Origin of the sequence: Streptomyces sp. MBT65 (assembly GCF_016612545.1) — a bacterium.
Taxonomy (GTDB): domain Bacteria; phylum Actinomycetota; class Actinomycetes; order Streptomycetales; family Streptomycetaceae; genus Streptomyces.
In genome coordinates this window covers 1-51,296 of the sequence record NZ_JAENRY010000025.1, presented here as the reverse complement: position 1 = coordinate 51,296, position 51,296 = coordinate 1, and the positions used below count along the sequence as shown (strand labels likewise).

Here is a 51,296-nt window from a genome sequence, read left to right as displayed (position 1 = left end):
GGGCGGGGGCCTCCCGTAGGGGAGTGACAGTGTGCGGCGACCACGTCAACACCACTGGGGACCTTGGGGGGTTCAGTGCGGCAGGGGGGAATAGTCGGGCCCTTTCCGTCGGCGCGCGAGCGTCTGGCGAACGGGGCGATCGGACAGCCGGCGATCGAGTGGGAACAGCGGTACAGACGTACCGTGATCTTCAGCGACACCGTGGCCACGGCCTGCGTGGTGGGGGCCATCGGCGACTTCTTCGGGGCCCGGGACGCGGCCAACTGGCATGAGAAATGGGGCATTCTCGCCTTCGGCACCCAAGTTTTGGTGCTGGGTGCGCTGGCGATCAGCCGCTCGTGGTCCCCGGCCGTACTCGGCCAGGGCGCGGAGGAATTCCGCCGGTTGGGACGCTCGCTGTTCACGGCGACCGTCGTCCTGGCACTCGGCGGGATCGCGCTGACCTCGCGCAACATCAAGCTCTGGATCTTCGTCGCGATCCCCGCGATCGCGATCGTCACCATGACCGAGCGGTATGTGCTCCGTCTCTGGCTGCACCGACAGCGCAACGAAGGACGCTGCTTGAGACCGGTGCTCGCCGCCGGAAGCCCGGCCACCGTGCGCGACCTGATCAGCCGGACCCGCAAGTTCCCGCACCTCGGCTGGCGCGTGGAGGCCGTGTGCACGACCGACGGCCGCGGGGTCGACGGCGAGCAAGGCGGCCTGGACGGCGACCAGTTGGACGGCGTGCCGGTCATCGGCCTGCTGGAGGACGTCGCCAAGCACGTCCGCCACGACGGCTACCGGGTCGTCGCGGTCACCCCCGACCCGCACTGGTCACCGGACCGCTTGCAGCGGCTGGCCTGGAACCTCGAGGGCAGCGACGCCGAGATGATCGTGGCCCCCGTGCTGATGGAGGTGGCCGGCCCGCGGCTGCACGTGGACGCGGTGCTCGGGATACCGCTGCTGCGGGTCAGCATGCCGACCTTCACCGGAGGCCGCCGGGCGATCAAGGGGGTCGTCGACCGGTTGGGCGCGGCGTTCCTGCTGGTGCTGTTCGCACCGCTGATGATCCTCGTCGGGCTGTTCGTGCTGATGGACAGCCGGGGCGGGGTGTTCTACCGCCAGCGCAGAGTCGGCAAGGACGGCCGCGAGTTCACCATGCTGAAGTTCCGCAGCATGGTCGCCGACGCCCACAGCGCGCGTGCCGCACTGGCCGAGCGCAACGAGGGCGCCGGCCTGCTGTTCAAGCTCCGCCGGGATCCGCGGGTGACCCGGGTGGGAGCGGTGCTGCGCCGGTACTCGATCGACGAGCTCCCGCAGCTCATCAATGTGCTCACCGGGTCCATGTCGCTCGTCGGCCCCCGGCCGCCGCTGCCGGAGGAGTCCGCCGAGTACGGCCCGGACATCCGAAGACGACTGCTGGTCAAGCCCGGGCTCACCGGTCTGTGGCAGATCAGCGGGCGCAGCGATCTGCCGTGGGAGGAGGCCGTCCGGCTCGACCTGCGGTACGTGGAGGACTGGTCGCTGGCCCTGGACACAGTGATCTTGTGGAAGACCTTGCGTGCCGTGATCCACGGGCAGGGGGCCTACTGATGCGCGGGGGTCGTCCGACCGGCGCGCGGACCGCAGGCCGCAGGGGCCTGCGTGGGGGGAGAGAGCGGTCATGAGAGTCAGCGTTTTCGGGCTCGGCTACGTGGGCTGTGTGTCGGCCGCGTGCCTGGCCAGCATGGGGCACGAGGTCATCGGGGTGGACGTCAACCAGGTGAAGGTCGACCTGGTCAACGACGGCAAGGCCCCGGTGGTGGAGGAACGTATCGGCGAACTCATCGCCGAGGTCGTGCGGACCGGAGCGCTGCGCGCCACCCGCGACGTCCGCGAGGCGATCGCGGACAGCGAGGTGTCGCTGATCTGCGTGGGCACCCCGTCGGAGCCCAACGGCAGCCTGTGCACGACCTACTTGGAGCGGGTCACCGAGGAGATCGGCGCCGCGCTCGCCGAGCGGGGCGGACGGCAGACCGTCGTGTTCCGCAGCACGATGCTCCCGGGCACCTGCCTCAACCTGCTGGTGCCGATCCTGGAGAAGCACGTCGGCGGCACGGCCGGGGTGGACATCGGAGTCGCGGTCAACCCGGAGTTCCTGCGCGAGGGCACCAGCGTGAAGGACTTCTTCGACCCGCCGAAGACCGTCATCGGCGAACTAGACCCGGCGAGCGGCGACGCGGTGGCGGCCCTGTACGAGGGCCTGCCCGGTGAGGTGTTCCGGGTGCCGATCCCGACCGCCGAGGCCATCAAGTACGCCGACAACGCGTTCCACGGCCTCAAGATCGGCTTCGCGAACGAGCTGGGCGCCGTGTGCCAGGCCCTCGGGGTGGACTCGCACCAGGTGATGGACGTGTTCCTCGCCGACCGCAAGCTGAACATCAGCCCCGCCTACCTGCGCCCCGGCTTCGCCTTCGGCGGCTCCTGCCTGCCCAAGGACCTGCGCAGCCTGGTCTTCGCGGCGCAGCGGGCCGACGTCTCGGTGCCCATCCTCTCCCACGTGCTGGCCTCCAACTCCGACCACCTCCAGCGCGCGGTGGACATGGTCGAGCGCACCGGCAAGCGCAAGGTGGGCCTGTTCGGGCTCTCCTTCAAGCCCGGCACCGACGACCTCCGCGAGAGCCCGCTCGTCGAACTCGCGGAACGGCTCTTCGGCAAGGGCTACGACCTCAAGATCTACGACGCCAACGTGAGCCTCTCCCGACTGCTCGGCGCGAACCGCGAGTACATCGAGAGCCGGCTGCCGCACCTCGCCCAGCTCCTCGCCGACTCCGTCGACGAGGTGCTCGACCACGCGGAGGTGTGCCTGGTCGGGAGCAAGGACCCGGCCGTACTGGCGGCGCTGCCCCACGCGGGCGAACCCCTGATAGTCGACCTCATCCGCCTTCCCGACGCCGAAGTGCGCCGGACCGAACCGGGATACATGGGCCTTGCTTGGTAACGAGACCGGCGGCGACGGCACAGGCCGTCGCGCGCTGATCCTGGTGGAGAACCTCTCGGTCCCCTTCGACCGGCGGGTGTGGCAGGAATGCACCACGCTGCGCGACGCGGGCTGGGAGGTGCACGTCATCTGCCCCCGGGGAGAGAAGCGGGACACGGAGGCGGAGGCGGTGATCGACGGGGTGCGGATCCACCGCTACCCGTTGCGCGCGGCCACCGGCGGACCGGCCGGCTATCTGCGGGAGTACGGATCGGCGCTGTGGCACACGATCCGGCTGGCCCGCAAGGTCGGCCCGGTCGACGTGGTGCACGCCTGCAACCCGCCGGACCTGCTGTTCCTGCCGGCCCTGTGGATGAAGCGGCGCGGCGCGCGGTTCGTCTTCGACCAGCACGACCTGGTGCCCGAGCTGTACCTCTCCCGGTTCGACCGCGGCGAGGACCTGCTCTACCGCGCCGTGTGCGCGCTGGAGCGGCGCACCTACCGGACCGCGGACATCGTGCTCGCCACCAACGAGAGCTACAAGGACGTCGCGCTGAGCCGTGGTGGCAAGCGGCCGGAGGACGTCTTCGTGGTGCGCAGCGCGCCCGCCACCGACCGCTTCCAACCGGTCCCGCCGGAGCCGGAGTTGAAGCAGGGCAAGCCCCATCTGCTGTGCTACCTCGGCGTGATGGGCCCCCAGGACGGTGTCGACTACGCCCTGCGGGCCCTGGCGAAACTCCGCGACGAGGTCGGCCGTACCGACTGGCACGCCGTCTTCGTCGGGGCCGGTGACGCCTTCGACGCGATGGTGGAACTGTCCCGGCAGCTCGGCCTCTCCGACCAGGTGGAGTTCACCGGACGCATCCCGGACGCCGACCTGGTGCGCTACCTGTGCACCGCCGACGTATGCCTGTCTCCCGACCCGCACAATCCGCTCAACGACGTGTCGACCATGAACAAGGTCCTGGAGTACATGGCGATGGGACGGCCGATCGTCTCGTTCGACCTCCGGGAGGCGCGCGTATCCGCCGGTGATGCCGCCGTCTACGCGCCCGCCAACGACGAGGCCCAGTTCGCCAAGCTCGTCGCGCTGCTCCTCGACGATCCCGAGAAGCGGGCCCGGATGGGGAAGATCGGCCAGGAGCGGATCAGCGGACCGCTGTCCTGGGAGAACTCGCAGGCGTCACTGCTCGCCGCCTACACCGCCGCCTGCCGGGGCCAAGCCCCGGTGTCCGCGGGTGGGCCGCTCCGTACGGGGAAGAGGCCGCTCCATTGAATGACGACACGATCCGCCTGGTCACGATCGGACGGATTCTCCGTCGGCGGTGGCGGCTGCTGGCCGTCCTCGCCGTAGTGGGCGCGCTCTTCGGCTACGGCACCTCGGTGCTGCTGCTCCCGCCGCGCTACACGGCAGAGGCATCGGTCCTGCTGCCGGGCCAGTGGGAAGAGCGCGAACTGCTGACCCAGGTGGACATCGCGACCAGTTCGGCGGTGGTCGACCGGGCCGCAGCCGCGCTCAACTGGGGCGTCAGTGGCACCGAGTTGCAGAAAGACGTGAGCGCGAAGGCGGACGACGGGAACATCATCAAGGTGTCCGGTACGGCCGACACCCCCGAGCGCGCGCAGCGGCTCTCCGATCAACTGGCCCAGCAGTTCGTCACGTTCGCCACCCGTATCGCGGGCGGCAGCACCGACCCCGCGGCGGACACGGCCACGGAGGCGCTGCGCAAGCAGGTCGCGGAGACCAACCGCCGTATCACCGACCTGGCCACCGCGGCCGATCCGGGGCAGACCGTGGAGAGCGTGCAGGCCCGCACCGAGCTGGAGGGGCTGCGCACCGCGCTTCAGGACGCCCTGAAGAAGCTGGAGGACGCCGACCCGACGGCCGCCAAGGCCAACATGGTCGTCATGGGCCCGGCACCCCGGCCGACCGGCGCCGCGGCGCCGACGCGGACCCAGCTCATCGGCGCCGGTGCGCTGCTGTTCTTCCTGCTCGCGATCGTCGGCCATCTCGCCGCCGCACGCGTCAGCCGCCGGCTGCGCACCGAACCGGAGATCGCCGCGGCGCTCGGCTCGCCGTTCCTCGGCGTCGTCGACGTGCCCGGTGAACAGCGCGGGCAGCACCCCGAGGGCAGTGGCTCACGGGCCCGGCTCCGCCGGCTGCTCGGCACCGACACCCGATGGGACACACCGACCCCGCACCGGTCCGGCGACGAGGCGGAGCGGCGGATCCGATACCGGCGGGTGTGCGCCCGCCTCAAGGACCAACTGCCCGCCCCCCGGCGGCTGTTGGTCGTCGTACCGGAAGGCGACGAGGTGGCCCGCCGGGCCGCGAGACAGCTCGTCAACGAGGCCGGCGGCGATCCGCTGCTGCGGCTGGTGGAGGTCTCGGTGGACCGGCCGATCGTGCCGGACCGCGCCACCGAGTCCGGTGTCCTGGCCGTCCTCAGCGCCGGGAGCTGGACCGCCGGGGAACTCGCCGGCATCGCCGAGGCGTGCACGGACGGCGGGCACGAGGTCGTCGGCGTCGTCGTCGCCGGCACGGTCCGCACCCGACCGACGGAAACCGCCGAACGCCTTGCGGACGACGCCACTTTGACGTTCGCGGTACAGGGCCACGCGACAGGAGATTCAGCGTGACGACGAGCACGACTTCGGAGTCGTCGGCCTCCACGCCGCTCCTCGACCTCCAGGGGCTGGTGGTCGCGGTGCGCCGACGCCGCCGCCTGTGGGGCGCCATGGCGGTCCTCGGACTGCTGGGCGGCGCGGCCGTGGCGGTCGTGCTGCCGCCGGCGCCGGCCGCGGAGACCAAGGTGCTGGTCGCGCATCAGGAGGACCAGCCGAACGACCCCGGAACACTGATCCGCACCGACGCCCAGTTGCTGGCCACCACGCGGATCGCCGACCGGGCCCTGAAGGCCCTCAAGTCCTCGGAGAAACCCGAGGACTTCATGCGGGACTACCGGGGCGCCGGCCTGACCAACAACGTCCTCCAGATCGACGTCACGGGCAAGACGGACGCGGAGGCGGTGGCCCGGGCCAAGGCGCTGGCCGACGCCTTCGTCGCGGACCACGCCCAGCGCATCCGGGACATCGCCAACGCCAACGCCCAGGGCCTGCTCGATCAGCAGGCCCGGATCAAGGCGGAGCTCGCCGACGTCAACAGGGCGATCGGCGGCCGGACACCCGACACCGACCCGAAGGACGCGGCGAGCATCGAGTCGCTCTTCGCGCAGCGGGCCGAACTCACCTCCCGGATCTCCGACTTCGGGGAACGCGCCGAGGAGGCGCGGGTCGGCGCGCCCCAGCTCATCGCCGCCACCCAGATCGTGGACGCCCCGCGCGCGGTACGGCACTCCCTGCCCAAGGCACTCGTCACCGACGGTGTGGTCGGGCTCGTCCTCGGGCTCTTCCTCGGGCTCGCGCTGGCCGCCGTCGGCGTGGTGGTCGCGGACCGCCCCGTGCTGCGCCGGGACATCGCGGCGAACCTCGGCGCCTCGGTCATCGCGGAACTGCCGCGCAGGTCGGGCCGGTTGTGGCAGCGCAAGCGCACCCGGCTGGCCCGTGAACGGCTCACCACGACGCTGGCCCGCACCGCGCGCGGCTCGGCGGAACCCCTGTCGCTGCTGGAACTGGGCTGTGCGCGCGGCACCACCACGATCGCCCTCGGCCTCGCCCGGGCCCTGGGCGAGGACGGCCCGGTGACCGTCGTCGACGGCCTCCCCGGCACCCAGCTCTCGGGCCGCCGCCCGAAACCCGGTGACCCCACCGTGGTCGGCGCCGAACGCGCCCCGGCCCTGTCGCCCCAGGAGAGCAGGATCGGCGTCGGCTCGGTGGCGCCCGGCACGGCGTGGACCGACCTCCAGCACCTCGGCACCCGGACCGTGCTCGTCGTCCGCGCCGGGCACGGCAGCGCCGCCTGGCTGCACACCGTGGCACGGCAGCTCGCGGACCAGCGCATCCCGGTGATCGGCGTGGTGCTGATCGACCCCGATCCGCGCGACCGGACCGACGGCACGCTGTGGGACGGCCTCGCCAACGCGCTGCGCGGCCGCAGCGAACCGCCGACCTGGCAGAGCGGTGGGGCTGCCTCCCACGCCGTCAAGGCAGTGGGGGAGGAACGACGGCTCGCGGAACGGCAGCCGATACGGGCCGCACGGGTCCCGGACAACGACCAGGAGGTGCGGTAGACGTGTGTGGCATAGCGGGCACGTACCGATGGCCGGACGGAAAGGCCGTCACCGACCGGCTCACCGACACCCTCGCCCACCGCGGCCCGGACGGCTCGGGCCGCTACGGCCACCCGCTGGGCGACGGTGAGGTGCAGCTCGGGCACCGCCGGCTGGCCATCGTCGACCTGTCCGAGACCGGCGCCCAGCCGATGGTCTCGGACGGCCTCGCCCTGACGTACAACGGCGAGCTGTACAACGCACCGGAACTGCGGGCCGAGTTGGAGGCCACCGGGGTCCGCTTCCGCGGCACCTCCGACACCGAGGTCCTGCTGGAGGCCTGGCGGCGCTGGGGCACCGACTGCCTGCCCCGGCTGCGCGGCATGTTCGCGTTCGGCATCTTCGACGAGCGCACCGGAGACCTGGTGCTCGTCCGCGACCAGCTCGGCATCAAGCCGCTGTTCCTGCTCCGGCGCGGCGAGGGCCTGATGTTCGCCTCCGAGCTCAAGGCGCTCGCCGCCGCGACCGGCAAGTCCCTGGAGGTGGACCAGGCGGCGCTCGTGGCCTCCCTGCTCTACTACTGGGTGCCGGACTCCCGCTGCGCGTTCCGCGAGGCGGAGAAGCTGCCGCCCGGCAGCTGGCTGCGCTGCCGGCCCGACGGCCGGGTGGAGCGCGGCAGCTTCTGGAACCTGAAGGACGTCGCCGCCGAGGGCCGGGACCGCGCGCTGGCCGGTGAGCGGCCGGACCTCGCCGCCATCGTCGAGGAGTCGACCCGGCGCCACCTGATCTCCGACGTACCCGTGGCGACCTTCCTCTCCGGCGGCCTCGACTCCAGCTACCTGACCGCGCTGGCGGCCCGCCACCAGCCCGGGATCTCCGCCTACACGATCGGGTTCCGCGCCGAGGACGCCAAGTTCGAGGCGATGCCGGACGACCTGCGCTACGCCCGGCAGGTCGCCCAGCAGTTCGGCGTCGACCTGCACGAGATCGAGATCGCCCCCAACGTGCTCGACCTGCTGCCGCAGATGACGTACAGCCTGGACGAGCCGATCGGCGACCCCGCCGCGATCAACACGTACCTGATCTGCATGGCCGCCCGGGAGGCCGGGGTCAAGGTGATGCTCTCGGGCATGGGCGCGGACGAGCTGTTCGCGGGGTACCGCAAGCACTTCGCCAACCTGCTCGCGCTGCGCTACCAGCGCGTCCCGCGACCCCTGCGGCGCGGGGTGTCCGGGGTCGTGGACCGGCTGCCGGTCGCCTCGGCCACCCGCGGCTACCGCTCGGTGCGCTTCGCGAAGCGGTTCCTCTCCTTCGCCGGTCTGCCGGAGGAGACCGCGTTCCGGCGCAGCTACACGATGTACGACCAGGACGAGCTGCTCGCGCTGGTCAATCCGGACCTGGCCGGCACGGTCGACGACGTGATCACCGAGCACACGGACGTCTACCAGGACAACGACCTCGACGACTTCGTCAACCGGATGTGCCTGACCGACGCCCGCATGTTCCTGCCGGGCCTGAACCTCGCCTACACGGACCGCTCCAGCATGGCCGCGTCGACCGAGGTCCGGGTGCCGTACGTCGACATCGAGGTGGTCAAGGCCGCGTTCGCCGTGCCCGGCAACCGCAAGATCGTCGGGCGCCAGGGCAAGGCCGTCCTCAAGGAGGCGGCCACCTCGGTCCTGCCCCGGGAGATCGTGTACCGGCCCAAGGGCCTGTTCAGCGCTCCGCTGCGGGCCTGGATGAGCCGGGACCTGGCACCGCTGGTGCGCGAGGTGGTCAACGACGGCGAGCTCGTCAAGTCCGGGCTGCTGCGCCGCGACGCGCTGGCCCGGATGGTCGCCGAGGACGCCGCCGGACAGGCGGACTACTCCAAGCATCTGTGGCACGTACTGACCCTCGAGTACTGGTATCGCGACGCGACCTCTGGCTCCGCCCAGAGCACTCGGTCGACGGCTTAGGAATCAGGAGTTCTGGTGAAGCAGGTTGTACAGAACTACAAGAGCGGCGAGCTGGCGGTGCTCGACGTTCCGGTACCGGGGTGCAAGCCGGGCGGTGTGCTGGTGCGCAGCGCCTACTCGCTGATATCCACCGGCACCGAGCTCATGAAGGTCTCCGAGGCCGGCATGTCGATGCTGGGCAAGGCCCGCTCCCGGCCGGACCAGGTGGCCAAGGTCATGCAGAGCGTGGCCACGAACGGACTGCCCGCCACCTACCGCAAGGTGATGGGCAAGCTGGACTCCTACACCCCGCTGGGCTACTCGCTGTGCGGGGTGGTCGAGCAGGTCGGCGCCGGGATCGACGACGTGAAGGTCGGCGATCTCGTCGCCTGCGCGGGCAACGAACACGCGCTGCACGCCGAGCTGAACTGGGTGCCGAAGAACCTCTACGCCCCCGTCCCCGAAGGCCTCGCGCCGCAGCACGCGGCCTTCGGCACCGTCGGCTCGATCGCGATGCAGGGCGTCCGCCAGGGCGAACCGCAGCTCGGCGAGGTCGCGTTGGTCATCGGCCTCGGCCTGATCGGCCAACTCGTGGTCCAGCTCCTCACCGCCGCCGGAGTCCGCGTGGTCGGCGCCGACCCGGACCCGACGCGCTGCGAACTCGCCGAGCGCCTCGGCGCCGCTGCCTGCGGCGACCCCGCCTCCGCCGCCGTGGAAGCGGCCGTAGCCGAACTGACCGACGGCCACGGCGTGGACCAGGTGTTCCTGGCCGCCGGCGGTGGCAGCAACCAGCCCGTCGAACTGGCCGCCCACCTCGCCCGCGACCGCGGCCGGGTCGTCGACATCGGCAAGTGCCGCCTCGACCTGCCCTGGAACGCGTACTACGAGAAGGAACTCGACGTCCGCTTCTCGCGCTCCTACGGCCCCGGGCGCTACGACCCGTCGTACGAGCTGGAGGGACGCGACTACCCGATCGGCTACGTCCGCTGGACCGAGCGCCGCAACCTGGCGTGCTTCCTCGACCTGGTCGCCCGTGGCCGCGTCGACGTGGACCCCCTGGTCTCGCACATCGCCGACTTCGACGACGCCGTGGAGACGTATCAGCGGCTGAAGGACGGCGAACTGAAGGCCGTGGCCGTGCTGTTCCGGTACCCCGAGCAGGCGGAGGAAGCGGGGGAGGCGGAGGCCCCGGCGGTGGCCGTGCCCGCGGTCCGGCGCGGCGAGGGGACGTCCGCCCCGGCCCGGTCCGCGAAGAGTCCGGTGCGTCTCGCGTTCGTCGGTGCGGGCAACTACGCGACGTCGATGCTGCTGCCCCATCTGGCCCGGCGCGAGGGTGTCGAGCTGTCGACCGTCGTGACCACGACGGCGCTGTCCGGGGCCAACGCGCAGCGGAAGTTCGGTTTCGCGCAGGCGACCACCGACCTCGACGCCGTCCTCGGTGACAAGTCCGTGGACGCGGTGTTCGTGGTCACCCGGCACAGCTCGCACGCCGAACTGACCCGGCAGGCGCTGCTGGCCGGCAAGACCGTGTTCGTGGAGAAGCCCCTGGCCCTCACCGAGGACGAACTGGCCGGAGTGCTCGCGGCGGTGGAGGAGTCCGGCAACGACCGCCTCCAGGTGGGCTTCAACCGCCGGTTCGCACCGCTGCTGACGGAGGCCAAGGAGTGGTTCGGCGCCCGCACCGGTCCGGCGAGCCTGCGCTACCTGGTCAACGCGGGCAAGCTCCAGCACGGCAGCTGGTACCTCCAACAGGGCGCCGAGGGCTCGCGGTTCGCCGGTGAGGGCGGCCACTTCATCGACACGGCGAGCTGGCTCCTGGAAGCCGACCCGGTCTCCGTGTACGCGACGGCCGCACCCGGCAACGAGGACCTCCAGGTCGTCCTGCGCTACCCGGACGGATCCACCGCCACCATCAGCTACGTCACCACCGGCGCCTCCGGCTTCCCCAAGGAGACCCTGGACCTGGTCGGGGACGGCAAGGTCCTGCGGCTCGACGACTTCGTCCGTGCCTCGGTCCACGGCCATAAGAAGTGGGTCAGCTCGCGGCTGCCCAAGGCCCGGGACAAGGGGCAGAACGCCGAACTGGCCGCGTTCATCAAGGCCGTTCGGACCGGCGGGCCGATGCCGGTGCCGCTGGAGTCGCTGGTCGCCACCACGGCGGCCACCCTCGCCGTGCAGGCCGGCCTGGCCGGCGGCGCGCCGGTGACCTTGGCGAGGACACCATGACCATGAGCGCGGGCTGGTACCTGCGCCGGCTGTCCCGGATGGGCCCGCGCGAGATCGCGGGCCGGGCGGGCGACACCGTGCGCAGACGGCGCTGGCGGTCGGCGCCGCCCGACTGTCCGGCCGTCACCGGCGCCCGGTTCACCGCCGTCCTGCTCGCGGGCACGGTCGCCGAGGTGCCGCCGGACGCCGTGAAACGGCTCGTCGCCGAGGCGGACCGACTGATGGCCGGGCACGCCGAGTTCTTCGGGGTGGCCCGCGACGACCTCATCGACCCGGACTGGTCCTACGACCCGAAGACCGGGCGCCGGGCCCCGTCGGGCTACGCCTTCGACGTGCCGTACCGCGACGAGGACGTGGCCGGGGACATCAAGCAGATCTGGGAGCCGTCCCGGCACCAGCACCTCACCGTGCTCGCCGCCGCCTACGCGGTCACCGGCGACGAGCGGTACGCCGAGCGCGTCGCCGCGCATCTGCGGTCGTGGTGGGCGGCCAACCCGCCGCTGCAAGGCGTGCATTGGATCAGCGGCATCGAGCTGGGCATCCGGCTGCTGTCCTGGGTGTGGGTCCGCCGGCTGCTCGACGGCTGGCCGGGCGCGGCCGAGCTGTTCGAGGACAACCCGGTCGCGCTGAACCAGATCTGGCACCACCAGCGCTGGCTGGCCGCCTTCCCCAGCCGGGGCTCCTCGGCGAACAACCACGTCATCGCGGAGACCGCCGGGCAGTTCGCCGCGGCCTGCGCGTTCAACTGGTTCCCCTCGTCGGCGCGTTGGCGATCGGACGCGCTGCGCTCGCTGGAGCGGGAGCTGCGTGCCAACACCTTCGACTCCGGCCTCAACCGCGAGCTGGCCACCGAGTACCACGGCCTCGTGCTGGAACTCGGCCTGGCCGCGCTGGCCGAGGCCGATGCCGCCGACGTGCCGGTGCCCGAGTCGCTCCGGCTGGTGCTGCTGCGGATGACCGACGCGCTCGCGGCCGTGGTGGACAACCGGCTGCGACCGCCCCGCCAGGGGGACGCGGACGACGGATACGGCCTGATCCTGGACGGCGAGGGCACCGACCGCTGGGGCTCGCTGCTGGCAACGGGCGAGGCCGTGTTCGGCCGGCTCGACTGGTGGCCGGCGGTCACCGGCACCGACGTCCGCACCCCGCTGCTGGCCGCGCTCATCCGGCCGTACACGAAGGACGGAACCGCCCGCCCGGCGACCAGGCCCGACCGCTTCGCCGACGCGGGGCTCACCGTCCTGCGCGGTCCGGAGGAGATCTGGTGCCGCTGCGACGGCGGTCCGCACGGCTTCCTGTCGATCGCCGCGCACGCCCACGCGGACGCGCTGTCCGTGGAGGTGCGGCACGACGGGATCGACGTGCTCGCCGACCCGGGGACGTACTGCTACCACGGGCAGCCCGAGTGGCGGCGGTACTTCCGCTCGACCCTCGGCCACAACACCCTGGAGCTGGACGGCGCCGACCAGTCCGTCTCCGGTGGGCCGTTCCTGTGGACCCGGCACGCCCGCACCCGCGTCCTGGACGTGGACAACTCCGGTGCGGGGGTGGCCCGTTGGGCCGCCGAGCACGACGGCTACCAGGGCTCGGTGCACCGTCGCCGGGTGGAACTGACGGCCGAGAGCCAGGAGTTGAGGATCGTCGACGAGGTGACCGGCCCGCGCCGGGACGTGCGGTTGGCGTTCCACCTCGGTCCGGCGATCGCCGCGGACCTGGTGGGGCACCGCGCGGTGCTCACCTGGATCCGGGACGGCGAGGGGCGCTCCGCGGTGCTCGACCTGCCGCAGGAGTTGTCCTGGCGGGCGCACCGCGGTGAGAGCGAACCGCCGCTGGGCTGGTACTCCGCCGGATTCGGGCGCAGGGAACCCACCACCACGCTGATCGGCACCGGTTTCGCCGACGGCACGGACGGGTTCACCACCGTGCTCGGGTTCCGGGGCCAGGGGGGCCCGTGGGGAACATGAGACGGCACCGGGTGTGGGCGGTGGCACCGCTGGCGCTGGTCCTGCTGACGGCGACCGGCTGCGACAGCACGTCGAGCGCCCCGGCGGCCACCACGAAGCCGAACGCCGCACCGTCCACGGCCACGTCCGCCGCCCGGACCGTGGCCCGGGTCTGCGCCAACCCCGGCGCCGGACCGGCGAAGGCCCCGGCGGGCGCGGTGACCGTGGACCCCAAGGTGGTCGGCGATCTGGCGACGAAGACCAAGAACAGCCCTCCGAACACCACGTTCTGGCTCAAGCCGGGCACGCACCGACTCGAGCGGGACCGCTATGCCCAGGTGATCCCCAAGAAGGGGGACCACTACATCGGCGCGCCCGGCGCGGTGCTCGACGGCCGCAAGGTCAACCAGTACGCCTTCGCCGGCAACGCGGCCGACGTCACCATCCGCTATCTCACCGTGCAGGGGTTCGTCGCGCCGCAGGACGAGGGCGTCGTCAACCACGACTCGGCCGACGGATGGGTCATCGAGCACTCGACGATCAAGGACAACGCCGGCGCCGGGCTGATGGCCGGCGCCCGCCAGCAGGTCCGCGCCGACTGCCTGCGCGACAACGGCCAGTACGGCATGAACGCCTACAAGGGCAACGGCCGTATCACCGGCCTGGTGGTCGAGGGCAACGAGATCGTCGGCAACAACACCGGTGACTGGGAGCGGAAGCAGAAGGGCTGCGGCTGCACCGGAGGCATCAAGTTCTGGGAGGTCGACGGCGCCGAGATCAGCGGCAACTGGGTGCACGACAACCGCGGCACCGGGCTGTGGGCGGACACCAACAACAACGACTTCCTCATCGAGAACAACGTGATCGAGGCCAACGACGGTGCCGCGCTGATCTACGAGACGAGCTACAACGCGGTCATCCGGGACAACACGATCCGGCGGAACAACTGGGTCGAGGGCCGGAAAGCGGCCGACAGCGGCGACAACTTCCCGTACGCGACCGTCTACTTGTCCGAGTCGGGCGGCGAACCGCGGGTCAAGGCCCGCACCCACAAGATCGAGATCTACGGGAACGTCCTGGAGAACAACTGGTCCGGGATCACCCTGTGGGAGAACGCCGACCGGTTCTGCAACAGCCCGGCCAACACCTCGTCCGGCGACTGCACCCTGCTGGTGAAGAAGACGAGCACCTGCGTGCGACCGGGGATCGCCAAGGCGCCGCTGTACTCGGACTGCCGGTGGAAGACCCAGTGGGTGGACATCCACGACAACCGCTTCGTGCTGAACGAGTCCGTCGTCAAGTGCACGGAGATGTGCGACCGGATGGCGGTGCTCTCCAACTACGGCACCTATCCGGACTGGTCGCCCTACCACGGTGAAGGGGTGGCCGACGCGATCACCGAGAAGCAGCACAACAGCTGGCACGACAACGTCTACGTCGGGCCGTGGAAGTTCGTCGTCGAGGACCAGAGCAAGGTGCTCGACTTCGGGCAGTGGCAGGCGGCGCCGTACCAGCAGGACAAGGGCAGCACCCTCGACGTCCAGGCCGGTGGTGGAGATGGCTGAGAACCTGACGCGCGGACCGGACACGGCGGCGACACTGCCGGACGCCGCACCGCGCCCGGCCGGCACACCGAAGATCGTCGGGATCGTCTGGGGGCTGCTGGTCCTCAACACGCTCGGCTCCGCCGGGGCGAAGACCATCGTCCCGCTGCCCCGCTCGCTCATCCAGATGGTCACCATGGGCTCGCTGGTCGCCGCGTTCGCGCTGGCGCTCGCGGTCAACCAACGGGTGCGCATCCGGTCCAGCGCCTATGTGCTGCTGCTCTCCCTGCTGCTGGTGTCGAGCGTGATCTCCAGCGCGAGCCTGGAGTCCGGGACGGGCGCGCTGTTCCGCTGCTTCCGGCTGGCCCTCTTCATCGGCACGCTGTGGCTGCTCACCCGCTGGTGGGACGGCAGTCTGACGTTCGTCCGCCACCACATCCGGATGTACTACGCGGTCCTCGGCTCGGTCGCCCTCGGCCTGCTCGTCTCCCCGGGCAAAGCCCTGCCCGACCTCTACGGCGGACGCCTCGTCGGCGCGCTGTGGCCGCTCACCCCGCCGCAGATCGGGCAGTACGCGGCGGTCATCATCGGGCTCACCGTGCTGCTCGTCATCGGCAAACGGACCGACCGGACCAGCGCCGTGCTGGTCATCGTGCCGTCCCTGGTGCTGCTCGCGCTGACCCACACCCGGACGGCCACACTCGGCCTGCTGCTCGGGCTGGTGCTGGCGATCGGCTCGCTCGTCCTGACCAGCGCCGCGGCCCGCCGTTTCTTCACCTGGGCGGTGCTGATCTCCGTGGTGGCCGCGGTGGGCTTCGCCTCCGCGCTCCAGACGTGGTTCCTGCGCGGCCAGAGCCAGGAGAACTTCTCCAGTCTCACCGGACGGGCCAAGGTCTGGCACGCCCTGCTGTCCATGCCCCGGTCGACCGCGGAGAAGGCGTTCGGCGTGGGCCTGGGCGACAAGTCGTTCGGCGGGCTGCCCATCGACAACAGCTGGCTGGCCGTCTACAACGAACAGGGCCTGATCGGTGTCACCCTCGTCGCCGCGATCATCGTCGTGCTGGGCGGGGTCGCGCTGCTGCGCCCGCCGTCGCTCCAGCGGGCCTGCGCGATCTTCCTGATCAGCTACTGCGCGATCGCCTCGTACACCGAGGCGGGCCTCGGCGACGCCTCGCCGTATCTGCTCCATCTGGCCCTGGCCGCCTCCCTGTTGGCGGCCCCCGTCCAGGCCGCTCCGCTCGCGCTGCCCGAGGCCCCCAGGCGGCACGTCCCGCGCTGGGCCCGTAGATCGGAGGTGCGCTGAACATGCACGTTCTCGTGGTGCACAACCGCTACAACTCGGCGCAGCCGAGTGGAGAGAACAACGTCGTCGACCAGGAGGTGGCGCTGCTGCGCGCGGCCGGCCACCGGGTCGAGCTCTTCGAGCGGCGCAGCGACGACATCGGCGCCCGCTCCCTCCTGGGCAAGGTCGCGGTGCCGCTCCTGGTGCCGTGGAACCCGGCGGTACGCAAGGAACTCGCCGCCAAGCTGCGCGCCGAGCGACCGGACGTGGTGCACGTCCACAACGTGTTCCCGCTCCTGTCGCCCGCGGTCCTCGCCGCCTGCGCCGACGCCGGAGTACCCGCCGTCGCCACGCTGCACAACTACACGCAGGTCTGCCCGCCCGGCACGCTCCAGCGGGACGGCCGCCCGTGCACCGAGTGCGTCGGCTCGACCCCGCTGCCCGCCGTCCGGCACGGCTGCTACCGCAACTCCAGCCTCGCGACCGTGCCGCTCGCGGTCAGCCTGTCGGTCAACCGGAAGCGCTGGTGGACCGGCGTGGAGCGCTTCCTGTGCATCTCCGCCGCGCAGCGCGACGTCCTGGTGCGCTCCGGCATGCCGGCCGAACGCCTCGCGGTGAAGCACAACTTCGTCCCCGAACCCGACATCCGCCGGGAGGGCGGGGGCGAGCAGGTGCTCTATCTCGGCCGGCTCGCGGAGGCCAAGGGCGTACGGCTGCTCATGGCCGCGTGGGACGAGATCGCGGCGAGCGGCGGTGTGGGCGTCCCGCTCGCGATCGCCGGCACCGGGCCGCTGGAGAAAGAGGTCACCGCCTGGGCGGCGGGCCGTGACGACGTGCGCTACGTCGGCCTGCTGGACCCGGCGGAGTGCCGCAAGGCCATCGCACGGTCGGTCGCCGTGGTGGCGCCCTCGACCTGGCTGGAGGCGTTCGGCCTGGTGGTCGTGGAGGCGATGGCGGCCGGGGTGCCGACCGTCGCCGCCGGTCACGGCGCCTTCGTCGAACTCGTCGAGGACGGCGTCACCGGCCTGCTGCACCAGCCGGGGGACGCCGCTTCGCTCGCGTCCGGCATCCGCCGGATCGCGAACGACCCGGACCACAACCGGGAGATGGGCCGGGCGGCCCGGCACCGCTACGAGCAGGGATTCAGCCCGGCCGTCGGCCTGGAGCGCCTGCTGGAGGAGTACCGCACCGCGATCGCGGGGCGGTCGGCACTGGCTCGCGGTGGGGACACCCACGCGAGCAGGGGGGATGGGGACAGCACATGACACGATGCCGACTCTGCGGCTCGGAAGCGATGGCGAGCGTCGTCGACCTGGGGGCGACACCGCCGTGCGAGAGCTTTCTCGCCGCGGACGGACTGGACCTGCCGGAACCGGCGTACCCGCTGCATCTGCGGGTCTGCACGGACTGCTGGCTGGCGCAGATACCGCCGCTGATCACGCCGGAGGAGACGTTCAAGGAGTACGCGTACTTCTCCTCCTTCTCGACCTCCTGGGTGGAGCACGCGCGCACCTTCGTCGACGGCGCGGTGGAGCGCCTCGGCCTCGGCACCGACTCCTTCGTGGTCGAGGTCGCGAGCAACGACGGCTACCTGCTGCGGCACGTGGTGGACCGGGGGATCCGCTGCCTTGGCATCGAGCCCTCGGTGAACGTCGGTGCCGCGGCGCGCGAGGCGGGTGTGCCCACGTTCACGGACTTCCTGAGCCCCGACACCGGCGCGACCGTCCGCGCCGAGCACGGCCCGGCGGACCTGGTCGTCGCCAACAACGTGTACGCGCACATCCCCGACGTGGTCGGCTTCACCCAGGGGCTGCGCGCCCTGGTCGCCGACGACGGCTGGGTCTCCATCGAGGTGCAGCACCTGCTGACCCTGATCGAGGACAACCAGTACGACACGATCTACCACGAGCACTTCCAGTACTACACGGTCGCCTCCGCGATCCGGGCCCTCGCCAGCGGCGGACTCACGCTCGTGGACGTCGAGTTGGTGCCCACGCACGGCGGCTCCATCAGGCTGTGGTCCCGCCCGGCCGAGGTCGCGGGGGAGCCCTCGCAGCGAGTGGCCGACGTACTGGCGCGCGAAAAGGCCGCAGGGCTCCAGGAGTTGGCCGGATACACCGAGTTCTCCGCCCGGGTCGCCAAGGTCCGCCGGGACCTGCTCCGCTTCCTCATCGACGCGGCCGACCGCGGCGAGACGGTCGTCGGCTACGGCGCCCCCGGCAAGGGCAACACCCTGCTCAACCACTGCGGCATCCGCCCCGACCTGCTCGCCTACACGGTCGACCGCAACCCGTACAAGCACGGCCGGTTCACCCCCGGCACCCGCATCCCGATCCTCCCGCCCGAGCAGATCGCGGTCGACAAGCCGGACTACGTCCTCGTCCTCCCGTGGAACCTGCGGGCCGAACTGGTCGAGCAACTGGCCTACGTGCACGAGTGGGGCGGCCGACTTGTCTTCCCCATCCCGGAACTGAGCATCGTCGAGGTCGAGCGGTCGAAAGAGGTCACAGCATGAAGGTCGTCCTGTTCTGCGGCGGTTACGGGATGCGCATGCGCAACGGAACCTCCGACGACGTACCCAAGCCCATGGCGATGGTCGGGCCGAGACCCCTGATCTGGCACGTCATGCGCTACTACGCGCACTTCGGGCACAAGGAGTTCATCCTGTGCCTGGGCTACGGCGCCCACCACATCAAGGACTTCTTCCTCAACTACGAGGAGACGGTGTCCAACGACTTCGTCCTGCGCGGCGGACAGACCGAGTTGCTCTCCACCGACATCGCCGACTGGACGATCACCTTCGCGCAGACCGGCATCGAGTCGCCCATCGGTGAGCGGCTGCGCCGGGTGCGCCAGCACCTCGACGGCGACGAGATGTTCCTCGCCAACTACGCCGACGTGCTCACCGACGCCCCGCTGCCGGAGATGATCGACAAGTTCGCCCAGCGCGACGCCGGCGCGTCGATGATGGTCGTACCGCCCCAATCCTCCTTCCACTGCGTGGAGTTGGGCGAGGACGGCCTGGTGGGCGGCATCACCGCGGTGAGCGACATGCCGCTGTGGGAGAACGGCGGCTACTTCGTGCTCCGCCAGGAGGTCTTCGACCACATACCGGAGAACGGCGACCTGGTCGCCGACGGATGTGCCCAACTGGCCAAGCAGGGGCGGCTGGTGGCGCACCAGCACCGCGGCTTCTGGAAGCCGACGGACACCGTGAAGGAGCGTGCCGCGCTCGACGAGGCCTACACCCGGGGCGAACGCCCGTGGGCCTTGTGGGAGCGGGACAGCGCGGGGGTGCGTGCGTGATCAGGCTCGGAGCCGGTCCGCTCGACCGGATCGTGGCGGTGGGCGCCCACTGCGACGACATCGCCATCGGCGCCGGCGGCACCCTGCTGACGCTGTGCCAGGCACGGCCCGGCATCCGTGTCGACGCGCTGGTGCTCTCCGGCGGCGGCAGCGAGCGCGAGCAGGAGGAACAGGCCGCGCTCACCGCCTTCTGTCCGGGCGCCGACCTGCGGCTGACCGTGCACAAGCTGCCCGACGGCCGCCTGCCCGCGCACTGGGAGGAGGCCAAGGCCGCCGTCGAGGAACTGCGCGCGCAGACCGAGCCCGAGTTGGTCCTCGCGCCGCGCACCGACGACGCCCACCAGGACCACCGCGGCCTGGCGCAGCTGATGACCACGGCGTTCCGCGACCACCTCGTGCTCGGCTACGAGATCGTCAAGTGGGACGGCGACCTCGGCCGACCGGCGGCCTACCAGCCGCTGGAGACCGAGACCGCCGAAGAGAAGGTCCGCCTGCTGCAGGAGCACTACCCCTCGCAGCGCCACCGCCCGTGGTACGACCGGGAGGCCTTCCTCGGCCTCGCCCGGATCCGCGGTATCGAATGCCACGCGCGCTACGCCGAGGCCTTCGCCGTCACCAAACTCACGCTCAACCTGGGGGGTTGAACCACCTTGCGCGTACTTCTGACCGGACACCAGGGCTATCTCGGCACCGTGATGGCACCGATCCTCACCGCCGCCGGACACGAGGTCGTCGGCCTCGACTCCGGCCTGTTCGCCGCCTCCGTCCTCGGCCCGCAGCCCGCCGACCCGCCGGGCGTGCGGGTGGACCTGCGCGACCTCACCGCCGAGCACGTGGCCGGGTTCGACGCCGTGATCCACCTGGCCGCGCTGTCGAACGACCCGCTCGGCTCGCTGGCCCCGGAACTCACCTACGACATCAACCACCACGCGTCCGTACGCCTGGCAAAGCTGGCCCGCGACGCGGGAGTCGGCCGTTTCCTCTACGCGTCGACCTGCTCCGTCTACGGCGCCTCGGGCGGCGACGACCTGGTCACCGAGGACGCCCCGCTGCGCCCCGTGACGCCGTACGCGGAGTCCAAGGTGCGGGTCGAGGACGACGTGCACGCGCTGGCCGACGACGACTTCACCCCGGTGTTCATGCGCAACGCCACCGCGTTCGGCTACTCGCCCCGGCTGCGCGCCGACATCGTGCTGAACAACCTGGTGGGCCACGCGCTGCTCTCCGGCGAGGTGCTGGTCCTCTCCGACGGCACCCCCTGGCGCCCGCTGGTGCACGCCGCCGACATCGCCCGGGCCTTCACGGCCGCGCTCACCGCACCGCGCGAGGCGGTCCACGACCGGGCGTTCAACATCGGCAGCGAGATCAACAACGTCACCGTCGCCGAGATCGCCGAACAGGTCGCCGAGGCGGTGTCCGGCGCGAAGGTCGTGATCACCGGGGAGAACGGCGCCGATCCGCGCTCGTACCGGGTGGACTTCTCCCGCTTCCGCACCGCGATCCCCGACTTCGACTGCGAGTGGACGGTCAAGCAGGGCGCGCTCGAACTCGCCGACGCCTACCGGAAGTTCGACCTGACCCGGGAGGACTTCGAGCAGCGCTTCACCCGTCTCGCCGTCCTCAAGGCGGCGTCCGAGGCCGGCACCGTCGACGACACCCTGCGGTGGCGCCGATGACCGAAGTCGGCGAGGAGATGCACGCGCTGGTGGAGCGGCTGTACCCGCTCTGCCGGAGCATCACCGGCGACGGTGTGCGCGCCACCCTGGACATCGTCGGCGAGTACCTCCCGCTGACCGTGCACGAGGTGCCGACCGGGACCCAGGTCCTCGACTGGACCGTTCCGCAGGAGTGGAACATCCGGGACGCGTACATCGCCGACAGCACCGGCCGGAGGGTCGTCGACTTCGCCGAGTCCAGCCTGCACGTGCTCGGCTACAGCGTCCCGGTGTCGCGGACCATGCCGCTCACCGAGCTGCGCGCACACCTGCACACGCTGCCGGAGCACCCGAACTGGGTGCCGTACCGCACGAGTTACTACAAGCCGGAGTGGGGCTTCTGCCTGGCCCAGGACACCCTGGACGCGCTGCCCGACGGCGACTACGAGGTGCGGATCGACTCCACCCTCGCGGACGGCCATCTCACCTACGCCGAGCACGTGGTCCCCGGGCAGGTGGCCGACGAGGTCATCGTCTCCTGCCACACCTGCCACCCGTCGCTGGCCAACGACAACCTGGCCGGCATCGCGGTCGCGACCTTCCTCGCCCGCGCGCTGGCCCAGCAAACGCCGTACTACACCTACCGGTTCATCTACGCGCCCGGCACCATCGGGGCGATCACCTGGCTGGCCCGCAACGCGGAACGGATCGACCGGGTCAAGCACGGCCTCGTGCTGGCCTGCGCCGGAGACACGGGTCAACTGACGTACAAACAAAGCAGACGCGGCGACGCGGAGATCGACCGCGTGCTGCAACATGTACTGACCGCGTCCGAACGACCGCACCACATCAACGAGTTCACCCCGTACGGCTACGACGAGCGGCAGTACTGCTCACCCGGGTTCAACCTCGGCGTGGGCTCGCTCAGCCGGACCCCGTACGCCGGGTACCCCGAGTACCACACCTCGGCGGACAACCCGGACTTCGTCTCCCCGGAGGCGATGGCCGACACCCTCGCCGTCTGCCGCGAGGCGTTCGCCGTTCTCGACCGCAACCGGCGCTACCTCAACCTCAGCCCTTACGGCGAACCGCAGTTGGGCCGGCGCGGGTTGTACGACGCGCTCGGCGGCCGCAGCGACACCAAGCAGGCGCAGATGGCCATGCTGTGGGTGCTCAACCTCTCCGACGGCGAGCACAGTCTGCTGGACGTCGCCGAGCGGTCCGGGCTGCCGTTCGCCAGCGTCGCCGGTGCGGCCGACGCCCTGCACGAGGCAGGTCTGATCAAGACATGACACCGATGACCACCGACGGGGAGAAGGCGGCGCCGGTTCGGTCCGCCAAGCGGGCCCTCGTCGGCCGGCTCTCCTGGGGACTGGCCGACCAGGCGGCCTCCAGCATCAGCAACTTCGCGGTGGGCATCTACGTCGCCCGCTCCCTCGGGGTGACCGCGTTCGGCGTGTTCAGCCTCGCCTGGGTGACCTACGGCGTGGTGCTCAACGTCTCCCGCGGCCTGGCCACCGACCCGCTCGTGGTCCGTTTCAGCGGAGTGCCCCAGGCGTCCTGGCGCGGGGCGGTGGCCCGCTCGACGGGTACCGCGCTCTGCGTCGGCACGGCCCTCGGCGTGCTGTGCCTGGCGGCCGGGCTCGGGCTCGGCGGCCGGGTCGGGCCCGCGTTCGCCGCGCTCGGTCTGATGATGCCGGGTCTGCTGCTCCAGGACGCCTGGCGGTTCTCGTTCTTCGCGGCCGGAGACGGGCGCAAGGCGTTCGTCAACGACATCGTGTGGGGCGTCGCGCTGATCCCCGCCATGGTGGTGGCGGCCCATGTCGACACCGTGGCCGCCTTCGTGCTCGCCTGGGGCGCGTCCGCCACGGTCGCGGCGGGCTACGGCTGCGTTCAGTCCGGCATCCGCCCCCGGATGACCGAGGCACGCGGCTGGCTGCGCGAACAGCGCGACCTCGGCTACCGGTACCTCGTCGAGAACGTCAGCCTCAGCGGCGCGAGCCAGCTCCGGGCGTACGGCCTCGGCGCGATCGTCGGAGTGAGCGCGGTGGGCGCGGTGCGCGGTGCCGAACTCCTCCTCGGCCCCTTCCTCGCCGTACTGATGGGGCTGTCCCTGGTGACCGTCCCCGAGGCGGCCCGCGTGCTGCGGCAGGCCCCGCACCGACTGGGCAGGTTCTGCCTCTTCCTCGGCGGGGGACAGGCCACCGGAGCGCTGCTCTGGGGCTCGGCACTGCTGCTGATGCCGGGCCGGCTCGGCGAGTTGGCGCTCGGCGACGTCTGGCACTCCTCCTCGCACCTCATCGTGCAGATCACCCTCAGCGTCGCGGGAGCGGGCCTCGGCACCGGCGCCGCGGCCGGACTGCGCGCGCTCGGCGCGGCCCGCCGCAGCCTGCGCTGCCAACTGTTCGCCTCCACCTGCTACGTCGGCGGCGGGCTCGGTGGCGCGGCCCTCGGCGGCACGTCCGGCTCGGCCTGGGGCGTCGCCGCCGCGACCATCAGCGGCTCGGCCGTGTGGTGGCTGCAACTGCGCGCCGCCCTGCGCGAGCGCCACCGCGAACCCATCCCCGAAGTGAGGACCTCATGACCGACCGACCGCGGCTGAGCATCGGCCTGCCCGTGTACAACGGCGAGGAGTACCTGGCCGAGTCGTTCGACGCCCTCCTCGGCCAGACCTACGAGGACTTCGAACTGGTCGTCTCCGACAACGCCTCGACCGACGGGACCGAGGCCATCTGCCGCAAGTACGCCGCGCAGGACTCCCGCATCCGCTACCTCCGGCTGCCCCGCAACATCGGCGCCACCCCGAACCACAACCACGTCTTCGCCGAGTCCCGCGGCGAGTTGTTCAAGTGGGCCTCGCACGACGACCTCTACGGCCGCGACCTGCTGACGCGCTGCATCGAGGCACTGGACGAGCGGCCGGACGTCATCCTCGCCCACACCGACCAGGCGGTCATCGACGGCGACGGACAGGTGACGGTGCCCTACGAGTACACGCTCGCCACCGGCTCCCCGAGCGCGCCGGAGCGCTTCCGCAGCCTGCTGTTCGAGCCGGGCGGCGACGACTTCTACGGCGTCATACGGGCCGACGTGCTGCGCCGGGTGAAGCCGATGGACAGCTATCACCACGCGGACCGGACGTACGTCGCCGAGATCACCCTGCACGGGCGCTTCCACCAGGTGCCGGAACTGCTCTACTTCCGCCGCGACCACCCCACCCGCGCCGAGCGGGCGAACCCGTCCAAGCGTTCCCGGTGCGTCAACCTGGACCCGCGCCGGGCAGGTCTGCTGCACCCGACGCCCCGGCTGCTCGCCGAGTACGTCTGGGGCTTCGCCTCCTCGATCCGACGGGCCCCGCTGTCCCCGGCCGACCGGCGCGCCTGCTACCGCCACCTGGCCTCCTGGATGACCAGCCGGGTCCGGCCCGGCGCCGGCGAGCGGGTCGAGGACCGCGCCCCCGTCGACCCGGCCCAGCTCACGGTCTCCGTGGACGCCCTCGTCGCCGGCCGCGAGGGGAGGCAGGCATGACGTCCGCGCCCCAACGACCGGTGCGCGTCGGGGTGTTCGGCCTCCTCGGCTCCGGCAACCTCGGCAACGACGGATCGCTCGAAGCCGTCCTCGGCCACCTCCGTACCGACCACCCCGACGCGGTCGTGGACGCTTTCTGCGGCGGACCCGAGGCCGTGACGGCCCGGTTCGGGATCCCGGCCACCCGCATGCACTGGAACCGCGCCGAGTACCGCACCGCGTCCCGCCTGGGCTCGATCGCGGCGAAGGGCCTGGGCAAGTTCGTCGACATCTTCCGCACCGCCGCCTGGGTACGCCGCCACGACGTGGTGATCGTGCCGGGCATGGGCGTCCTGGAAGCCACCCTGCCGCTCCGGCCCTGGGGCTTCCCGTACTCGCTGTTCCTGCTCTGCGCGAGCGGGAAGTTGACGCGGACAAAGGTCGCGCTGGTCAGCGTCGGCGCCGCAGAGATCCGCAACCGGCCCACCCGCGCCCTGGTCCGCTGGTCGGGCCGTCTGGCCGCCTACCGCTCCTACCGGGACGCCCAGTCCCGGGACGCGATGCGGGCGATGGGCGTGGACACCGCACGCGACGAGGTGTATCCGGACCTCGCCTTCTCCCTCCCGTCGCCACCCGCGAGCGAACCCTCGGACGCGCCGGGCACGGTCTGCGTCGGCGTCATGGACTTCCACGGCGGCAACGACGACCGCGCCCGCGCCGACGAGATCTACGGCCGCTATCTCGACGGCACGATCCGCTTCGTCCGCACCCTGGTCGAGGAGGGCAGGCCGATCCGGCTGCTCACCGGCGACCGGTGCGACGCCACGGTGGTCGCCGCGATCCTCGAAGCGGTGGACTCCCCGCTGGTCACCGCGGCCGAACCGACCTCCCTGGACGACCTGATGAAGGAGATGACGGCCGCCGACACCGTGGTGGCGGTCAGGTACCACAACCTGATCTGCGCGCTGAAGACCGGAACACCGGTGCTCGCGCTCAGCTACGCGGCGAAGAGCGACGCGCTCATGGACCGGATGGGCCTCGGCGCGTACTGCCACCCGGCGCGCGAGGTCGACGCCGACCGGTTGCTGGAGCAATTCCGGGCGCTGGAGAAGCGGGCGCCCGAACTGCGGCAGACCCTCGTCGAGCGGAACCAGGCCGCCGCCCGCCAACTCCAGGACCAGTTCAGCTCGTTGACCGCGGCCGTGTTCCCCGCGACCGACCCCACCTTGCGGAAGGCTCCATGAAAGCGACCGAAGTCCCGGAGATCGCGGGCGCGTTCCTCTTCGAACCGACCCCGTACACCGACGAACGCGGCTTCTTCTGCCGCACGTTCGACACCGACGTGGTCCGCTCGGTGGGCCTGGACCCGAACGCCTTCGTCCAGGACAGCCTGTCCCGCTCGGTCCGGGGCGTGGTGCGCGGCCTGCACCTGCGATCCGGCGCGGGCGAGGCCAAGTTGGTGCGGTGCTCGTACGGGCGGATCTTCGACGTCGTCGTGGACCTGCGGCCGGATTCCCCGACGTACCGCCATTGGACTTCCTTTGAACTCACAGGAGAATCACAGCCAACTCTTTACATTCCCGCGGGATGCGCGCACGGTTTTCAGGCACTGACCGATATCGCCGACACCTCGTACCGGATCGACCGCCCGCACGATCCGACCGAGGACGTGACCATCGCGTTCGACGACCCGGAGCTGGCCATTCCCTGGCCGCTGCCGGTTGCACTGATGTCCCAACGGGACCGTGAGGCGCCGAGCCTCGCCGAGGTCCTGAAGCACAGAGAAAGTTGAGGTCCTCGTGGACACCGAAGTGCTTGACCTGCCCCTGTCGCGGACAGCCAACGAGCGGCTGCACGCCATGATCCCCGGGGGCGCTCACACCTACGCCAAGGGCGACGACCAGTACCCGGAGAACCTGGCCCCGGTCATCAGCCACGGCAGCGGTGCCCACGTATGGGACGTAGACGGCAACCGCTACATCGAGTACGGCTCCGGCCTGCGGTCGGTCAGCCTCGGTCACGCCCACCCGCGCGTGATCGAGGCGGTACGGCGGGAACTCGGCCGCGGCAGCAACTTCGTCCGGCCGTCCATCGTGGAGGTCGAGGCCGCCGAACGCTTCCTCGCCACCGTGCCGACCGCCGAGATGGTCAAGTTCGCGAAGAACGGCTCCGACGCCACCTCCGCCGCGGTACGCCTCGCCCGCGCCGCCACCGGCCGCACGCGGGTGGCCCTCTGCTCCGACCATCCGTTCTTCTCCGTCGACGACTGGTTCATCGGCACCACCCCGATGTCCGCCGGCATCCCTACGACGACCACCGACCTCATCGCGACCTTCCCCTACGGCGACCTGGCCGCCACGGAGGAGATGCTCGCCCGGTACCCGGACGAGATCGCCTGCCTGATCCTGGAGCCCGCCACCCACACCGAGCCGCCGCCCGGCTACCTCGCCGGCCTGCGCGAACTGGCCGACCGACACGGCTGCGTCCTGATCTTCGACGAGATGATCACCGGCTTCCGCTGGTCCGAGGCGGGCGCACAGGGCCTCTACGGCGTCGTCCCCGACCTCTCCACGTTCGGCAAGGCACTGGGCAACGGATTCGCCGTCTCCGCGCTGGCCGGGCGCCGCGACCTGATGGAGCGGGGCGGGCTGCGCGACTCCGGCGCCCACGACCGGGTGTTCCTGCTGTCCACCACACACGGCGCGGAGACCCACTCCCTGGCCGCCGCGATGGCCGTACAGACGACGTATGTCGAGGAGGGCATCACCGCGCGGCTGCACGCGCTCGGGGAGCGGCTGGCCGCCGGTGTCCGCGACGCGGCGGCGGCCATGGGCGTCGGCGACCACGTCGTCGTCCGGGGCCGGGCCAGCAACCTGGTCTTCGCCACCCTCGACGAGGACCTGCAACCGTCGCAGCAGTACCGCACCCTGTTCCTGCGCCGGCTCCTCGCGGGCGGAGTGCTCGCCCCGTCCTTCGTGGTGAGCAGCGCGCTCGACGACGAGGACATCGACCGCACCGTCGACGTGGTGGCCCAGGCGTGCGCGGTGTACCGGAAGGCACTGGACGCCAGCGACCCCACGCCCTGGCTGCTCGGACGCCCCGTGAAGCCGGTGTTCCGCCGCCTGGCGTGACGCGATGACGTGATGTCGGCGGGGGCGAGCCGACCGGCGTGGCGTGATGTCAGCGGGCTTGCGCCGACCGGTGGGGTGATGTCAGTTGGGCTCGCGCCGACCGGCGTCGACCGTCCGACCGGACGTCCGATCGCCCAGCCGGTCGGCGGTCCGGTCGACCAGCCACGCGGTCGCCGGGATCACCGCGAGCGCGGTGCACCAGCCGCCGAGGGCGTCGGTCGGGTAGTGCGCGCCCAGACCGACCTCCGCCCAGCCCATGATCGTGCCGGCCACCAGCCCCGCCCCGAGCACGAGTGACGTACCGGCCGTCCTGCCGAGGCCGAGCCGGTCCGTCGCGAACAGCGCCGTCATGAGGGCGAGCGCGGTGGCGAAGGCGGTGTGCCCGCTCGGGTAGGACAGGTTGCCGGGCCCGTGGATGGTCCGTCCCACCAGATGCTTGAGCAGCGTGGTCGTCCCCACGGTCGCCCCGGCCCCGGCCAGGACGAGCACGGCCGCACGGGGCCGCCGCATCAGCAGACAGCCCACCACACCGGCCACGATCACCATCGCCGATCCCGCGGGTTCCCCCAAGAAGTCCAGAGCCAGGGCGACTTGGCGCCACGGCGCCCGCACACTGTCCGCCGTCGGAGGGAAGATCCACCTGTCCACCGCACCGGGTGCGCTGTGGCCGGAGTACATGACCCCGAGCGCGACGACCACCAGCGCGGCGAGGACCGCGATCAGGGCGAGCCGGGGGCGCAGTGGCGGGGGCAGCACCGACGCCCCACCCACGGGGTCGGCCTCCAGGCCCTCTCCTGCCGGACGATCCAACGCGAGCCCCCTCGTCGTGTCCCATTCACGAGCCCTCAGCACTCTATCCGTACACGATCGCGGACCCCCGAGGGCCGGGCATCGGGTGGCGATGGCCTGAAGTCTCGCGTTGCGCGCGCTGATCGCCTCCTGTGCGGAGGCCACCGCCGGACAGCAACGCCCGCCCCCAGAGCGCCAGTTCACAGAGTGACGGTCTTGTACTCCACATACTGCGCGAGCCCGACCGCGCCGTACTCCCGGCCGATCCCGCTCGCCTTGTAGCCCCCGAAAGGACCGTCGAAGGCGATGGGCGCGCCGTTCACGGTGACCGTGCCGGTGCGCAGACGGCGGGCGACGGCCAGCGCCCGGGCCCGGTCGGCGGACCAGACTCCGCCGGAGAGGCCGTACTGCGAGTCGTTGGCGATCCGTACGGCGTCGTCCTCCCCGTCGTAGGGGATGACGACGAGGACCGGGCCGAAGATCTCCTCCTGGGCGATCCGCATCGCGTTGTCCACGTCGGCGAAGACGGTCGGGGTGACGTAGTTGCCGCCGTCGAGGCCGGGCGGAACCTGGGGGCCGCCGGTGACCAGCCGCGCGCCTTCCTTGATGCCCAGCTCGATGTAGTCGCGCACGCGCTGCTGCTGGTCGGGGCGGACCATCGGGCCGATGAAGGTGTCGGGGTCGCTCGGGTCGCCGACCTTGAGGGACTCGACGAGGTGCTTGAGGGCCAGCACGACCTCCTCGTAGCGGGCGCGCGGTGCGAGGACCCGGGTCTGCGCGATGCAGGCCTCGCCGTTGTTCAGCAGGGACGCGAACTTCAGCCCCTGGACGGCCTGTTCGACGTCGGCGTCGTCGAGGACGACGGCGGCCGACTTGCCGCCCAGTTCCAGGCTGACCCGCTTCAACTGCTCGCCCGCGACGGACGCGATCCTGCGGCCGGCCCCGGTCGACCCGGTGAACGCGATCTTGTCCACGTCGGGGTGCGACACCAGGTACTCACTGGTCTCCCGGTCGGCGGGAAGGACGCTGATCACGCCCTCCGGCAGACCGGCCCGCTCCAGCAGTTCGGCGAGGAGTCCCATGCTCAGCGAGTTCTCCGGGGACACCTTGAGGACGACCGTGTTCCCGGCCAGCAGCGCGGGGATGACCTTGGCCAGGGCCGCGGAGAACGGGGAGTTCCACGGAATGACGGCGGCCACGACACCGATGGGCTCGCGGCGCAGCACGCTCCGGGTGGGGGAGTCGGGGTCGGACGGGGCCAGGATCTCCTCCCAACCGAGCTCCTCCGCCGCCTTGAGATAGGCGGCCGCCTGCCGGCCGAGCCCCGGCTGCCCGGCCAGCGTGAACCACCCGGCCGAACCGTTCTCCGCCGAGATCAGCCCCGCGATCTTCTCCGCGTCGGCCTCGCGCAGCGCGTCGAGCCGTCGTACGACGGCGATGCGTTCCGCGGGTGCCGTACGCGGCCAGGGGCCTTCGTCGAAGGCCGCGCGGGCGGCGGCCACGGCCCGGTCCACGTCGGCGGGGCGGGCCTGCGCGGCCCGGCCGATCACCGTCCGGTCGTGCGGCGACCGGATGTCCAGCAGCTCCGGGCTGCTCGGCACGGTCCACGAACCCGCGATGAAGAGTCGGTCGTAGGTGATCATGTGCTCGCTCCCGAGGGATGAGAGGCGGTCTCGTTATCTGTCACTTCAATGTAGCACTTAGATATTGGGAGGCCTCAGTTGTGAGTCTCTAGCCGGACTAGGTTCCACATGCCGGGCTATGCTTCGCCCTGTGAGAGCCGACGCCGTACGCAACCTCGAAGCCGTCCTGACGACCGGAGCGCGCATGCTCGCCGCCGATCCGGGCGCGAGCATCGCCGCCATCGCCGCCGAGGCCGGTGTCGACCGGCGCACCGTGTACCGGCGGTTCGCCTCCCGCGAGGAACTGCTGGCGGCCATCTACGAGGCGCGCGTCGAGGCCATCGAGCGGGCCGTCGAGGACGCCAGGCTGCGTGAGGCGCCGGTCGCCGTGGCCCTGCACCGCTACGTCGAGGGGATCATCGGCGTCAATCGCACGTGGCCCGTGGAGCTCACCCGGATGAAGGCCGACGAGACGATCCGCGACCGGCGCGACGCCCTGATCCGCGAGGTCGACACCTTCCTGGAACGCGCCACCGGCGAGGGGCTCCTGCGCGCCGACGTCCCGACCGCATGGGCGAGTTCACTGCTGCCGCAGCTCATGCACCTGGCTTCGCAGCAACTGCCCGAACTCGGCGCGGCCCAGGCGGCCGACATGGTCGTCGACACCTTTCTACGGGGGCTCGGCGGGCGGTGATGCCGGTGGTGCGCGCCGGTCCCCGTCCTTGACCCCCGTTCCGCCCTCCGTGATGCTGTGTTGCGGCACGCGCGAAGCGTGCCGTAATGAGCAACGTTCTGCTCAGGGTTTCTCATCAGCGGAGGAGTGGCCATGACGCACCAGGTCCGTGCTGTCGTCGCGCGGGGGAAAGGCGCCCCCGTCAGCCTGGAGACGATCCTCGTCCCCGACCCCGGCCCGGGTGAGGCGCTGGTGAAGGTCGAGGCGTGCGGGGTCTGCCACACCGATCTGCACTACCGCGAGGGCGGCATCAACGACGACTTCCCCTTCCTGCTCGGCCACGAGGCCGCGGGCGTCGTGGAGTCGGTCGGCGAGGGTGTCACCGATGTCGCCCCCGGTGACTTCGTGATCCTCAACTGGCGTGCCGTGTGCGGGAACTGCCGCGCCTGTCGACGCGGCCGGCCGCAGTACTGCTTCAACACCCACAACGCGAAGCAGAAGATGACCCTGCTCGACGGCACCGAACTCTCTCCCGCCCTCGGCATCGGCGCCTTCGCCGAGAAGACCCTGGTCGCGGCCGGACAGTGCACCAAGGTCGACCGGGCCGCATCGGCTGCCGCCGCCGGGCTGCTCGGCTGTGGCGTGATGGCCGGCATCGGCGCCGCGATCAACACCGGCAACGTCGGGCGCGGTGACACGGTCGCGGTCATCGGCTGCGGTGGTGTCGGTGACGCGGCGATCGCCGGGTCCCGGCTCGCCGGTGCGGCGCGGATCATCGCGGTGGACATCGACGACCGGAAGCTGGAGAAGGCCCGCTCCATGGGGGCCACCCACACGGTCAACTCCAAGGCCTCCGATCCCGTCGAGGCGATCCGCGAGCTGACCGGTGGTTTCGGCGCCGATGTCGTCATCGAGGCGGTCGGCCGCCCGGAGACGTACAAACAGGCCTTCTACGCACGCGACTTGGCGGGCACGGTCGTCCTCGTCGGTGTGCCGACCCCGGAGATGAAGCTCGAACTCCCGCTCCTGGACGTCTTCGGACGCGGTGGCTCGCTCAAGTCGTCCTGGTACGGCGACTGTCTGCCCTCCCGTGACTTCCCGATGCTGATCGACCTCTATCTCCAGGGGCGGCTGGATCTGGACGCGTTCGTCACCGAGACCATCGAGCTGGAGGACGTCGAGAAGGCCTTCGAGCGGATGCACGGCGGCGACGTGCTGCGTTCGGTGGTGGTCTTCTGATGAGCGCGCGCATCGAACGCCTCGTCACCTCAGGGCAGTTCACGCTCGACGGCGGCACCTGGGACGTCGACAACAACGTGTGGATCGTCGGCGACGACCACGAGGTCGTGGTCATCGACGCCGCGCACGACGCCGACGCCATCGCGGAGGCGATCGGCGACCGCCGCCTGACCGCGATCATCTGCACCCACGCGCACAACGACCACATCGACGCGGCACCCGAACTCGCCGACCGCACCGGTGCTCCGATCCTGCTCCACGCCGACGACCTGCCGCTGTGGAAGCAGACCCACCCCGACCGCGACCCCGACGCACATCTCGCCGACGGCCAGGTGATCGAGGTCGCGGATGCCGACCTCAGGGTTCTGCACACGCCCGGACACGCGCCCGGAGCCGTCTGTCTGCACGTGCCCGCCCTGAACGCCCTCTTCAGCGGTGACACGCTCTTCGCGGGCGGGCCGGGGGCCACGGGACGGTCGTACTCCCACTTCCCGACCATCGTCGACTCGATCCGGGACCGGCTGCTCGGGCTGCCGGGCGGCACCGTCGTATACACCGGTCATGGGGACACGACCACCGTCGGCGCCGAGGCGCCGCATCTTCAGGAGTGGATCGACCGCGGGTTCTGACCACTGCCCGGTGTTGCTGATGGCGCACGATGTTGCGTGAAAAGCAACACTGGGTCAGGGCTCCGCCTGGCCTCTGAACACCTTGACAACGGTTTGGGGCCGCCCTCAAACTGACGTTGCGCTTACCGCAATCCGTTTCGCTATACGCACCGAGGTGTCATGATGATTCCCGCGTGCCTTCTCGTGGATCTGCCGCGAGGCGAGGCCTACCGGCTCGACATCGATCCGCCGGTTTCGGTGTTCCACACCGACGACGGCGAGGTCTTCGCCATCGACGACACGTGCACCCACCAGGACGCCTCGCTCGCGGACGGCTGGCTGGAGGGCTGCGAGGTGGAATGCCCGCTGCACGCTTCGAAGTTCGACCTGCGGACGGGAGCGGTCGACGCCCCGCCGGCCAAGCGCCCGGTGCGGACCCACGAGGTGCTCGTCCAGGACGGCATGATCTACGTCGTGCCGTCCACGGACGCCCCGAACCTGCCGCCCTGCGTCGCGTCCCGGCTCGCCGGAGGACCCGCGTGAGGACCGTGGCCGTGGTGGGCGCCTCGCTGGCAGGCCTCTCGGCGGCACGTTCACTGCGGAGACAGGGCTACGACGGACGGCTCGTCGTCATCGGCGACGAACCCCATCGCCCGTACGACAGACCGCCGTTGTCCAAGGAGTTCCTCGCCGGGACCCTCGCCGAGGACGATCTCCTGCTGGAGTCGGACGACGAGGACCTGAGCGCGGAGTGGCTGCTGGGTGCCCGCGCCGTCGGGCTCCAAGTCGACGGCGCGGAGCGGGTGTTGCTCCTCGACGACGGCCGGGAGGTGCGGGCCGACGGAGTCGTCGTGGCGACGGGCGCGGTGGCGCGTAACCTGCCCGGCACGGACGGACTGGCCGGGGTGCACACCCTGCGCACCCTGGACGACGCCCGCGCCCTGCGCGACGAACTCGCCCTGGGCGGACGGCTGGTGGTGATCGGCGGCGGCTTCATCGGCGCCGAGGTCGCCTCCACGGCCTACGCCCTCGGACTCGACGTCACGGTGATCGAGGCCGCACCGACCCCCCTCGCGGGACCGCTCGGCGAGACCATGGGCGGGATCGTCTCCGCCCTCCACGAGGCCCACGGCGTACGGCTGTTGTGCGGTGTCGGGGTGAAGGGGCTGAGCGGGGAGGCCCGCGTCGACGCGGTGCTGCTGGAGGACGGGCGAACCGTCCCCGCGGACACGGTCGTTGTCGGTGTCGGCGCGCGGCCGTGCGTCGAGTGGCTGGAAGGGTCCGGCGTCGAGTTGGACAACGGCGTCAAGTGCGGTGCCGACGGCCGGACCAGTCTGGCCGGCGTGGTCGCCGTAGGAGACTGTGCCAACTGGTACGACCCGCGGGCGGGTTCGCATCGGCGGGTCGAGCACTGGACCGGGGCGCGGGAGCGGCCCGAGGCGGCCGTGGCCGCGCTGTTGTCGTGGGGTGCGGTGGCGGCGGAAGCGCAGCGGCCGCCGTACTTCTGGTCGGACCAGTACGGCGTGAAGATCCAGTTCGCCGGTCACGCCGCCGGTGCCGACAGTGTGACCGTCGAGGAGGGCACCCCGGGCGACCGGAGTTTCCTCGCCGTCTACCGGTGTGCCGGGCAGCCGGTCGCCGTGCTCGCGATGAACCAGCCGCGGCTGTTCATGCGGTGGCGCAAACAGCTTGCCGCCACGGTGAGTTGACCGTAACTACGCCGTCCGGAGTCGTTCGTCCCGGCGCGTGAATGACCGATCCACGACGTTCTCCGAGGAGTGCACTGTGACCTCGACCAGCCTGCCGGACAGCCTGATCGCCACCCTGCCCGGCTCCTCCTACACGGACCCGGGCATCTTCGCCCAGGAACAGGAACGCATCTTCGAGACGATGTGGTTCTGCGCCGTGCGCTCCTCCGAACTCGCCAAACCGGGCGCCTTCCGGACCGTCGACGTGGGCCGCGAGAGCATCCTCATCACGCGGGCCCGCGACAACTCGATACGCGCCTACTTCAACGTGTGCCGGCACCGGGGCGCCAAGCTCTGCACCGAGGAGACCGGCGAGGTCAAACGCGCCTTCCAATGCCCGTACCACGCCTGGACGTACGACCTGAACGGCAAGCTCGTGGCGGCGCCCAACCTCACCAAGATGCCGGACGTCGGCCGCACCGAGTTCGGGCTGGTGAGCGTCGCCGTCCAGGAATGGCTCGGCTATGTGTGGGTCAACCTGGCGGAGAACCCACCGTCGTTCGACGAGGACGTCATCAGCGAGGTCGTCACCCGGCTCGGCGACGTGGAGTCCCTGGAGCACTACGACATCGACCACCTCTCGGTGGGCAAGCGCATCGTCTACGACGTGAAGGCCAACTGGAAGCTCATCATCGAGAACTTCATGGAGTGCTACCACTGCGCCACGATCCACCCCGAACTCACCGAGGTGCTCCCGGAGTTCGCGGACGGCTACGCGGCCCAGTACTACGTCGGCCACGGCGCGGAGTTCGGTGAGGAGGTCCAGGGATTCACCGTGGACGGCTCGGAGGGGCTCGACCGGATTCCCGGGGTGAGCGAGGACCAGGACCGCCGTTACTACGCGATCACCATCAAGCCGCAGGTGTTCATCAACCTCGTGCCCGACCATGTGATCTTCCACCGGATGTACCCGGTGGCCGTCGACCGCACGATCGTCGAGTGCGACTGGCTCTACCTCCCGCACGTCGTCGAGAGCGGCAAGGACGTCAGCCGGTCCGTGGAACTCTTCGACCGGGTCAACCGCCAGGACTTCGAGGCGTGCGAGCGCACGCAGCCCGGGATGAGCTCCCGGATGTACGCCAAGGGCGGGGTGCTGGTGCCCAGCGAGCACCACATCGGCGCCTTCCACGACTGGGTGAACGAGCGCCTGGGGATCAACCCGGGGTGACTCGGCTCAAGTAGCCCCTGGGCTGGTCGAGTTGAGTGGGTTCAGCCCAGGTAGCCCATGCGGTGGCTGATCTCCTCGGCGCCCTTGACCAGGACCGGGGCGAGTTCGTGCAGCCGCTCCTCGGTGAACCGGTAGGCCGGTCCCGAGGCGCTCACCGCGGCGATGACCTCGCCGTCGCGGTTGCGCACCGGAGCGGCCACGGCGTGCAGCCCGACCTCCAACTCCTCGAGCGTCCAGGCGTATCCGCGCTCCCGGGCCTCGGCGAGGTTCTTCTCCAGCTTCGTCTTCGAGGTGATGGTGTGCGGGGTCACCTTCTTCAGGCCGGCCTCCGCCAGCAGCGCGGCGCGCTCCTTCGCGGGGAGGTGGGCCAGCAGGACCTTGCCGCTGGAGGTGGCGTGCAACGGGGTCAGTTCACCGACCCAGTTGTGCGCGGTGACAGCACCCGGGCCGCGCACCTCGTACAGGTTGATCGCGTACTGCTCCTGCATGACCGCGATGTTGACCGTCTCGCCGATCTCCTCGGCGAGACGCTCGCAGACCGGGCGGCCCTGCTGGGTGATGTCGATGCGCCCGGTGACCGCACCGGCCAGCCGCACGATCCCGAACCCGAGCCGGTACTTGCCCCGTTCGCCCGCCTGCTCCACCAACCCGCGCGCCTCCAGCGCCCCGAGCAGCCGGAACGCGGTCGACTTGTGAACGTCGATCTCCCCGGCCACCTCACTGACACCGGCCTCGCCACGCTGGGCCAGGATCTCCAGCACGCTGATGGCACGGTCCACGGACTGCACTCCGCCGGACTGCGAACCTGTCGTTTCAGTATCTGGACTGTAGTTGCTCACAGCGAAACTATACGCGCAGGGCGGTACAACGTGTTTACTGCCGGGACTTTGATCAGGCACTTTCGCCTGGTATCGGCAGTTGACCGACCGCCCGTTGCCAGGCGGCCTCCACGGCTGTGCGGGCCTGTGCGGTGGCGGCGGGGATGTCTCCGGTGAGGTGGACGGGTTCGCCGACGTGGACATGGAGGTCCGGGCGGCGCAGCGGTGCGGTGAGGACGCCGGCGAGCTGCTTCGTCCGGCCGCCGGAGACGATCCGGCGGGCACCGGCGTGGCCGAGCGGGACGACGGGTGCGCCGGTGGTGAGGGCGAGGCGGGCCAGACCGGTGCGGAAGGTGCCGGGGCCGCGGTCCCCGGAGTCCCGGCGGCGGGGGAGTCCGCCCTCGGGGTAGATCACCACGACCCGGCCGGCGGCGAGCGCCTCGGCCGCCAGATCCAGGGCCGTCGCCGCGCTACGGCTGCCCCGGTGCACCGGTATGTGGCCCTCGCGGGTGAGCCGGCGCCCGAGGACGGGCACCTTCCACAGCCCCGCGGTGGCGAGGACGACCGGCTCGACGCCGAGCCGGTGCAGCGCGGCCAGGACGAGTCCGGGATCGGCGAGGGCGGTGTGGTTGGGCGCGACGATACTGCCGGGCGCGACGGTGGCGACCGTCCCGGTGGTCACCGTCAGACGGCCGAGGAGGGGGACGACGGTACGGGCGAAGGCGCTGAGCACGTGCTGCTGACTCTCTGATCTGCCGGTGGTGCGGTGGTGGTGTGCGGACGAGTCGTATCATCACGCGGCCGGGCGGCAGGGGGCATGAGTACGCGTACTCACAAACGGGTCCGGACCGGTGAAACAGTACGGAAACCTGGGCCCGAAGGTTGCGTGGCACGCAACCTGGTGCGTATGGCGCTACTCGTATTAGCATGCCTCGCGTATCTACGGCGCGAGCGAGACGAGAGATCATGGCTCCCCTGCAATACGACTTCGTCATCGTCGGCGGTGGATCCGCCGGCAGCGCACTGGCGAACCGGCTCTCCGCGGATCCGGGCAACCAGGTGCTGGTCCTGGAGGCCGGCCGGCCCGACTACCCGTGGGACGTCTTCATCCACATGCCGGCCGCGCTGACCTATCCCATCGGTAGCCGGTTCTACGACTGGAAGTACGAGTCCGAACCCGAACCGCACATGGGCAACCGGCGTGTCTACCACGCGCGCGGCAAGGTGCTCGGCGGTTCCAGCAGCATCAACGGCATGATCTTCCAGCGCGGCAACCCCATGGACTACGAACGCTGGGCCGCCGACGCCGGCATGGAGAGCTGGGACTACGCGCACTGCCTGCCGTACTTCCGGCGGATGGAGAACTGCCTCGCGGCCGATCCCGACGACGAGTTCCGCGGCCACGACGGCCCGCTCGTCCTCGAACGCGGGCCCGCCACAAACCCGTTGTTCGGCGCGTTCCTCAACGCCGTGCAGGAAGCGGGGTATCCGCGCACCGACGACGTCAACGGCTACCAGCAGGAGGGCTTCGCGCCCTTCGACCGCAACGTCAGCCGGGGGCGTCGACTGTCGGCTGCCAAGGCGTACTTGAAGCCCGTGCGGAAGCGGCCCAACCTCACCGTCACCACCCGCGCGATGGTCACCCGCGTCCTCTTCGAGGGCAAGAAGGCCGTCGGCGTCGAGTACCGCCACCGCGGCAAGGTCCACCAGGTGCGCGCCCGCGAGGTCGTCCTCTGCGGCGGCGCGATCAACTCCCCCCAGTTGCTTCAGCTTTCGGGCGTCGGCAACGCCAAGGAGCTGAGCGCGCTCGGCATCGACGTCGTCCACGACCTGCCGGGCGTCGGCGAGAACATGCAGGACCACCTCGAGGTGTACATCCAGTACGCCTGCAAGCAACCCGTCTCCATGCAGCCGTACATGGCGAAGTGGCGCGCCCCCTTCATCGGGTTGCAGTGGCTCTTCCGCAAGGGCCCCGCCGCGACCAACCACTTCGAGGCGGGCGGCTTCGCCCGCAGCAACGAGGACGTCGACTACCCCAACCTGATGTTCCACTTCCTGCCCATCGCGGTCCGTTACGACGGCTCGTCGCCGGCCGGCGGCCACGGGTACCAGGTGCACGTCGGGCCCATGTACTCCGACGCGATCGGGTCGGTGAAGATCAAGAGCAAGGATCCGCTGGAGCATCCGGCGCTGCGCTTCAACTACCTGTCCACGGAACAGGACCGGCGTGAGTGGGTCGAGTCGATCCGGGTCGCCCGCAAGCTGCTCAACCAGCCGGCGCTCGCCCCCTACAACGACGGGGAGATCTCGCCCGGGCCGTCCGTGGAGAGCGCCGAGGAGATCCTCGCGTGGGTGGCCAAGGAGGGGGAGACCGCTCTGCATCCGTCCTGCACATGCAAGATGGGGACGGACGAGATGGCGGTCGTGGACCCCGGGAGCATGCGGGTGCACGGGGTGGAGGGGCTGCGCGTCGTGGACGCGTCCGTGATGCCGTACGTGACCAACGGGAACATCTATGCGCCGGTGATGATGATCGCGGAGAAGGCGGCGGACCTGATCCTGGGCAAGGAGCCGCTGGCGCCGTCCGAGGCGGTGTACTACCGGCACCGTGACGCCCTGGGGGCTCCGCCCCCAGATCCCCGTCGGCCCTGAAGGGGCCTCGTCCTCAAACGCCGGACGGGCTGGATTGTCCCGTCCGGCGTTTGAGGTGCGGCTGTATACGGCCCACCCTTACCGGAACACCACTGTCCGGTTCCCGTACACCATCACCCTGCTCTCGCTGTGCCACTTCACCGCGTGCGCCAGCACCTGCGCCTCCACGTCCCGTCCCACCGTCACCAGTTCCTCCGGGTCGAGCGAGTGGTCCACGCGGACCACGTCCTGGTCGATGATCTGGCCCTCGTCCAGTTCCGGCGTGACGTAGTGCGCGGTGGCGCCCACGAGCTTCACTCCTCGGTCGTACGCCTGCTGGTAGGGGCGGGCGCCCTTGAAGCTGGGGAGGAAGGAGTGGTGGATGTTGATGGCGTGGCCCTCGAACTGCTTGCAGAGGTCGTCGGAGAGGATCTGCATGTAGCGGGCCAGTACCACCAGGTCGATGTCCAAGTCCCGCACGAGGTCCAGGAGTTGGGCTTCCGCCTCGGCCTTCGTGTCCCTCGTCACCGGGATGTGGTGGAAGGGGATGCCGTACGTCTCCGCGAGGCCCTCGAAGTCGCGGTGGTTGGAGACGATCGCGGGGATCTCGATGTTGAGGGCGCCGGTACGCCTGCGGAAGAGCAGGTCGTTCAGGCAGTGGCCGAACTTGGACACCATGATCAGGGTCCTGGTCGGGGTCGCCGCGTCCCGGAGGGTCCAGGAGATGCGATACGCCTCGGCCACCGGACCGAATCGGTAACGCAGTGTTTTCAGGTCGGCGTTTGGATCGGAAACGTCGAAGTGGACCCTCATGAAGAAGCGGCCCTTGAGTCGATCATCGAATTGCTGGCTTTCGAGGATGTTGCCGGAGTTCCGGACCAGAAAGCCACTCACGGCGTGGACCAGTCCGGCGCTGTCCGGACACGAGAGAGTGAGGACGAATTCGCGGCCGGGGTGCGGTCGAGGGGACATGGGCGGCCTCCGTCGGTGCGTCAGGCTGGTGCGTATCGCACAACTTGGTGAGCGATACGCAACATGGTTGGGCCGGGCGCCACTCGCGGTCAAGAGGCGGCCGGGCAATGGGCCGCATGGCGAAATCGTCATCTGCCAACCCCTTGACGTATGTCTGCACATTCGCCAGGGTGTTCCACCACAAGCAATACGGTGCACGATGCGCAACGAAATTCGCTCGAAGGGCTCCACACGTGGCAGACCTGTATGTGGACGGAGAATGGCGCGCCGCGGTGACCGGCGGTCACCGTGACATTCGCTGTCCCGCCGACGGCACGCTCACCGCGACGGTGTCCGAGGGAACGCGCCCCGACACCGAGGCCGCGATCGCCGCCGCCCGCCGCGCGTTCGACGAAGGGCCCTGGCCGCGCACCCCCGAGCGGGAGCGCGGTGCCCTGCTGCTGCGCACCGCCGACATCCTCGAGCGCGACGCCAAGGAGTTCGCCCGCGCCGAGTCGCTGGACACCGGCAAGCGGCTGGTGGAGAGCGAGTACGACATCGCCGATGTCGTCTCCTGCTTCCGCTACTACGGCGGGATCGGCGGCACCGACGCCGGGCGGGTCATCGACACCGGGCGGGACGACGCCGTAAGCCGGGTCGTCTATGAGCCCGTTGGGGTGTGCGGGCTGATCACGCCCTGGAACTACCCGCTGCTGCAAGCCAGTTGGAAGGTCGCTCCGGCGCTGCTCGCCGGGAACACGATCGTCCTCAAGCCCAGTGAGCTGACGCCCTCCACCTCCATCCTGCTGATGAAGGCGCTGGAGGAGGCGGGGCTGCCGGCCGGGGTCGCCAATCTCGTGCTCGGTGCCGGGCCCGAGGTGGGCGCGCCGCTCTCCGAGGACCCCGCCGTCGACCTGGTCTCCTTCACCGGGGGCCTGGAGACCGGCAAACGCATCATGGCCACCGCCGCCGCGACCGTGAAGAAGGTGGCGCTGGAGCTGGGCGGCAAGAACCCCAACGTCATCTTCGCCGACGCCGACTTCGAGACGGCCGTGGACTTCGCGCTCACGGCCGTCTTCCTGCACTCCGGCCAAGTCTGCTCCGCCGGCGCCCGGTTGATCGTCGAGGACTCGCTGCACGACCGGTTCGTGGACGAAGTCGTGCGTCGCGCGCGGCAGATCAGGCTCGGCGGGCCCTTCGACCCCGAGGCCGAGACCGGCGCGCTGATCTCCGCACAGCACCGCGAGAAGGTCGAGGCGTATGTCGCGGCCGGCCTCGCCGAGGGTGCCGTACTGCGCTGCGGCGGTGAACGGCCGACCGAACCCGGCCTCGCCGACGGGCACTTCTACCCGCCGACCGTCCTCGACGGCTGTACGCAGGACATGCGGGTGGTGCACGAGGAGTCCTTCGGACCCGTGCTGACCGTCGAGCGCTTCACCGACGAGGACGACGCCGTACGCATCGCCAACGACACCGAGTACGGCCTCGCCGGCGCCGTCTGGACCCAGGACGCGGGGAAGGCCCAGCGGGTCGCCCGGCGCATGCGGCACGGCACGGTGTGGATCAACGACTACCACCCCTATGTGCCGCAGGCGGAATGGGGTGGCTTCGGACACTCGGGCGTGGGCCGGGAGTTGGGACCGACCGGCCTGGACGAGTACCGAGAGCCCAAGCACATCTGGCAGAACATCCAACCCCGGCCGCAGCACTGGTTCCGCGGCTGAACGCCGAAAAGAGGTCGATCGTGACCCCAGCACAGACCGAGGTGCCGCAGCGGCGCGGCACGCCCCAGGACTCGGGCCCCACCCCGGTCATCTCCGTGCGCAAGCTGTGGAAGGTGTTCGGGCCGAAGGCGGACCAGGTACCCGACTCAGAGGAACTGTGCGGGCTGACCCGCCGTGAGCTGATGGACCGCACCGGCTGCACCGCCGCCGTACGCGATGTGAACTTCGAGGTCTCGCCCGGCGAGGTCTTCGTCGTCATGGGCCTGTCCGGCTCCGGGAAGTCCACCCTCGTGCGATGTCTGACCCGGCTGATCGAACCCACCGCGGGGGAGATCGTCTTCGAGGGCGAGGACATCCGGGACGCGGACGCCAAACGGCTGCGCGAGCTGCGGCGCCGTAAGTTCTCCATGGTCTTCCAGCACTTCGGGCTGCTGCCGCACCGCCGGGTCGTCGACAACGTGTCGTTCGGCCTGGAGATCCGCGGCATGAGCAAGGCCGAGCGCACCAAACGGGCCCTGGAAGTCGTCGAGTTGGTGGGCCTGTCGGGATACGAGAACTCCTATCCCGACCAGCTCTCCGGAGGTATGCAGCAACGCGTTGGTCTGGCCCGGGCGTTGGCCGGAGACCCGGATGTCCTCCTCTTCGACGAGCCGTTCTCCGCGCTCGACCCGCTGATCCGCCGCGACATGCAGAACGAGGTCATCCGGCTGCACCACGAGGTCGGCAAGACCATGGTGTTCATCACCCACGACCTGTCCGAGGCCCTGAAGTTGGGCGACCGCATCCTCATCATGCGCGACGGCAAGATGGTGCAGTGCGGGACCGGGGACGAGCTGGTCGGCGCCCCCGCCGACGACTACGTGCGCGAGTTCGTGAAGGACGTGCCGCGCGGCGACGTCCTCACCCTGCGCTGGATCATGCGCCCCGCCGTCGATGAAGACCCCCTGGACGGACCCGAGTTGGGCCCGGACGTCGTCGTACGCGAGGCCACGCGCGCGGTGCTCGCGGCCGACAAGCCGGTCAAGGTCGTCGAGAACGGCAAGCTGCTCGGCATCGTCGGCGACGAGGAGATCCTCGCGGTCGTCGCCGGGCGGGAAGGCGACGCGTGATGACCGTCGCCGTGGAGAAACCGGAGCCCGCAGCGCAAGTCGCGGACGCCGCACCGGACTTGAAGGGCCCGCGCCGCAAGGTCACCCGGCCCATGATGGTCGGCGCCATCCTCGTCGTGTGGCTGGTGCTGTTCGCCGTGCTGCGCGGCAAGCAGACGCTGACGCTCGCGGCGGCCGATCTCACCGGACTGCACCGGTGGTTCAACGACCTCAACGACTCGGTCGGCGCCAACCGCAACTCCAACCCGCTCTTCCTCTACTTCTTCAACGAGATCCGCCTGGTCATCGACAACCTGGTGACCTTCGTCCAGGACCTGATCTCACAGCCGAGCGGCGACCGCCCGCTGCCGCAGATCGGCTGGCTCGGGGTCGTCGGCATCGCCGGCCTCGTGTCCTGGGCCGTCGGCAACTGGCGGGTCGCGCTTCTCGCCATGGCCGGCTTCGCCTTCTTCGGGCTCCAGGGTCTGTGGCAGGAGAGCATGGACACCCTGGCGCTCACCCTCTCCGCCGTGCTCGTGGCGCTGGTGTTCGCGATCCCGCTGGGGGTCTGGGCGGGGCTGTCCGACCGGTTCAACCGGATCATCACGCCCTTCCTCGACTTCATGCAGACGATGCCGACCTTCGTCTACCTCGCGCCGCTCACCCTGATCTTCCTGATCGGCCCGGCCTCCGCCGTGATCGCCACGGTGATCTACGCGGCCCCGCCCGCGATCCGCATCACCGCGCACGGCATCCGCAACGTGCCGGAGACGACCGTGGAAGCGGCCGACTCCATGGGCTCGACGCGCTGGCAGTCGCTGATCAAGGTGCTGCTGCCGATGGCCAAGCGGACCGTGGTCATGGGCGTCAACCAGACCATCATGGCCGCCCTCGCGATGGTCACCATCGCGGCCCTGATCGACGCACCCGGCCTCGGCAAGACCGTCATGCAGGCCCTCCAGTCGCTCGACGTCGGTACGGCCTTCAACGCGGGCCTTGCGATCGTCATCATGGCCATCGTCCTCGACCGGGTCACCACCGCGTCCAGCACGAGGGCGGAACAGGCCCGCAACTCGTCCGGTCGCTTCCTCAAGTGGCGCCGCCCGCTGCTCGGTTCGGGCGCCGTGGTCGCCGTAGTGCTGATCTATCTGTCGCACACCTACCTCTGGGCGGCACAGTTCCCGGGCGACGGCACCACCGGCAGCCATATCGCCAACGCGGCGGACAGCGTGACGACTTGGGCGCAGGACAATCTCTCCGGGGTCACCAACGCCTTCCGGGACGCGATCACCAACGGCCTGCTCAACCCGTTCCAGTCGCTGCTCACCGACTCCCCGTGGTGGCTCGTCGGCGCGGCCCTGATCGGCATCGGCGTGGTCGTCGGCGGCTGGCGCTCGGGGATCACAACTGCCGTGTGTGTAGGGCTGCTTGTGGGCACCGGCGTGTGGTCGGACGCGATGACGACGCTGGCCTCGACGGTCGTGGCGACCGTGATCGTGATGCTGTTCGGCATCGCCTTCGGGGTGTGGATGGGGCGCAGCACGATAGTGGACCGGCTGCTGCGGCCCACGCTGGACGCGGCGCAGGTCATGCCGCCGTTCGTCTATCTGGTGCCGTTCCTGGCGCTGTTCGGCGCGACCCGCTTCACCGCGATCGTCGCAGCCGTCGTGTACGCCGTACCGGTCGCCATCAAGATCGTCGCCGACGGGGTACGGACCGTACCGGAGACGACAGTCGAAGCGGCCACGGCGGCCGGGTGCAACACCTGGCAGATCATCACCAAGGTTCAACTCCCGATGGCACGCAGCGCCCTGACCCTCGCGACCAACCAGGGCCTGATCTATGTGCTGTCGATGGTTGTTGTGGGCGGCCTGGTGGGAGCCGGCGCCCTCGGCTACGACGTCGTGGCCGGATTCTCCCAGAGCGAGCTGTACGGCAAGGGCCTGGCGGCTGGGCTCGCCATCGTCCTGCTCGGAGTCATGTTCGACCGGATCACTCAGGCGGCCGCGCGCCGAACCAGCGCTTAAAGGAGCACGACACCATGGCAAGACACTGGCGAACCGGCGCGGCCGGCCTGGCCGTCCTCGGCCTCACCCTCACCGCCTGCGGCGGGGCGAAGGTCGGCGACACGTCCTCGGGCTCCGGCTCGGGCAGCAGCTCGGGCAGCTCGGCGAAGTGCGGGACCTTCAACCTCGCGGTCAACCCGTGGGTGGGCTACGAGGCGGACGCTGCGGTCGTCGCGTACGTTGCGCAGCACCAACTCGGCTGTACGGTCAACAAGAAGGACCTGAAAGAGGAGATCGCCTGGCAGGGCTTCGGCACCGGCGAGGTCGACGCGGTCCTGGAGAACTGGGGTCACGACGACCTCAAGAAGAAGTACATCACCGGCCAGAAGACCGCCGTCGAGGCCGGCCAGACCGGCAACAAAGGCATCATCGGCTGGTACGTACCGCCGTGGCTCGCGAAGGCCCACCCCGACATCCTGAACTACAAGAACCTCAACAAGTACGCGTCCAAGTTCAAGACCTCCGAGTCGGGCGGCAAGGGCCAACTCCTCGACGGAGACCCGTCGTACGTCACCAACGACGCGGCGCTGGTGAAGAACCTGAAACTGGACTTCAAGGTGGTGTACGCGGGCAGCGAGACCGCGCTCATCCAGGCCTTCCGCACCGCCGAGAAGAACAAGCAGTGGGTCATCGGCTATTTCTACGAGCCGCAGTGGTTCCTCTCCGAGGTCGCGCTCAAGAAGGTGTCGCTGCCCGCGTACACGACGGGCTGTGACGCCGTCGCGTCGAAGATCGCCTGCGACTACCCGGTCTACAACCTCGACAAGATCGTCAGCGCGAAGTTCGCCAAGTCGGGCAGCCCCGCCTACAACCTGGTGAAGAACTTCAACTGGACGAACGAGGACCAGAACACCGTCGCCAAGTACATAGCGCAGGACAAGCTGTCCGACGAGGCGGCGGCGAAGAAGTGGGTCGACGCCAACCAGGCCAAGGTGGACGCCTGGCTCAAGTAGGCGGCGGCAGAACAGGGTTGACCATGCCCGGTGGGCGGTGCGCGCAGGTGCGTACCGCCCACCGGGCATCGCCGTGTTCCGGCCGGTGATCAGGGGGGTCGTCCGACGTCACGGGACCCCTTGACACCCACTCCTCGCGCCGGGCACATTGAGTTGCGCAACCTGAAGCATGTTGCGCAGACAGCAACCGGATTGCTCTCTAGCCGGAGGTGCGGCGATGGCGGGACCCCGAGTGGTCATCATCGGAGCGGGCGTCGTGGGGGCGGCGCTCGCGGACGAGATCTCCGCGCGAGGCTGGACCGAAGTGACCGTGGTCGACCAGGGCCCGCTGCCCGCCACCGGGGGCTCCTCCTCGCACGCCCCCGGACTGGTCTTCCAGACCAACTCCTCGAAGACCATGACCGAGTTGGCCCGCTACACCGTCGAGAAGTTCTGCTCCCTCGACGTCGACGGCAAGCCCTGCTTCCTCCAGGTCGGCGGCCTCGAGGTCGCCACCACCCCCGAGCGCGTCGCGGAACTCCACCGCCGCCACGGTTGGATCACCGCGTGGGGCATCGAGGCCCGCCTGCTCACCCCCGAGGAGTGCCTCGCACAGCACCCGCTCCTCAACCCCGACAAGGTCCTCGGCGGCCTCCTGGTCCCCACCGACGGCCTCGCGAAGGCCGTCCTCGCCGTGGAAGCCCAGATCCGCCGCGCCACGGACCGCGGCGTGACCTTCCTCGCCCGCCACGAGGTCCTGGACGTCCAGCGGGCCGACGGGCGCGTCACCGGCGTCCTCACGGACCGGGGCGAGATCCCCGCCGACATCGTCGTGTGCTGCGCCGGCATCTGGGGTCCGAAGATCGCCCGCATGGTCGGCATGAACCTCCCGCTGACCCCGCTCGGCCACCAGCTCGCCTGGACCGGCCCGGTCCCCGCCCTCGCCGGCCAGGCCGAGGAGGCCGTCCGCCCGATCCTGCGCCACCAGGACGCCGACCTCTACTACCGCGACCGCTTCGACGCCATCGGCATCGGCTACTACGGCCACCGCCCGATGCCCATCTCGGCCGACGACATCCTCTCGGTCGACGAGGCGGCCGACATGCCGTCCGTCCTCAAGTTCACCGAGGACGACTTCGCGCCCGCGTGGACGGAGACCCAGTCCCTGCTCCCCGCGACGCAGGACGCGAAGGTCGAGGAGGGCATCAACGGCCTCTTCTCCTTCACCACCGACAACTTCCCGCTCCTCGGGGAGAGTTCGGAGGTCAAGGGCTTCTGGGTCGCCGAGGCGGTCTGGGTCACGCACTCGGCTGGGGTCGGCCGGGCGATGGCGGAGTGGCTGGTAGACGGTTTCTGCTCGTCCTTCGACCTCCACGAGTGCGACGTCAACCGCTTCGAACAGCACCAGCTCGCCCCGGAATACGTCCTGGCCCGCGACTGCCAGAACTTCGTCGAGGTCTACGACATCCTCCACCCCCTCCAGCCGTCCGGTGAGCCGCGCCCGATCCGCACCAGCCCCTTCCACACCCGCCAGCAGGAACACGGCGCGGTCTTCCTGGAGGCGAACGGCTGGGAGCGCCCGCAGTGGTACGAGGCCAACTCGGGCCTGGTGGAAGGCCGTTCGATCCCCACCCCGAACGACTGGGCGGCCCAGTACTGGTCGCCCATCGTCGGCGCCGAGGCGCAGGCCACCCGCGAAACGGTCGCGATGTACGACATGACGGCCCTCAAACGCCTCGAAGTGACCGGCCCCGGCGCCGCCGACTTCCTGGAGGGCCTGGTCACCGGCAAGGTCGCCAAATCGGTCGGCTCGGTGACGTACACGCTCCTCCTCGACGAGGACGGCGGCATCCGCAGCGACATCACCGTCGCCCGGCTGGCCCGCGACCGCTTCCAGGTCGGCGCCAACGGCAACCTCGACCTCGACTGGTTCACCCGCCACCTGCCGGCCGACGGCACGGTCCAGGTCCGCGACATCACGCCGGGCACCTGCTGCATAGGCCTGTGGGGCCCGCTGGCCCGCAAGGTCCTCCAGCCCCTGACGGACGAGGACTTCACCAACGAGGGCCTGAAGTACTTCCGCGCCAAACACGCCTACATCGGCACGGTCCCCGTCACCGCCATGCGCCTCTCCTACGTCGGCGAACTCGGCTGGGAGCTGTACACCACCGCCGACCAGGGCCAGAAACTCTGGGACACCCTGTGGCAGGCGGCGCAGCCCCTCGGCGGTGTCATCGCGGGCCGCGGCGCCTTCAACAGCCTGCGCCTGGAGAAGGGTTACCGCTCCTTCGGCACCGACATGACCTACGAGCACGACCCCTACGAGGCCGGCGTCGGCTTCGCCGTCAAGCTCGACAAGGGCGACTTCATCGGCAAGGCCGCACTGGAACGCCGAAAGACCGCCGTACAGAGGCAGTTGACCTGCCTCACCATCGACGACCCCCGCTCGGTCGTCCTGGGCAAGGAGCCGGTCTACGACGGCGAGCGCGCCGTCGGCTACGTCACCAGCGCCGCCTACGGCTACACGATCGGCAAGGGCATCGCGTACGCCTGGCTGCCATCCGAACTCGCCACCCCCGGAACGACGTTGCACATCGGCTACTTCGACGAGCGCGTCGAGGCGGTCGTCGCGGCGGAGCCCCTGTTCGACCCGACGATGTCCCGCCTCCGCGGCTAGCCGGAAGGACGAGAACGCCGAATGAACGCGCTGAACACCCCTTTGTCGGAACTGGACCCCGAGATCCACGCCGCGCTCCGCGCCGAACTGCACCGTCAGCAGTCCACGTTGGAGATGATCGCCTCCGAGAACTTCGCGCCCACCGCCGTCCTGGAGGCGCAGGGCTCGGTCCTCACCAACAAGTACGCGGAGGGCTACCCGGGCCGCCGCTACTACGGCGGCTGTGAACACGTCGACGTCACCGAGCGGTTGGCGATCGAGCGGATCAAGTCGCTCTTCGGCGCGGGCTTCGCCAACGTCCAGCCGCACTCGGGCGCACAGGCCAACACGGCAGTGTTCTTCGCCCTGTTGAAGCCCGGCGACACGATCCTCGGCCTCGACCTCGCCCACGGCGGCCACCTCACCCACGGCATGCGGCTCAACTACAGCGGCAAGATGCTGAACGTGGTGCCCTACCACGTCTCCGAGACCGACAATCTGGTCGACATGGACGAGGTGGAACGCCTCGCGAAGGAACACCGCCCCAAGATGATCATCGCGGGCTGGTCGGCGTATCCACGGCAGTTGGACTTCGCGGCATTCCGGCGGATCGCCGACGAGGTGGGCGCGCTGCTGATGGTCGACATGGCGCACTTCGCGGGCCTGGTGGCCGCGGGCCTGCACCCGAACCCGGTCCCGCACGCCCACGTGACCACGACGACGACGCACAAGACCCTCGGCGGCCCGCGCGGCGGAGTCATCCTCACCAACGAGGCCGACCTCGCCAAGAAGATCAACTCGGCGGTGTTCCCCGGCATGCAGGGCGGCCCCCTGGAACACGTCATCGCCGCGAAGGCGGTGTCGTTCAAGGTCGCCGCCTCACCCGAGTTCGCCGAACGCCAGGCCCGCACACTCGCCGGCGCCCGCATCCTCGCCGAACGCCTCACCCGCCCCGACGTGGCGGCCACCGGCGTGAAGGTCCTGACCGGCGGCACGGACGTCCACCTGGTCCTGGTCGACCTGCGCGACTCGGAGCTGGACGGCAGGCAGGCGGAAGACCTCCTCCACGAGATCGGCATCACCGTCAACCGAAACGCGGTCCCCTTCGACCCGCGCCCGCCCATGGTCACGTCGGGACTGCGCATCGGCACCCCGGCACTGGCCACGCGAGGCTTCACGGAGGAGGACTTCGCGGAGGTGTCCGACGTGATCGCGCTGGCCCTCCAACCGGCCCCCGGCATAGGCGACTTGCGCGCCCGCACGGAGGCACTGGCGGCGAAACACCCGCTCTACCCGCACCTGTCCGAGGAGGGCGACCCCCGATGACCCCCCGCACCCCGGGCGCCGACCTCCCCGAACACCCCGACTGGCTGTGGCGCACCCCCGAGCCGAAACGCTCGTACGACGTGATCGTGGTCGGCGGCGGAGGCCACGGCCTGGCCACCGCCCACTACTTGGCGAAGAACCACGGCATCACGAACGTCGCGGTGTTGGAGAAGGGTTGGCTGGCGGGCGGCAACATGGCCCGCAACACCACGATCATCCGCTCCAACTACCTCTGGGACGAGAGCGCGGGCATCTACGAGCACGCGCTGAAGCTGTGGGAGGGCCTGGAGGAGGAGCTGGACTACCCGATCCTCTTCTCCCAGCGCGGAGTCCTCAACCTCGCCCACAGCCTCCAGGACGTCCGCGACAGCGTGCGCCGAGTCGAGGCGAACCGCCTCAACGGCGTGGACGCGGAGTGGCTGGACGAACGGCAGGTCAAGGAGGTCTGCCCGATCGTCAACATCTCACCGGACGTGCGCTATCCGGTGATGGGGGCCACCTACCAACCACGCGCGGGCATAGCCAAGCACGACCACGTGGCCTGGGGCCTGGCCCGCTCGGCGGACGCGGCGGGCATCGACATCATCCAGAACTGCGAAGTCACCGGCCTGGACATCGTCGACGGCAGGGTGACCGGCGTACAGACGACACTCGGCCCGATAGCGGCGGGCAAGGTCGCCCTGTGCTCGGCCGGCCACTCCTCGGTCCTCGCGGCCATGGCGGGCATCCAACTCCCGCTCCAGAGCCACCCGTTGCAGGCACTGGTGTCGGAACTGCTGGAGCCGGTCCACCCCACGGTCGTCATGTCCAACGCGGTCCACGTGTACGTGAGCCAGGCGCACAAGGGCGAGCTGGTGATGGGCGCGGGCATCGACTCGTACAACTCCTACACGCAGCGCGGCGCGTTCCACATCATCGAGGAGCAAATGGCGGCGGCGTTGGAGCTGTTCCCGATCTTCGCCCGCGCGCATGTCCTGCGCACGTGGGGCGGCATCGTGGACGTCACCCCCGACGCCTCACCGATAGTAGGTCTCACCCCGGTCGACAACCTCTACCTGAACTGCGGTTGGGGAACCGGAGGCTTCAAGGCCACCCCGGGCGTCGGCTGGGTCTACGCGCACACGATCGCCCACGACGCCCCCCACCCCCTCAACGCCCCCTTCTCGCTCGACCGTTTCACCACCGGCGCGCTCGTCGACGAGCACGGCGCCGCCGCGGTGGCCCACTAGGGAGCCCAACCATGCTGCTGATCCCCTGCCCCTGGTGCGGGCCCCGCGACGAGTCCGAGTTCCACTACGGCGGCCAGGCCCACGTGGCCTACCCCGAAACCCCCGCGGACCTGACCGACGAGGAGTGGGCCCGCTACCTGTTCTTCCGAGCCAACCCCAAGGGCCCGTTCGCAGAACGCTGGAACCACGCGGCAGGCTGCCGCCGCTGGTTCAACGCGGTACGGGACACGTCGACGAACGAGATCCTGAGGGTGTACCGGGCGGGGGAGCCGGAACCGACCGCAGGATCAACCGGTCCGGCGTCCACATTGCAGCGAGGGCCCGCACCCTCAGTCCGTCCGGCTTTTCAGCGAGGGCCCGCACCATCAGCCCGTCCGGCGTTTGAGG

General features: G+C 70.4%; 41 protein-coding genes. 36 read left to right on the top strand and 5 right to left on the bottom strand.

Going from position 1 to position 51,296, the window contains the following annotated elements; translation table 11 throughout:
* The first annotated feature begins 75 nt into the window (after positions 1-75).
* The 21 genes from JHN63_RS08435 to JHN63_RS08335 all read left to right on the top strand — a co-directional run bounded on the left by JHN63_RS08435 (position 76) and on the right by JHN63_RS08335 (position 27,641).
* Positions 76-1,575 (top strand): sugar transferase, encoded by a 1,500-nt coding sequence (locus tag JHN63_RS08435; protein ID WP_200678446.1) that lies wholly within the window; start codon positions 76-78, stop codon positions 1,573-1,575.
* Positions 1,576-1,645: 70 nt separating this feature from the next.
* Positions 1,646-2,962: a nucleotide sugar dehydrogenase gene (locus JHN63_RS08430; RefSeq protein WP_200678445.1), complete on the top strand. Its 1,317-nt coding sequence runs from the start codon at positions 1,646-1,648 to the stop codon at positions 2,960-2,962.
* Entirely contained in the window at positions 2,952-4,217 is a 1,266-nt protein-coding gene (locus tag JHN63_RS08425) for a glycosyltransferase family 4 protein (protein ID WP_200678442.1), read from the top strand. The genes JHN63_RS08430 and JHN63_RS08425 overlap by 11 nt, the downstream gene beginning before the upstream one ends.
* Positions 4,214-5,581: a Wzz/FepE/Etk N-terminal domain-containing protein gene (locus tag JHN63_RS08420; RefSeq protein ID WP_200678440.1), complete on the top strand. Its 1,368-nt coding sequence runs from the start codon at positions 4,214-4,216 to the stop codon at positions 5,579-5,581. The genes JHN63_RS08425 and JHN63_RS08420 overlap by 4 nt, the downstream gene beginning before the upstream one ends.
* Complete coding sequence (locus tag JHN63_RS08415) at positions 5,578-7,131, top strand: Wzz/FepE/Etk N-terminal domain-containing protein (RefSeq protein WP_200678439.1); 1,554 nt, start codon at positions 5,578-5,580, stop codon at positions 7,129-7,131. Before JHN63_RS08420 ends, JHN63_RS08415 begins: the two co-directional genes overlap by 4 nt.
* A 2-nt stretch (positions 7,132-7,133) precedes the next feature.
* On the top strand, positions 7,134-9,068 hold the full coding sequence (asnB, locus tag JHN63_RS08410; protein ID WP_200678438.1) for an asparagine synthase (glutamine-hydrolyzing): 1,935 nt from the start codon (positions 7,134-7,136) through the stop codon (positions 9,066-9,068).
* A 15-nt stretch (positions 9,069-9,083) separates the two neighbouring features.
* The gene (locus tag JHN63_RS08405) at positions 9,084-11,273 is read left to right on the top strand and encodes a bi-domain-containing oxidoreductase (RefSeq protein ID WP_200678437.1); all 2,190 of its coding nucleotides are present in this window, start codon (positions 9,084-9,086) and stop codon (positions 11,271-11,273) included.
* Positions 11,270-13,237, top strand: coding sequence for an alginate lyase family protein (locus JHN63_RS08400; RefSeq protein WP_200678436.1), 1,968 nt, complete (start codon positions 11,270-11,272; stop codon positions 13,235-13,237). The genes JHN63_RS08405 and JHN63_RS08400 overlap by 4 nt, the downstream gene beginning before the upstream one ends.
* A complete protein-coding gene (locus tag JHN63_RS08395; protein WP_200678450.1) occupies positions 13,234-14,781 on the top strand; it encodes a right-handed parallel beta-helix repeat-containing protein in 1,548 nt (515 codons plus the stop codon). Before JHN63_RS08400 ends, JHN63_RS08395 begins: the two co-directional genes overlap by 4 nt.
* Entirely contained in the window at positions 14,774-16,063 is a 1,290-nt protein-coding gene (locus JHN63_RS08390) for an O-antigen ligase domain-containing protein (RefSeq protein ID WP_200678435.1), read from the top strand. Before JHN63_RS08395 ends, JHN63_RS08390 begins: the two co-directional genes overlap by 8 nt.
* Positions 16,064-16,065: 2 nt before the next feature.
* Positions 16,066-17,307, top strand: coding sequence for a glycosyltransferase family 4 protein (locus tag JHN63_RS08385; protein ID WP_200678434.1), 1,242 nt, complete (start codon positions 16,066-16,068; stop codon positions 17,305-17,307).
* Positions 17,304-18,557: a class I SAM-dependent methyltransferase gene (locus JHN63_RS08380; protein WP_200678432.1), complete on the top strand. Its 1,254-nt coding sequence runs from the start codon at positions 17,304-17,306 to the stop codon at positions 18,555-18,557. The genes JHN63_RS08385 and JHN63_RS08380 overlap by 4 nt, the downstream gene beginning before the upstream one ends.
* Positions 18,554-19,348, top strand: coding sequence for a sugar phosphate nucleotidyltransferase (locus tag JHN63_RS08375; protein WP_200678430.1), 795 nt, complete (start codon positions 18,554-18,556; stop codon positions 19,346-19,348). Before JHN63_RS08380 ends, JHN63_RS08375 begins: the two co-directional genes overlap by 4 nt.
* On the top strand, positions 19,345-19,992 hold the full coding sequence (locus JHN63_RS08370) for a PIG-L deacetylase family protein (protein WP_200678429.1): 648 nt from the start codon (positions 19,345-19,347) through the stop codon (positions 19,990-19,992). Before JHN63_RS08375 ends, JHN63_RS08370 begins: the two co-directional genes overlap by 4 nt.
* 6 nt (positions 19,993-19,998) lie before the next feature.
* Positions 19,999-21,024, top strand: coding sequence for an NAD(P)-dependent oxidoreductase (locus JHN63_RS08365; protein ID WP_200678428.1), 1,026 nt, complete (start codon positions 19,999-20,001; stop codon positions 21,022-21,024).
* Positions 21,021-22,295: a DUF4910 domain-containing protein gene (locus JHN63_RS08360; RefSeq protein ID WP_200678427.1), complete on the top strand. Its 1,275-nt coding sequence runs from the start codon at positions 21,021-21,023 to the stop codon at positions 22,293-22,295. Before JHN63_RS08365 ends, JHN63_RS08360 begins: the two co-directional genes overlap by 4 nt.
* Positions 22,292-23,587: a hypothetical protein gene (locus JHN63_RS08355; RefSeq protein ID WP_200678426.1), complete on the top strand. Its 1,296-nt coding sequence runs from the start codon at positions 22,292-22,294 to the stop codon at positions 23,585-23,587. Before JHN63_RS08360 ends, JHN63_RS08355 begins: the two co-directional genes overlap by 4 nt.
* The gene (locus tag JHN63_RS08350) at positions 23,584-24,531 is read left to right on the top strand and encodes a glycosyltransferase family 2 protein (RefSeq protein ID WP_200678425.1); all 948 of its coding nucleotides are present in this window, start codon (positions 23,584-23,586) and stop codon (positions 24,529-24,531) included. The genes JHN63_RS08355 and JHN63_RS08350 overlap by 4 nt, the downstream gene beginning before the upstream one ends.
* Entirely contained in the window at positions 24,528-25,754 is a 1,227-nt protein-coding gene (locus tag JHN63_RS08345; RefSeq protein WP_200678424.1) for a polysaccharide pyruvyl transferase family protein, read from the top strand. The genes JHN63_RS08350 and JHN63_RS08345 overlap by 4 nt, the downstream gene beginning before the upstream one ends.
* Positions 25,751-26,302, top strand: a complete 552-nt coding sequence (rfbC, locus tag JHN63_RS08340) for a dTDP-4-dehydrorhamnose 3,5-epimerase (RefSeq protein WP_200678423.1) — start codon at positions 25,751-25,753, stop codon at positions 26,300-26,302. The genes JHN63_RS08345 and rfbC overlap by 4 nt, the downstream gene beginning before the upstream one ends.
* Before the next feature lie 7 nt (positions 26,303-26,309).
* Entirely contained in the window at positions 26,310-27,641 is a 1,332-nt protein-coding gene (locus JHN63_RS08335) for a glutamate-1-semialdehyde 2,1-aminomutase (RefSeq protein ID WP_200678422.1), read from the top strand.
* Positions 27,642-27,722: 81 nt separating this feature from the next.
* Here the strand turns inward: JHN63_RS08335 and JHN63_RS08330 are convergent, their stop codons facing one another.
* Together JHN63_RS08330 and JHN63_RS08325 are read right to left on the bottom strand one after the other, a co-directional pair.
* Positions 27,723-28,451: a phosphatase PAP2 family protein gene (locus JHN63_RS08330; RefSeq protein ID WP_234476301.1), complete on the bottom strand. Its 729-nt coding sequence runs from the start codon at positions 28,449-28,451 to the stop codon at positions 27,723-27,725.
* 179 nt (positions 28,452-28,630) lie between these two features.
* Positions 28,631-30,073 carry an aldehyde dehydrogenase gene (locus JHN63_RS08325; RefSeq protein ID WP_200678420.1) on the bottom strand — a complete coding sequence of 481 codons (1,443 nt, stop codon included), beginning with the start codon at positions 30,071-30,073 and terminating at the stop codon, positions 28,631-28,633.
* Positions 30,074-30,257: 184 nt separating this feature from the next.
* Here JHN63_RS08325 and JHN63_RS08320 point away from each other — a divergent pair, with 184 nt between their 5' ends.
* The 6 genes from JHN63_RS08320 (at position 30,258) to JHN63_RS08295 (ending at position 35,488) form a co-directional block, all read left to right on the top strand.
* Positions 30,258-30,746, top strand: coding sequence for a TetR/AcrR family transcriptional regulator (locus tag JHN63_RS08320; protein WP_200678448.1), 489 nt, complete (start codon positions 30,258-30,260; stop codon positions 30,744-30,746).
* A gap of 132 nt (positions 30,747-30,878) precedes the next feature.
* Positions 30,879-31,964 (top strand): S-(hydroxymethyl)mycothiol dehydrogenase, encoded by a 1,086-nt coding sequence (locus JHN63_RS08315; RefSeq protein ID WP_200678418.1) that lies wholly within the window; start codon positions 30,879-30,881, stop codon positions 31,962-31,964.
* Complete coding sequence (locus tag JHN63_RS08310; protein WP_200678416.1) at positions 31,964-32,593, top strand: MBL fold metallo-hydrolase; 630 nt, start codon at positions 31,964-31,966, stop codon at positions 32,591-32,593. The genes JHN63_RS08315 and JHN63_RS08310 overlap by 1 nt, the downstream gene beginning before the upstream one ends.
* Positions 32,594-32,752: 159 nt before the next feature.
* Positions 32,753-33,115 (top strand): bifunctional 3-phenylpropionate/cinnamic acid dioxygenase ferredoxin subunit, encoded by a 363-nt coding sequence (locus JHN63_RS08305; protein ID WP_019069625.1) that lies wholly within the window; start codon positions 32,753-32,755, stop codon positions 33,113-33,115.
* Positions 33,112-34,281, top strand: coding sequence for an NAD(P)/FAD-dependent oxidoreductase (locus JHN63_RS08300; protein ID WP_200678414.1), 1,170 nt, complete (start codon positions 33,112-33,114; stop codon positions 34,279-34,281). Before JHN63_RS08305 ends, JHN63_RS08300 begins: the two co-directional genes overlap by 4 nt.
* A gap of 76 nt (positions 34,282-34,357) precedes the next feature.
* Positions 34,358-35,488 carry an aromatic ring-hydroxylating dioxygenase subunit alpha gene (locus JHN63_RS08295; protein WP_200678412.1) on the top strand — a complete coding sequence of 377 codons (1,131 nt, stop codon included), beginning with the start codon at positions 34,358-34,360 and terminating at the stop codon, positions 35,486-35,488.
* A 41-nt stretch (positions 35,489-35,529) separates the two neighbouring features.
* Here JHN63_RS08295 and JHN63_RS08290 read toward each other — a convergent pair whose 3' ends face one another.
* Both JHN63_RS08290 and JHN63_RS08285 read right to left on the bottom strand, forming a co-directional pair.
* Entirely contained in the window at positions 35,530-36,276 is a 747-nt protein-coding gene (locus JHN63_RS08290; RefSeq protein WP_200678447.1) for an IclR family transcriptional regulator, read from the bottom strand.
* A 103-nt stretch (positions 36,277-36,379) separates the two neighbouring features.
* Complete coding sequence (locus JHN63_RS08285; RefSeq protein WP_200678411.1) at positions 36,380-37,039, bottom strand: 1-acyl-sn-glycerol-3-phosphate acyltransferase; 660 nt, start codon at positions 37,037-37,039, stop codon at positions 36,380-36,382.
* A 233-nt stretch (positions 37,040-37,272) separates the two neighbouring features.
* Between JHN63_RS08285 and betA the strand changes: the two genes are divergently transcribed.
* A complete protein-coding gene (betA, locus tag JHN63_RS08280; protein ID WP_200678410.1) occupies positions 37,273-38,958 on the top strand; it encodes a choline dehydrogenase in 1,686 nt (561 codons plus the stop codon).
* Between the two features lie 78 nt (positions 38,959-39,036).
* Here betA and purU read toward each other — a convergent pair whose 3' ends face one another.
* Positions 39,037-39,909 carry a formyltetrahydrofolate deformylase gene (gene purU, locus JHN63_RS08275; protein ID WP_200678408.1) on the bottom strand — a complete coding sequence of 291 codons (873 nt, stop codon included), beginning with the start codon at positions 39,907-39,909 and terminating at the stop codon, positions 39,037-39,039.
* Positions 39,910-40,142: 233 nt separating this feature from the next.
* Between purU and JHN63_RS08270 the strand changes: the two genes are divergently transcribed.
* The 8 genes from JHN63_RS08270 to JHN63_RS08235 form a co-directional block, all read left to right on the top strand.
* Positions 40,143-41,612, top strand: a complete 1,470-nt coding sequence (locus tag JHN63_RS08270; RefSeq protein ID WP_200678407.1) for an aldehyde dehydrogenase family protein — start codon at positions 40,143-40,145, stop codon at positions 41,610-41,612.
* A gap of 20 nt (positions 41,613-41,632) precedes the next feature.
* Complete coding sequence (locus JHN63_RS08265) at positions 41,633-42,721, top strand: glycine betaine/L-proline ABC transporter ATP-binding protein (RefSeq protein ID WP_200678406.1); 1,089 nt, start codon at positions 41,633-41,635, stop codon at positions 42,719-42,721.
* Positions 42,721-44,727 (top strand): proline/glycine betaine ABC transporter permease, encoded by a 2,007-nt coding sequence (locus tag JHN63_RS08260; protein WP_200678405.1) that lies wholly within the window; start codon positions 42,721-42,723, stop codon positions 44,725-44,727. Before JHN63_RS08265 ends, JHN63_RS08260 begins: the two co-directional genes overlap by 1 nt.
* 14 nt (positions 44,728-44,741) lie before the next feature.
* Complete coding sequence (locus JHN63_RS08255; protein WP_200678404.1) at positions 44,742-45,719, top strand: ABC transporter substrate-binding protein; 978 nt, start codon at positions 44,742-44,744, stop codon at positions 45,717-45,719.
* 217 nt (positions 45,720-45,936) lie between these two features.
* Positions 45,937-48,375, top strand: a complete 2,439-nt coding sequence (locus tag JHN63_RS08250; RefSeq protein WP_200678403.1) for an FAD-dependent oxidoreductase — start codon at positions 45,937-45,939, stop codon at positions 48,373-48,375.
* A 21-nt stretch (positions 48,376-48,396) separates the two neighbouring features.
* Entirely contained in the window at positions 48,397-49,680 is a 1,284-nt protein-coding gene (glyA, locus tag JHN63_RS08245; RefSeq protein ID WP_200678402.1) for a serine hydroxymethyltransferase, read from the top strand.
* Complete coding sequence (locus JHN63_RS08240) at positions 49,677-50,909, top strand: sarcosine oxidase subunit beta family protein (protein WP_200678401.1); 1,233 nt, start codon at positions 49,677-49,679, stop codon at positions 50,907-50,909. Before glyA ends, JHN63_RS08240 begins: the two co-directional genes overlap by 4 nt.
* An 11-nt stretch (positions 50,910-50,920) precedes the next feature.
* Positions 50,921-51,296, top strand: a 376-nt coding sequence (locus JHN63_RS08235; RefSeq protein WP_234476300.1) for a sarcosine oxidase subunit delta, incomplete at its 3' end; no start/stop codon positions are given.

What these genes read in the sequence shown, in the direction of transcription:
- JHN63_RS08310 (WP_200678416.1), top strand. Translation starts at nt 31,964, where the DNA reads ATGAGCGCGCGCATCGAACGCCTCGTCACCTCAGGGCAGTTCACGCTC.
- JHN63_RS08305 (WP_019069625.1), top strand. Translation starts at nt 32,753, where the DNA reads ATGATGATTCCCGCGTGCCTTCTCGTGGATCTGCCGCGAGGCGAGGCC.
- JHN63_RS08385 (WP_200678434.1), top strand. Translation starts at nt 16,066, where the DNA reads ATGCACGTTCTCGTGGTGCACAACCGCTACAACTCGGCGCAGCCGAGT.
- JHN63_RS08255 (WP_200678404.1), top strand. Translation starts at nt 44,742, where the DNA reads ATGGCAAGACACTGGCGAACCGGCGCGGCCGGCCTGGCCGTCCTCGGC.
- JHN63_RS08315 (WP_200678418.1), top strand. Translation starts at nt 30,879, where the DNA reads ATGACGCACCAGGTCCGTGCTGTCGTCGCGCGGGGGAAAGGCGCCCCC.
- JHN63_RS08395 (WP_200678450.1), top strand. Translation starts at nt 13,234, where the DNA reads ATGAGACGGCACCGGGTGTGGGCGGTGGCACCGCTGGCGCTGGTCCTG.
- JHN63_RS08240 (WP_200678401.1), top strand. Translation starts at nt 49,677, where the DNA reads ATGACCCCCCGCACCCCGGGCGCCGACCTCCCCGAACACCCCGACTGG.
- JHN63_RS08360 (WP_200678427.1), top strand. Translation starts at nt 21,021, where the DNA reads ATGACCGAAGTCGGCGAGGAGATGCACGCGCTGGTGGAGCGGCTGTAC.
- JHN63_RS08355 (WP_200678426.1), top strand. Translation starts at nt 22,292, where the DNA reads ATGACACCGATGACCACCGACGGGGAGAAGGCGGCGCCGGTTCGGTCC.
- purU (WP_200678408.1), bottom strand. Translation starts at nt 39,909, where the DNA reads ATGTCCCCTCGACCGCACCCCGGCCGCGAATTCGTCCTCACTCTCTCG.
- JHN63_RS08345 (WP_200678424.1), top strand. Translation starts at nt 24,528, where the DNA reads ATGACGTCCGCGCCCCAACGACCGGTGCGCGTCGGGGTGTTCGGCCTC.
- JHN63_RS08375 (WP_200678430.1), top strand. Translation starts at nt 18,554, where the DNA reads ATGAAGGTCGTCCTGTTCTGCGGCGGTTACGGGATGCGCATGCGCAAC.
- JHN63_RS08390 (WP_200678435.1), top strand. Translation starts at nt 14,774, where the DNA reads ATGGCTGAGAACCTGACGCGCGGACCGGACACGGCGGCGACACTGCCG.
- JHN63_RS08430 (WP_200678445.1), top strand. Translation starts at nt 1,646, where the DNA reads ATGAGAGTCAGCGTTTTCGGGCTCGGCTACGTGGGCTGTGTGTCGGCC.
- glyA (WP_200678402.1), top strand. Translation starts at nt 48,397, where the DNA reads ATGAACGCGCTGAACACCCCTTTGTCGGAACTGGACCCCGAGATCCAC.
- JHN63_RS08325 (WP_200678420.1), bottom strand. Translation starts at nt 30,073, where the DNA reads ATGATCACCTACGACCGACTCTTCATCGCGGGTTCGTGGACCGTGCCG.
- JHN63_RS08400 (WP_200678436.1), top strand. Translation starts at nt 11,270, where the DNA reads ATGACCATGAGCGCGGGCTGGTACCTGCGCCGGCTGTCCCGGATGGGC.
- JHN63_RS08320 (WP_200678448.1), top strand. Translation starts at nt 30,258, where the DNA reads ATGCTCGCCGCCGATCCGGGCGCGAGCATCGCCGCCATCGCCGCCGAG.
- JHN63_RS08350 (WP_200678425.1), top strand. Translation starts at nt 23,584, where the DNA reads ATGACCGACCGACCGCGGCTGAGCATCGGCCTGCCCGTGTACAACGGC.
- rfbC (WP_200678423.1), top strand. Translation starts at nt 25,751, where the DNA reads ATGAAAGCGACCGAAGTCCCGGAGATCGCGGGCGCGTTCCTCTTCGAA.
- JHN63_RS08380 (WP_200678432.1), top strand. Translation starts at nt 17,304, where the DNA reads ATGACACGATGCCGACTCTGCGGCTCGGAAGCGATGGCGAGCGTCGTC.
- JHN63_RS08260 (WP_200678405.1), top strand. Translation starts at nt 42,721, where the DNA reads ATGACCGTCGCCGTGGAGAAACCGGAGCCCGCAGCGCAAGTCGCGGAC.
- betA (WP_200678410.1), top strand. Translation starts at nt 37,273, where the DNA reads ATGGCTCCCCTGCAATACGACTTCGTCATCGTCGGCGGTGGATCCGCC.
- JHN63_RS08250 (WP_200678403.1), top strand. Translation starts at nt 45,937, where the DNA reads ATGGCGGGACCCCGAGTGGTCATCATCGGAGCGGGCGTCGTGGGGGCG.